Annotated in this window: 42 protein-coding genes, 7 tRNA genes and 2 pseudogenes; 46 read left to right on the plus strand and 5 right to left on the minus strand. The window is 41.3% G+C overall.

All coding sequences use genetic code 11. The features are described from left to right. Window positions 1–2: 2 nt before the first annotated feature. The 15 genes from I4V44_RS08375 to I4V44_RS08440 all read left to right on the plus strand — a co-directional run bounded on the left by I4V44_RS08375 (window position 3) and on the right by I4V44_RS08440 (window position 9,591). Window positions 3–75 (plus strand) — tRNA-Val (locus I4V44_RS08375). A 5-nt stretch (window positions 76–80) separates the two neighbouring features. Next, window positions 81–162: transfer RNA gene (locus I4V44_RS08380), tRNA-Tyr, on the plus strand. A gap of 17 nt (window positions 163–179) precedes the next feature. Further along, window positions 180–252, plus strand: a tRNA-Thr gene (locus tag I4V44_RS08385). Window positions 253–273: 21 nt separating this feature from the next. Further along, window positions 274–347, plus strand: a tRNA-Met gene (locus tag I4V44_RS08390). Between the two features lie 4 nt (window positions 348–351). After that, window positions 352–424: transfer RNA gene (locus tag I4V44_RS08395), tRNA-Phe, on the plus strand. Window positions 425–454: 30 nt separating this feature from the next. Further along, window positions 455–527 (plus strand) — tRNA-Lys (locus I4V44_RS08400). A gap of 221 nt (window positions 528–748) precedes the next feature. Further along, on the plus strand, window positions 749–994 hold the full coding sequence (locus tag I4V44_RS08405) for a hypothetical protein (RefSeq protein ID WP_020993336.1): 246 nt from the start codon (window positions 749–751) through the stop codon (window positions 992–994). 203 nt (window positions 995–1,197) lie between these two features. Continuing rightward, a complete protein-coding gene (locus tag I4V44_RS08410) occupies window positions 1,198–2,031 on the plus strand; it encodes a SpoIID/LytB domain-containing protein (RefSeq protein ID WP_196002590.1) in 834 nt (277 codons plus the stop codon). A 61-nt stretch (window positions 2,032–2,092) separates the two neighbouring features. Then, window positions 2,093–2,986, plus strand: a complete 894-nt coding sequence (locus I4V44_RS08415) for a M23 family metallopeptidase (protein WP_020993335.1) — start codon at window positions 2,093–2,095, stop codon at window positions 2,984–2,986. Window positions 2,987–3,143: 157 nt separating this feature from the next. After that, complete coding sequence (locus I4V44_RS18535) at window positions 3,144–3,248, plus strand: DUF6783 domain-containing protein (protein WP_368187745.1); 105 nt, start codon at window positions 3,144–3,146, stop codon at window positions 3,246–3,248. Window positions 3,249–3,296: 48 nt separating this feature from the next. Further along, complete coding sequence (locus tag I4V44_RS08420; RefSeq protein ID WP_196002591.1) at window positions 3,297–4,289, plus strand: LacI family DNA-binding transcriptional regulator; 993 nt, start codon at window positions 3,297–3,299, stop codon at window positions 4,287–4,289. Window positions 4,290–4,722: 433 nt separating this feature from the next. Continuing rightward, window positions 4,723–6,627, plus strand: coding sequence for a PTS beta-glucoside transporter subunit IIBCA (locus I4V44_RS08425; RefSeq protein ID WP_025580988.1), 1,905 nt, complete (start codon window positions 4,723–4,725; stop codon window positions 6,625–6,627). Beyond that, window positions 6,624–8,063, plus strand: a complete 1,440-nt coding sequence (locus I4V44_RS08430) for a glycoside hydrolase family 32 protein (RefSeq protein WP_025580987.1) — start codon at window positions 6,624–6,626, stop codon at window positions 8,061–8,063. The genes I4V44_RS08425 and I4V44_RS08430 overlap by 4 nt, the downstream gene beginning before the upstream one ends. Before the next feature lie 285 nt (window positions 8,064–8,348). Further along, the gene (locus I4V44_RS08435) at window positions 8,349–8,591 is read left to right on the plus strand and encodes a GIY-YIG nuclease family protein (RefSeq protein ID WP_196002609.1); all 243 of its coding nucleotides are present in this window, start codon (window positions 8,349–8,351) and stop codon (window positions 8,589–8,591) included. A 28-nt stretch (window positions 8,592–8,619) separates the two neighbouring features. Then, a complete protein-coding gene (locus I4V44_RS08440) occupies window positions 8,620–9,591 on the plus strand; it encodes an N-acetylmuramoyl-L-alanine amidase family protein (RefSeq protein ID WP_243100089.1) in 972 nt (323 codons plus the stop codon). Between the two features lie 120 nt (window positions 9,592–9,711). On the opposite strand, the gene trhA is transcribed toward I4V44_RS08440, so the two are convergent. Next, entirely contained in the window at window positions 9,712–10,374 is a 663-nt protein-coding gene (gene trhA / locus I4V44_RS08445; protein ID WP_020993331.1) for a PAQR family membrane homeostasis protein TrhA, read from the minus strand. Window positions 10,375–10,623: 249 nt separating this feature from the next. Between trhA and I4V44_RS08450 the strand changes: the two genes are divergently transcribed. From I4V44_RS08450 to I4V44_RS08480, 7 genes are all read left to right on the plus strand, one after another. Continuing rightward, window positions 10,624–11,412: a ParA family protein gene (locus tag I4V44_RS08450; RefSeq protein WP_196002592.1), complete on the plus strand. Its 789-nt coding sequence runs from the start codon at window positions 10,624–10,626 to the stop codon at window positions 11,410–11,412. Continuing rightward, complete coding sequence (locus I4V44_RS08455) at window positions 11,403–11,588, plus strand: hypothetical protein (RefSeq protein WP_196002593.1); 186 nt, start codon at window positions 11,403–11,405, stop codon at window positions 11,586–11,588. The genes I4V44_RS08450 and I4V44_RS08455 overlap by 10 nt, the downstream gene beginning before the upstream one ends. Window positions 11,589–11,668: 80 nt before the next feature. Beyond that, window positions 11,669–12,676, plus strand: coding sequence for a LacI family DNA-binding transcriptional regulator (locus I4V44_RS08460; RefSeq protein WP_196002594.1), 1,008 nt, complete (start codon window positions 11,669–11,671; stop codon window positions 12,674–12,676). 502 nt (window positions 12,677–13,178) lie between these two features. Next, the gene (locus I4V44_RS08465; RefSeq protein ID WP_196002595.1) at window positions 13,179–15,203 is read left to right on the plus strand and encodes a beta-galactosidase; all 2,025 of its coding nucleotides are present in this window, start codon (window positions 13,179–13,181) and stop codon (window positions 15,201–15,203) included. 140 nt (window positions 15,204–15,343) lie between these two features. Next, complete coding sequence (locus I4V44_RS08470; protein ID WP_196002596.1) at window positions 15,344–18,679, plus strand: DEAD/DEAH box helicase; 3,336 nt, start codon at window positions 15,344–15,346, stop codon at window positions 18,677–18,679. 156 nt (window positions 18,680–18,835) lie between these two features. After that, window positions 18,836–19,384 (plus strand): stage V sporulation protein T, encoded by a 549-nt coding sequence (spoVT, locus tag I4V44_RS08475; RefSeq protein ID WP_008707822.1) that lies wholly within the window; start codon window positions 18,836–18,838, stop codon window positions 19,382–19,384. Window positions 19,385–19,682: 298 nt separating this feature from the next. Next, complete coding sequence (locus tag I4V44_RS08480) at window positions 19,683–20,885, plus strand: metallophosphoesterase (RefSeq protein ID WP_008707821.1); 1,203 nt, start codon at window positions 19,683–19,685, stop codon at window positions 20,883–20,885. A 95-nt stretch (window positions 20,886–20,980) separates the two neighbouring features. Here I4V44_RS08480 and I4V44_RS08485 read toward each other — a convergent pair whose 3' ends face one another. Then, window positions 20,981–22,444, minus strand: coding sequence for a nicotinate phosphoribosyltransferase (locus tag I4V44_RS08485; protein WP_008707819.1), 1,464 nt, complete (start codon window positions 22,442–22,444; stop codon window positions 20,981–20,983). 462 nt (window positions 22,445–22,906) lie between these two features. Here I4V44_RS08485 and I4V44_RS08490 point away from each other — a divergent pair. Further along, window positions 22,907–22,978 (plus strand) — tRNA-Gln (locus I4V44_RS08490). A 65-nt stretch (window positions 22,979–23,043) separates the two neighbouring features. Beyond that, window positions 23,044–24,318, plus strand: coding sequence for an AGE family epimerase/isomerase (locus I4V44_RS08495; RefSeq protein ID WP_008707817.1), 1,275 nt, complete (start codon window positions 23,044–23,046; stop codon window positions 24,316–24,318). 117 nt (window positions 24,319–24,435) lie between these two features. Here the strand turns inward: I4V44_RS08495 and I4V44_RS08500 are convergent, their stop codons facing one another. From I4V44_RS08500 to I4V44_RS18210, 3 genes and pseudogenes are all read right to left on the minus strand, one after another. After that, window positions 24,436–24,798, minus strand: a complete 363-nt coding sequence (locus I4V44_RS08500) for an alanine:cation symporter family protein (RefSeq protein WP_020993327.1) — start codon at window positions 24,796–24,798, stop codon at window positions 24,436–24,438. 63 nt (window positions 24,799–24,861) lie between these two features. After that, entirely contained in the window at window positions 24,862–25,506 is a 645-nt protein-coding gene (locus I4V44_RS08505; protein ID WP_008707815.1) for a phosphoribosyltransferase, read from the minus strand. A gap of 53 nt (window positions 25,507–25,559) precedes the next feature. Next, window positions 25,560–25,727: pseudogene (locus tag I4V44_RS18210) on the minus strand (DUF6783 domain-containing protein). Between I4V44_RS18210 and I4V44_RS18215 the strand changes: the two are divergent. The 22 genes and pseudogenes from I4V44_RS18215 to lysS all read left to right on the plus strand — a co-directional run. Then, window positions 25,665–25,802 (plus strand): annotated as a pseudogene (locus tag I4V44_RS18215) (DUF6783 domain-containing protein); the annotation flags it as partial. The pseudogenes I4V44_RS18210 and I4V44_RS18215 overlap by 63 nt on opposite strands. A 521-nt stretch (window positions 25,803–26,323) precedes the next feature. Then, the gene (locus I4V44_RS08510; protein ID WP_020993326.1) at window positions 26,324–27,019 is read left to right on the plus strand and encodes a response regulator transcription factor; all 696 of its coding nucleotides are present in this window, start codon (window positions 26,324–26,326) and stop codon (window positions 27,017–27,019) included. Between the two features lie 84 nt (window positions 27,020–27,103). Then, window positions 27,104–29,779, plus strand: a complete 2,676-nt coding sequence (locus tag I4V44_RS08515; RefSeq protein WP_196002597.1) for a sensor histidine kinase — start codon at window positions 27,104–27,106, stop codon at window positions 29,777–29,779. Between the two features lie 145 nt (window positions 29,780–29,924). Further along, window positions 29,925–30,635, plus strand: coding sequence for an acyl-[acyl-carrier-protein] thioesterase (locus I4V44_RS08520; protein WP_008707812.1), 711 nt, complete (start codon window positions 29,925–29,927; stop codon window positions 30,633–30,635). A 207-nt stretch (window positions 30,636–30,842) separates the two neighbouring features. Continuing rightward, the gene (gene rhaD / locus I4V44_RS08525) at window positions 30,843–31,673 is read left to right on the plus strand and encodes a rhamnulose-1-phosphate aldolase (RefSeq protein WP_055060114.1); all 831 of its coding nucleotides are present in this window, start codon (window positions 30,843–30,845) and stop codon (window positions 31,671–31,673) included. Window positions 31,674–31,824: 151 nt separating this feature from the next. Next, the gene (locus tag I4V44_RS08530; protein WP_008707810.1) at window positions 31,825–32,517 is read left to right on the plus strand and encodes an L-ribulose-5-phosphate 4-epimerase; all 693 of its coding nucleotides are present in this window, start codon (window positions 31,825–31,827) and stop codon (window positions 32,515–32,517) included. 420 nt (window positions 32,518–32,937) lie between these two features. Then, window positions 32,938–34,164 carry a hypothetical protein gene (locus I4V44_RS08535; RefSeq protein ID WP_020993324.1) on the plus strand — a complete coding sequence of 409 codons (1,227 nt, stop codon included), beginning with the start codon at window positions 32,938–32,940 and terminating at the stop codon, window positions 34,162–34,164. After that, window positions 34,154–34,972, plus strand: coding sequence for an alpha/beta hydrolase (locus I4V44_RS08540; RefSeq protein WP_008707808.1), 819 nt, complete (start codon window positions 34,154–34,156; stop codon window positions 34,970–34,972). Before I4V44_RS08535 ends, I4V44_RS08540 begins: the two co-directional genes overlap by 11 nt. Window positions 34,973–35,206: 234 nt before the next feature. Continuing rightward, window positions 35,207–36,046: a CvfB family protein gene (locus I4V44_RS08545; protein ID WP_008707806.1), complete on the plus strand. Its 840-nt coding sequence runs from the start codon at window positions 35,207–35,209 to the stop codon at window positions 36,044–36,046. 58 nt (window positions 36,047–36,104) lie between these two features. Next, a complete protein-coding gene (locus tag I4V44_RS08550) occupies window positions 36,105–39,572 on the plus strand; it encodes a DNA polymerase III subunit alpha (protein ID WP_008707805.1) in 3,468 nt (1,155 codons plus the stop codon). Between the two features lie 72 nt (window positions 39,573–39,644). Then, window positions 39,645–40,643 carry a 6-phosphofructokinase gene (pfkA, locus tag I4V44_RS08555; RefSeq protein WP_020993323.1) on the plus strand — a complete coding sequence of 333 codons (999 nt, stop codon included), beginning with the start codon at window positions 39,645–39,647 and terminating at the stop codon, window positions 40,641–40,643. Between the two features lie 3 nt (window positions 40,644–40,646). After that, window positions 40,647–42,041, plus strand: coding sequence for a TrkH family potassium uptake protein (locus I4V44_RS08560; protein WP_020993322.1), 1,395 nt, complete (start codon window positions 40,647–40,649; stop codon window positions 42,039–42,041). A 74-nt stretch (window positions 42,042–42,115) separates the two neighbouring features. After that, the gene (locus I4V44_RS08565; protein WP_008707798.1) at window positions 42,116–42,769 is read left to right on the plus strand and encodes a potassium channel family protein; all 654 of its coding nucleotides are present in this window, start codon (window positions 42,116–42,118) and stop codon (window positions 42,767–42,769) included. Between the two features lie 9 nt (window positions 42,770–42,778). Continuing rightward, window positions 42,779–43,552 carry a TrmH family RNA methyltransferase gene (locus tag I4V44_RS08570; protein ID WP_008707796.1) on the plus strand — a complete coding sequence of 258 codons (774 nt, stop codon included), beginning with the start codon at window positions 42,779–42,781 and terminating at the stop codon, window positions 43,550–43,552. Window positions 43,553–43,572: 20 nt separating this feature from the next. After that, window positions 43,573–44,007 (plus strand): NfeD family protein, encoded by a 435-nt coding sequence (locus I4V44_RS08575; protein ID WP_008707795.1) that lies wholly within the window; start codon window positions 43,573–43,575, stop codon window positions 44,005–44,007. 2 nt (window positions 44,008–44,009) lie between these two features. Continuing rightward, window positions 44,010–44,951: an SPFH domain-containing protein gene (locus I4V44_RS08580; RefSeq protein WP_008707794.1), complete on the plus strand. Its 942-nt coding sequence runs from the start codon at window positions 44,010–44,012 to the stop codon at window positions 44,949–44,951. A 36-nt stretch (window positions 44,952–44,987) separates the two neighbouring features. Then, the gene (gene argF, locus I4V44_RS08585) at window positions 44,988–45,989 is read left to right on the plus strand and encodes an ornithine carbamoyltransferase (RefSeq protein ID WP_008707793.1); all 1,002 of its coding nucleotides are present in this window, start codon (window positions 44,988–44,990) and stop codon (window positions 45,987–45,989) included. Continuing rightward, window positions 45,989–46,792 (plus strand): biotin--[acetyl-CoA-carboxylase] ligase, encoded by an 804-nt coding sequence (locus I4V44_RS08590; RefSeq protein ID WP_008707792.1) that lies wholly within the window; start codon window positions 45,989–45,991, stop codon window positions 46,790–46,792. The genes argF and I4V44_RS08590 overlap by 1 nt, the downstream gene beginning before the upstream one ends. 38 nt (window positions 46,793–46,830) lie before the next feature. Next, window positions 46,831–47,196, plus strand: coding sequence for a DUF6145 family protein (locus tag I4V44_RS08595; protein ID WP_008707791.1), 366 nt, complete (start codon window positions 46,831–46,833; stop codon window positions 47,194–47,196). Window positions 47,197–47,248: 52 nt separating this feature from the next. After that, complete coding sequence (gene dusB, locus I4V44_RS08600; RefSeq protein ID WP_044951790.1) at window positions 47,249–48,208, plus strand: tRNA dihydrouridine synthase DusB; 960 nt, start codon at window positions 47,249–47,251, stop codon at window positions 48,206–48,208. A gap of 225 nt (window positions 48,209–48,433) precedes the next feature. Beyond that, the gene (greA, locus tag I4V44_RS08605; RefSeq protein ID WP_008707789.1) at window positions 48,434–48,916 is read left to right on the plus strand and encodes a transcription elongation factor GreA; all 483 of its coding nucleotides are present in this window, start codon (window positions 48,434–48,436) and stop codon (window positions 48,914–48,916) included. A 399-nt stretch (window positions 48,917–49,315) separates the two neighbouring features. Beyond that, window positions 49,316–50,961: lysine--tRNA ligase (gene lysS, locus I4V44_RS08610; protein WP_196002598.1), on the plus strand; the 1,646-nt coding region annotated here is incomplete at its 3' end.

Consider the following 50,961-nt stretch of genomic DNA (forward strand, 5'->3'; position numbering starts at 1 on the left):
ATGGAATCTTAGCTCAGCTGGGAGAGCATCTGCCTTACAAGCAGAGGGTCATAGGTTCGAGCCCTATAGGTTCCATACTTGGATGGATTCCCGAGTGGCCAAAGGGGGCAGACTGTAAATCTGTTAGCAACGCTTTCGAAGGTTCGAATCCTTCTCCATCCACTTAGCTTAACAGCTAAGCCGATGTGGCTCAATTGGCAGAGCAGCTGATTTGTAATCAGCAGGTTATCGGTTCGAGTCCGATCATCGGCTTTTGATTTTAAAAATTAATATCGCGGGGTGGAGCAGTCTGGAAGCTCGTCGGGCTCATAACCCGAAGGTCATAGGTTCAAATCCTGTCCCCGCTATTTTGCCCAGATAGCTCAGTTGGTAGAGCAGAGGACTGAAAATCCTCGTGTCGCTGGTTCGATTCCGGCTCTGGGCATTCACTTTGAAAGTGATAATTAAATAATATGGAGCATTAGCTCAGTCGGTAGAGCACTTGACTTTTAATCAAGTTGTCCGGGGTTCGAATCCCCGATGCTTCACTTTAAAACTTCTGTGAGAATATCACAGAAGTTTTTTTGTGTTTTTTTAACCCTAACATCATTTTATGGAATTACTATAGAGAAATAAAAAAGTTCTAAAGTTTTATGCTTTTTCATATATTATTAGTACCTGATACCATTAACCGTAGGAAGTGCGCAGTCTTAACGGTGGACAGGCTGTTTGAAGTCAGTAGATGTAATGCAGAACAGGAGGAGTTTTTATGAAGAGTCCTTTAAAGAATCTGAAAAAATATTTTCAGTTAATCATGACTGCTCTTATTTGCTTTGTAATGGGAGTCATTGAAGACAAGAAAAGAATCTGCATAAAAGATACAGATTCTAAAAAAGACAGAACTGTTTTGCGTCCGGATGATAAAAAGAACAACAGAAAAAATAAAATCATTTACTGGAATGAACCACGAATCCAGAATAGAATAAATAGAGCTGTATATTTTAATACGGGGTAATGAAGCCCCGTATGCAGAAACTATCGCAGTCCTCTCAATTAATGAATTTGAGACAGTTCAGCAGGATTTTATGTTCTGATGAGCAGGATCAATATGCATTATTTACGAGAATTGCTATATAACAGAAGTGTTATAAATAATATACATACAGATAAATATATATGTATATACTAAAAAGAAGAAGTTTATAATGATGGTCTGATATGAGAAAGTCTTTTTTCCCTGGAACAACGGGAATCTTTGCTCTGTTTTTTGTTCCCTATATAGTTACAATTATTTTTAATGGTGCCAACACTACATTGATCAATAAAAAATTTAATGTGGAAATGCTTCTGCCGGTGATCGTTTCATCGCAGATTGAAGACAAATATGAACTTGAGACTATAAAAGCACAAACAATCATAGCAAGATCAAATTTTTACCGGACAATGAAAGAGGAGAAAAATCTGGCAATAACTTTATGTCAGATAAAGGAAGAGATGGAGGGGAAATCCCTGGCTTGTGTAATTTTACAGAATAAGTACGAAAAAGCAGTAACAGAAACAGAAGGAAAAGTCATTGTATGGAATAAAGAATTAAAGTTAGTTCCCTATCATGAATTAAGTGCAGGACAGACAAGAGATGGAATGGAAGTTTTCCACAACGAAGATGATTCGTATCTCAGATCCGTACACAGTTTTGTGGATAAAAATGCAAAAGATTATTTGAATAGTGTATACATAAATAAAAATGTCCTTCCGGAAAGAATTGAAATAAAATCCAGGGACAGTGCCGGTTATGTTACAGAAATTCTGGCTGACGGGAAAGTGTTGGAAGGCGAGGCATTCAGAAAAGGAATGGGACTCACGTCCTCAAATTTTACAATTCAGAAGTCTGGAAAGGAAATACGATTTTTATGTAGAGGAAAAGGTCATGGATTAGGATTTTCACAATATGGAGGGAATGAGATGGCAAAGGAGTCTGCGAATGCAAAAGAGATCTTACAATATTATTTTCCTGAGATGGATGTGCTGAACATAAAATCTGTAAATTGCTGAATAGATACGAATATTCTGGACACCCTATAGATATGAAGATGAAAACAGAGGTGAAAGGAATATGATGAATAACAAAGTGACAAGAATCATTGCCAATTCCGTTGGACTGGCCGCTGTAGCAGCATTGGGAATTACAGTTTATCAGTTAGGTACCTCCCCGGTCAAAGAGAAAACTCCTGAAGAAAAAACAGAAAATGTCGGTGAAAGTACACAGGATACGGAAGAACAATTGAGTGAAGATGCAGGAACGAATCATGTGGAGTCAGAAAATCAGTGGATATCCGATGACGGGGAAGATTTGGATGATACAAAGGTTACATTCCAAAAACAAGGAATGTATGGGGAAACAGCTCAGAATACTGTGGATAATAATGAATCAGATAATACTGCCGATGTGGATAAGACTGACAATGCTGTAAATTCTCAGCAAGCAGAAGAATCATCAGTAAATGCAAATATGAAATCCCAGACGATATCAGAAGATCAGGCAGATGAAGCAACAGATGTTTCGGCATCGGCCCTGAATCTTGCGACAGTAAATTTTTCGGAAGATACATTAATGGAGTGGCCGGTGAATGGAAATGTTCTCCTTGATTACAGTATGGATCAGACTACTTATTTTCCGACGCTTGATCAGTATAAATTGAGTCCGGCTATTGCTGTCGGTGCAGTAGAGGGAGCACCTGTGGTAGCTGCTGTTAATGGCAAGGTTTATTCTATAGAGCAGAATGCGCAGACGGGTACTACACTGACAATGGAACTTGGAAATGGATATCAGGCTGTTTATGGACAGCTTACAGATCTGACAGTGTCAGAAGGAGATACAATTAAAAAGGGAACGACGATAGGATATATTGCACAGCCTACAAAATATTACAGCACAGAAGGAACCAATCTTTATTTTGCAATGAAAAAGGATGGAGAACCAATAGATCCGATTGAATATCTTCCATAATGAAATAGAAGAAAAAAACAGGGCTGCCGTAGATCGGCAGCCCTTAATTTGGTATAGGGCCAAGACAGTAACGTATAAACAGTACTTTGATATTTGCAACAGAAATGATATGTGTAGTATAATACAAAATATGTAGTGATTCAGCAGTTAACAATTCGTGGATATCAGATTAGGGGCAAAATCTCCCACAAATTGTGACATACATCTTGCGGAAAGCATTTTTCAGACACGCTCTAGCATCATAAAATACTGCTGGTTATAAAAATACTTTCGGAAATTATACAGACAGCATGAAAGAGGAGCTTTTTATATGAATATTAATGAGATTGCCAAACTGGCAGGGGTCTCCAGAGCTACCGTATCCAGGTATCTGAACAATGGTTATGTCAGTGAGGAAAAGAAAAAAAATATCAGCAGAGTTATTGAAGAAACCGGATATCAGCCTTCTTCACAGGCGCAGAGGCTGCGTACTAAGAAGACAAAACTGGTCGGAGTAATTCTGCCAAAGATAGATTCCAATACGATCAGCCGGGAAGTTGCCGGAATCAGTGACATACTTACCAAAAAAGGATATCAGCTGATACTGGCAAATACAAATAACAGTGTTGAAGAAGAATTGAAATATCTTTCGCTGTTCAGGGATAATCAGGTCGATGGTGTTATTTTTATTGCCACCATATTGACAAAACAGCACAGGGAAATGATGAAGGGATTTAAAGTTCCGATTGTTTTACTTGGACAACAGCTGGATGGTTATCCATGTATTTTTCAGGACGATTATAAGGCTGCTGTAAATCTTACTGAACAGATGGTGAAGACAGGAAAGAAGTTTGGATATATTACAGTTACGGATAAAGATGAGGCAGTTGGCAGGCAGCGAAAATCAGGTGTGGAGAAGGTTCTTGGAGAAAATCAGATCACATTGGAAAGTGGATGTGTAAAATGCGGAAATTTCACATTAGAGTCAGGATATGAGAAAGCGAAAGAACTTTTTACGGAGCATCCCGATGTAGATACATTGATCTGTGCAACAGATACCATGGCAGTTGGAGCGGCAAATTGGCTGAGGGAAAACGGATATCAGATTCCTCAACAGGTTCAGATTGCCGGAATGGGAGACAGTTTTCTGGGAAAGATCATAGAACCAAAGCTGACTACTGTACATTTTTTTTATAAGACAAGTGGAATGGAATCAGCAAAAGTGCTGGTAGATTTGATAGAATCTAAGGAAACATCATCTGTACATAAAGAAATAAAAATGGGATGTAAGGTGGTACTCAGAGAGTCTCACCGAAATATATGACTGAACATGAAAGAGGAACTCTGAGGCAATCATCAGAGTTCTTTTTTTCCGGATAATTGGATTTACATATATTAATTTACATATATTAAAGGGAGTGTTTTGGAAATAATATATAAAAAATGGATATAATATTTGTGATATGTTACATATTTACAAATAAAAAACGCCCAGATATAATAGCATACATGAGAACGATTCCATAAAAGTACATACAATCCATAGGAAATACATATTGGTGATCAGATAAGAAATATCGTGAGAGTGCAAGACATCTGCTGAGTTATAATCAGATATCAGAGTAAATTTGGAATGGTATAAGATGATATTAAGGTTAAAAGGTATTTTTATAAGATTAACAAGTGAAATTTGTTGAATATGTGAGAATCTCAAAGTGTACATTTATATGAGAACGATTCCATAAAAGGAGGATATTATGGATTACAGAAAAACAGCACAGGAGATATATGACCATATCGGTAAAAAAGAAAATATTATTTCCGCAGCTCATTGTGCCACACGTCTTCGCCTGGTTATCAGTGATAATTCAAAGGCTGATAAGGAATATGTTGAGAACATTGAAGGCGTAAAAGGTGTTTTCTTTGCGCAGGGACAGATGCAGATCATTCTGGGAACAGGTGTAGTTAATAAAGTATATGATGAGTTCATCCGGATTGCAGGAGTTTCTGAGAGCAGTAAAGAAGAGCTGAAAAAAGTTGCGGCTTCCAGGGCAAATCCGGTGCAGAGACTGATCAAGACACTTGGAGATATTTTTGTGCCGATTATTCCTGCAATTGTTGCAAGCGGTTTCCTGATGGGAATTATGGAAGCACTGAACTTCATGGTAAACAATGGATTTTTGAATATTGATACCAGCGGTTCTATTTATACATTTGCACAGCTTTTCAGTAATACGGCATATACGTTCCTGCCAATCCTCATCGCATACAGCGGTGCTAAAGTGTTTGGTGCAAACCCGTATCTGGGTGCAGTTATCGGTATGATTATGATTCATCCGAATCTCCAGAATGCATGGACAGTTGCCACAGAAGGTGTTAAAGCAACTCAGAAAGTATGGTTTGGACTTTACTCTATTGATATGGTCGGATATCAGGGGCATGTAATTCCGGTTATCATTGCAGTATGGGTACTGGCTCAGATTGAGAAGAGACTTCACAAAGTAGTGCCGGCAATGTTTGATCTGTTTGTTACTCCGCTTGTAAGTGTCTTTGTAACAGGATATCTGACATTATCCATTATCGGACCTATCTTTGTTACTGTTGAGAACGGACTTCTGAATGGGATTCAGTGGCTGATCGCATTGCCATTTGGTATCGGAAGTTTTATTATGGGTGCGTTTTATGCACCGACGGTGGTTGCCGGTGTTCACCATATGTACACGATCATTGATCTTGGACAGTTGTCTAAATTTGGAGTTACTTACTGGCTGCCTCTTGCTTCTGCAGCGAATATTGCACAGGGTGGAGCCACTCTTGCAGTAGCACTTAAGACAAAGGATCAGAAGATTAAATCAATGGCAGTTCCGTCTGCATTAAGTGCCTGTATGGGAATTACTGAACCTGCGATTTTTGGTGTTAACCTTCGCTTTGGAAAACCATTTGTGATGGGATGTATTGGTGGTGCATTTGGTGCACTGTTTGCATCTGTTACAGGACTGGGGGCTACGGGAACTGGCGTAACCGGTATCTTTGGAATTCTTCTTTGTCTGAATAATCCGGTTTCTTATATTCTTATGTTTGTGATTGCATTTGGTGCTGCCTTTGTACTTACCTGGTTGTTTGGATATAAGGACACTAATGTTTCTGAAAAGACAGAAAGTGTTGAAGCTGTGGGAGATAAATCAACAACAGAAAAAAGCAATGCAGATGATTCTGTGCTTTATAGTGTATCAGAAGGAACTGCGATTTTGCTTTCCCAGGTAAATGACGCTACATTTGCTTCGGAAGTACTTGGAAAAGGAATTGCCGTAATTCCATCGAAGGGTGAAGTTGTTGCTCCATGTGATGCTGTGGTTGAGACTGTTTTTGATACAAAGCATGCAGTTGGTTTAAGTACAGAAAGTGGTATGGAGCTTCTGATCCATATCGGGATCAATACAGTGGAATTGAATGGAAAATATTTTACATCTCATGTAAAGAATGGAGATCACGTAAAGAAAGGCCAGCTTCTGGTTTCCTTTGATATGGAGAAAGTTAAGGCAGCAGGATACGATGTGACGACTCCTCTTATTGTAACGAATTCGGATGATTATAAAGATGTGAAAATTCTGTCGGAAGATTCGGTAACACCATCAGATAAAGTATTGGAGATTGTGAAATGAGTACGCTAACTAAAGTTCTTGAAAGAAATATAAAAGTAATTGAAAAGAACGCAGATCTGACAGAAGGAAGATTCCGGCTTGGACATCATCTGATGCCGCCGGTCGGATGGCTCAATGATCCGAATGGACTATGTTGGTATAAAGGCAGATATCATGTGTTTTTTCAATACGCTCCCTTTGATGTGGAAGGCGGACTGAAATTCTGGGGACATTATACAAGCGAAGATCTGGTAGACTGGAAATACGAAGGGACAGCTCTTTATCCGGATTCTCCTTATGACTGTCATGGTGTCTATTCCGGATCTGCATTGGCAGAGAGTGAAAAACTTCATTTGTTTTTCACCGGGAATGTAAAGATTGACGGTGATTATGATTATATTAATGAAGGACGTGAGACCAGTACGCTTCATGTAGAAAGTGAGGACGGAATTCATTTCGGAGATAAAGAAGAGATAATTTCTTTTGAAAAATATCCGGAAGAGTTTACCTGTCATATCAGAGACCCGAAAGTCTGGAAAGAAAACGACAGGTATTTTATGGTTCTTGGCGGACGTCTTAAGGGAGATAAAGGTGCAGTTCTGGTTTATGAATCAGAAAATCTGAAAGAATGGAAATTTAAACATATAATAACCACACCGGAAGCTTTTGGTTATATGTGGGAATGCCCGGACTATTTCGAACTGGACGGGAAGAAATTTCTGTCTGTATCACCACAGGGCTTGAAGAGGGAAGAATTTCGTTTTCAGAATATCTATCAGTCAGGCTATTTTCCGGTAAAAGAGGATGGCTCTGTAGATGAAAGAGACTTTCGTGAGTGGGATATGGGATTTGACTTTTATGCTCCACAGACCTTTACAGATAACAGCGGAAGGCGACTTCTGATAGGGTGGATGGGAATGCCGGATGCAGAGGAGGAATATACCAATAAAACCATTGATGAAGGCTGGCAGCATTGTCTTACCGTACCGCGGGAACTGAGGGTAAAGGATGGAAAAATATTCCAGTATCCGGCAAAAGAACTGGAGAGACTCCGAAAAGAGAAAACAATTCTTGATGATGAAAAATCAATTGTTGAGGTTCGTGTAGAAGTAAATGAAGGTTTTGATCTGTTAATTGAAGATATTGCAGTGACAGACAGAAGTTTTCAGATCAGTATGGGCGGACAAATGCTCTTTAAATATGAAAATGAAATTGCGGAGATTGGATTTTCTGAAATTGCGGGTGCAGGAAGAAATAAGCGGAAAGCGAAAGTCAGTGAACTGAACAATATCCGGATTCTTGCAGATACTTCTGCAGTGGAACTTTATCTGAATGATGGAGAGATTGTATTCTCAACCAGATATTATCCGGATCGTGAAGATCTGCAGCTAAAGGTAAAAGGCGGAAAATTCAGGGGAAATCTCTGGAATCTTCGAAAAATGATATTCACAAAATAAGAAAATAAACGTATAATAAAGCAGGTGGGAAAGAAAATCCGCAGTCGGTTTCCCTGCCTGCTTTTTTGACATATTGGTATTTCTGGTGCTGAGAGATCTGGCTGTCAGAAAGAATATGTGTCCGGATGATATACGTGTTTTAAACCGACTGTTTATTATAGAAACAGGGACGACCGCAAAAGATAGCAGTTGTCCTTTACATAAATTATAAAAAATTTCAAATAATGCAATTCCAGACAATAAGACAGTTGCTTGATTATAATATATGATTGTCGGGTGATTATGATGAATTATACTTACATTGTTAAATGTGCAGATGGGACTCTTTATACAGGGTGGACAAACTGTCTGCAAAAACGTATGAAAGCACACAACGAGGGAAAGAACGGCGCGAAATATACAAGGACCAAAAGACCGGTTACACTTGTATATTATGAGGGATTTTCAACAAAAGAAGAAGCGATGAGACGTGAATATGAGATTAAACAATTTACCAGAAATAAAAAACAGGAGTTGCTGAGCTTCTGAACCCGTCAGATAAGGAGGATAAGAGAAAATGAAAAAGATGACAAAATGGCTTGCAGTATGCGCAGTATGTGTGATGGGCAGTGTTCCGGCCATGGCAGCAGAAGTACCGGATGTTACTGTAACACCGATCCCGATTGAAACACCGGCTCCGGATGTAACACCAATCGAGACACCTGCACCAACACCCATACCGGAGGTGAAAAATGGCTGGTATGAGTATGGAACAAAAAATAAGAAATATTTTAAAGATGGACAGTATCTTACAGGAATGCGTAAAATCCATGGTGAAGTTTATTATTTCAGTCCAAAAGGATTTATGAAAACCGGATGGATCAAATACAATAACAAGAAATATTATTTTGGTTCCAATGGAATACGTTACAGTGGCGTTAAGAAAATCAGCGGAAAATATTACTATTTCAGTGACAAGGGTGTTCTGAGAACGAAAACAGTTAAAGTTGGAAATACAATTTATTATTGTACAGAAAAGGGAATTCTGGAAGCCTGGAAAAAAGGAAAGACGATTTATTATCCAAATGGAAAGAAAATGAATTCCACCAAAGCGTATGAGTATGAGACTTTGCAGAGAGCAAAGGATGTTGTCAGCAAGATCACAAAACCGAGTATGTCAAAAAGTGAGAAATTTGAAACCTGTTTCAGATGGGTAATGTATCAGCATTATTACGATACCAGAAGAATATTTTATAATCAGACTGCATGGCCTGCGTTATATGCAAACGATTATCTGATACTGAGCGGAAAAGGCGGGGACTGTTTCTCAGATGCCTGTTCGTTTGCCTATCTTGCAAAGGCTCTTGGATATAAGAATGTTTATGTCTGCGTAGATACAACGGCAACTGACGGAAGCGGTCATTGCTGGGCTGAAATCGGAGGCAGAGTATATGATCCGCTGTTCGCAGAGGCGAAGAGCTATTATGGATATTTTGGTGTGGGATATGGATCCTATGGATTGTATCCGGAAAGAAGAGTAGCTGTGTAATATAAAAGCTTTCCTGCAGGGATTATGCTGCAGCAGAGAAAATTGTATTGTTAAGGGGTTGTAGCACCGGAAAAAATCCGGTGCTGCAACCCCTTGTTTTGTTTATTGGCAAATTGGCGGTTATACAGGTAGTGGAGCAACAAAAAAGTACATGACAATGAAATGGCAGGCACTTCCAAGCATAACGAAGATGTGAAAGATCTCATGGGAACCAAAATTCTTATGTCTGGAATTAAAAAGCGGAACTTTTAATGCATAGATTACACCACCGATGGTATAAATGATTCCGCCTGCAAGAAGCCAGTCAAATCCTGCACGTGGGAGTGCATGGAAGATTGGAACAAATGCCAGTACACACAGCCAGCCCATGGCGATATACAGTACAGAGGACAACCATTTGGGACAGGTAATCCAACAGCCCTTTAAGATAATGCCGAGGACTGCAATACTCCATACCAGCGCGCACAGAATATATCCAATGCGGTTATGAAGGACGATCAGGCATACAGGAGTATAGCTTCCGGCGATCATCACAAAAATCATCATGTGATCCATTTTTCGCAGCCGTCGATTGACCTTCTCTGTAGAATCTACAGAATGATAAATGGTACTGGCTGCATAGAGCAGAACCATGGTAAGGATAAAAATACTTAAAGCAACAATATGGAGCACATCATAAGAACGCGCTGCCTTGATAATAAGAGGAACTGCTCCGACTGCAGCGAGAAGAAGGGCAATACCATGAGTGATCGCACTTCCGGGATCTTTTAATTTAAATTTCATAAAAACGCCTCCATTCATTCAGATAAATACAATGAAAACAATATAACATAGTTTTAAAAACTACATATCAAGTATATAAATACTATAACACAAAAAAACAAAAAATCAAGGGCTTATTTTGGGAATCAAAGAAATGTTTGTCCGGCAATGCAAATGAGTTACAGGGTTGCGAAGATGAGGAAAACAGTTGAATCTATATGATAAATCTCCTATAATACAAGTAAAGTAAGTGGTAAAGGAGACAGTTCCATGGGAAAAACCATAACGATATGTTTTACAAATAATAAGGGTGGAAGTGGAAAAACCACAACCTGTTCAAACCTTGGAGCGGCGATGGCTCAGGCAGGGAAAAAGGTTCTTCTGATCGATGGAGATATGCAGTTAAATCTTTCTCTTGCTTTTTTTCCGGAGAACTGGGTGCTGGAGCAGGCGAAAGGAGAGAAGAATCTGTATTGCGCAATCGGAAAACAGGAAGAGCTCAGCGGTTATGTGGTACATACTCCCTACGAAAATCTGGATCTGATACCATCGTCTACATTGATGAGTTCTATAGAATATGAACTTTTTACAAAATGGCAGAGAGAATTTATCCTGCGAAAATGCATTCAGAAGATAAAGGATGCAGGAAATTATGACTATATTTTGATTGATGCACCTCCTACGCTGGGTGGTTGGGTGATGAATATCCTTTGTGCATCAGACCGGGTAATTATACCTGTTGAGGCAAGTCCATGGGGAATGTTCGGACTTGCGAATATGTTTGAATTTCTTAATGAAGTAAAGCAGATTACTCCGGAACTGGAAGTTGCTGGAATTGCAGTGACAAAAGTAGATACAAGAAAGAATTATTATAAACAGACAATGGAAACCCTGCATGAACTTGAGGATATTCATGTATTTGAGCAGATCATCAGAGTGGACAGCTCTGTAGAATGGTCACAGGATAACAGTATTCCGGTTGTGGAATATAAAAAATCAAGCAGAAGTGCCAGGGAATATACGAGATTGGCAGAGGAGGTCATGGAATTATGTCAGTAGGCAGGGAGAGTATTCGGCGTGCAGCAAATGCAGGTGCAGGAAAAAACGTAAAGAAGCCTGTTGTATCCGCAAAAGATGCAGAGAAATCGAAAACAATATCTGTTGCGGAAGAAAAGAAAAAAACAGTAAAAGGTTCTGTTCAGATTAATGAGGAACTGCCTGTATATCTTCTTTAAAATTTACTTGTAAGTGCTTGATTATTTTGCTATGTTATAGAAAATGAACAAGCGATTGCGCAAAAATGGTGGGGTATTTTATGGAAACAGAAGAAAAGAAGATATATACAATAGAAGATATTGCCCGGGAGCTTGGGGTAAGTAAGACTACGGTATCACGGGCTATCTCAGGAAAGGGAAGAATCAGTCAGGCTACCAGAGAAAGAGTGCAGGCATTTATAAAAGAACATGATTACAGACCAAATGTTGTGGCAAAGGGACTGGCACAGCGTAAAACTTATAATATTGCACTGCTGATGCCGAAGGATTATGTTGCCACAGAGTTTCTTTTTTTTAAAGACTGTATGAATGGAATCTGTGAGGTGGCCTCCTCCTATGATTATGATATTATTATTTCTATGATTGATGGAGCAGATGTATCGCAGATACAGAGACTGGAGGCAAATCGAAAAGTCGATGGGATCATTGTAAGCAGAGCAGTGGTAAGTTCCAAGGTACAGAAATATCTGAAGAACTGTAAAGAACCATATATATTGATCGGCCCGTCCTCAGATCCGGAAGTTCCATTTGTAGATAACAAGAATCGGGAAGCAGGAAAAGAACTGACAAGTATTATGTTGATGAAAGGCTTTCGGAATCTGGCACTTCTGGGTGGAAATCAGTCCTACAATGTTACCGGAAGCAGATATCAGGGTTTTCTGGAAGCACATGAGGAAATGGGAGTTTCTGTTAACGAAAATCTGATTTTCATGGATACGGATAATCAGGCAGCAGTATCTGATGCTGTGAAGAGATTGCTTGAAGAAGGTGCGGATGGTATTGTCTGTATGGATGATGTAATCTGTAGCATGTGTCTGAGCAGTCTGAGGGAAAAGAAAATATCGGTTCCTGAAGAAATAAAAATAGCCAGTATGTATGACAGTAAAAATCTGGAATATAATAATCCACCGATTACCAGCATACGTTTTGATACGGTAAGACTGGGAAAGATGGCATGTGCGAAATTACTGAACATCCTCGGGGAGAAGCCTTTGGAGGATACGTTGACACTGAATTATCAGGTGATGCTGCGTGAGTCAACACAGTAGAAAAATGAAAAATCCTTTGTAATTATTGGAGAATCAATAATCAGAGGATTTTTTTGTATCATGGGAAATTACTTCATAATGTTTCTGTAACATAAAAAAGCTTCCGGGCAGGATCGCACTGCAGCAGAGAGGAATTATGTCGCTGAAGTGACTTGTCACAGGCAGAGGAATCCTGCAAGTGTGGTTCGTGTGTGTGTTTGGAAAATGGAAAAATCAGTCATGAATTGTGCGATATGACAAAAAAGAGATTCGAAATTAGATAATAATGGCTAATTGACTTTATAAATATAAAGGAATATACTAAAAATATGAACAAACGGTTGCGCAAGCTTGGAGTAATTGCAAACTATATCCTGTAAGAAGAATGAAATCAAATCCCGTCTGCTTTGACTGAGAAAAGTAATACGCAGCGAGAAGAGAGTGTTTTGAAATCGGATAGAGTATTAAATATGGTAATGAAAAAGAAAACGACTGAGAATAGAGAATTAAAAGGAGAACAGGTATGGACTTTAGAACGGATAAGCTGCTCCATGGCGGTGATTACAACCCGGAACAGTGGTTAAAGAGACCGGATATTCTGGAAAAAGATATTGATATGCTGGAGGAGTCTGGCTGTAATGTAGTAAGCCTTGGGATTTTTTCCTGGTCCACACTGGAGCCGGAAGAAGGTGTATTTCATTTTGGATGGCTGCAGGAGATCATTGATAAACTTTATAAAAGAGGTATTTCTACAATCCTGGCTACACCGTCAGGTGCAAGACCCAAATGGATGGCAGACAAGTATCCGGAGGTACTTCGTGTAGATGAAACACGCCACAGAGCGTTATTTGGATTCAGACATAATCATTGTTATACTTCTCCTGTTTACAGAGAGAAGGTACATATTATTAACAAAAAGCTGGCACAGGAGGTTGCCACACATCCGGGTGTGATCCTGTGGCATATTTCCAATGAGTATGGCGGAGAATGTCATTGTCCGCTGTGCCAGAAAGCATTTCGTAACTGGCTGAAAGAGAAATATCAGACTATTGAAAATCTGAATGATAAGTGGTGCACCACTTTCTGGAGTCATACTTATAACAGCTTTGACCAGATCGAGAGTCCGTCTAAGATTGGTGAGACACAGCTTCATGCACTGAATCTGGACTGGAAACGATTTGTTACTCATCAGACAGCGGATTTCATTCATCATGAGATTGCAGCATTGAGAGAGGGAGGAAGCACACTTCCGACTACTGCTAATCTGATGCATTATTTTGGTGGTTTAGATTATTTTAAGATTGCAAAAGAGATTGATGTGGTTTCCTGGGATACTTATCCGACATGGCATAAAGAAGCAGTGATCGATACAGCTTATGACAATGGTATGTGCCATGATCTGATGCGTTCTCTGAAAGGAAAGCCGTTCTTCCAGATGGAATCCTGCCCGACTTCTACAAACTGGCAGAGTGTGAGCAAGTTAAAGAAACCGGGAATGCTTTTTGCACAGTCCATGCAGGCAATTGCACATGGCGGAGAAGGTGCTCTCTATTTCCAGATTCGCCAGAGCAGAGGTGCTTCTGAGAAGTTCCACGGAGCAGTGATCGATCATTACGGTGGAAATGATACAAGAGTGTTTAAAGAAGTTTCTAGAGTTGGAGAAGTTCTGAAAGAGTTAAAAGAACTGGCAGGAACAACTGTGAACAGCTCGGTTGCCATGCTTTATGACTGGGACAGCCAGTGGGCAATGGAGGACAGCCAGGGACCCAGAAATAAAGGGCTTCATTATCTGGAAGCAATGCTGAAATTCTACAGAGGTTTCCGTAAGCAGGGCGTCAATGTGGATGTAATCGATATGACCTGTGAACTGGATAAATATAAAGTACTGGCTCTTCCAATGGTTTATATGTTCAAGGAAGGTTTTGCCAAAAAGGTTCGTGCGTTTGTGGAAAACGGCGGTACACTGATCACAAGTTACTGGTCCGGAATTGCAGATGACACAGACCGGTGCTATCTGGAAGGAACACCACATGGACTGATGGATGTACTGGGAATCAGAAGCACAGAAATTGACGGCCTTTATGACTGGGAAGAAAATTCTTTTGTTCCTGTGGCTGGCAATGAACTTGGACTGGATAAGACTTATACATGTAAATATCTGTGCGACCTTGTGGAGCTTCGCGGAGCACGTACTTTAATGACCTACGGAAGTGATTTCTATGAAGGCTATTCCTGCCTGACAGTGAATGAATACGGCAAAGGTAAGGCATGGTATGTGGCAGCAGATGCTGATAAAGAATTCTATGGAGACTTCCTTGAAAAAGTGCTCAAAGACAGCGGCGTTTCCTGCGGAATCAAAGAAGAAATCCCGGATGCACTGGAGATCACAGTGAGAGAGAATGAAAATGAGAAATATTATATTTATCAGAATTTCGGAACAGAGGCTGTAAATATTCCTGTACCGGAAGGCCAGATCAGCTGGATTTATGGCAATGGCAGCGATAAACTTAAAGTTTATGGTCTTGCAGTTGCGAAGGTTATCGTGTAAAATAAATAACGATGGATGAGGAAATCCCTTCACTTTAAGCAGAGATTGAGACTGCCTGGTGAAGGGGTTCTTTTTTATTCAGGTTTAACCGGGAAAATGATACAAAAAGTTTTTAATTGTATCAGGAAAGGTATAGAAATATGATTTCAAAAACTCAGATCAGATATATGGCAAATTCTTCATCATACAGTAAAGGTGCAGAACTTTATGCAACAGGAAAAGTTTTGGATATGGATGTAAAAAATATGGGTGCGTTTGATGAAATTGTTGCATCTGTAAAAGGCAGTGGAAGAAATATCTATGAAGTAGATGTATCAATCGATACAGAGAATGATGAAGTTGATACCTGCTATTGTGAATGTCGGGCATATGCAGAATATGGTGGACTTTGTAAACATTGTGTAGCGGTTCTTCTGCAATATAATGATTATGAAAATGATATGGATAGTTATGATTACGGACAATCTGTAGAAAAAATTGTAAAAGGTGGTCTGACCCATACGATCAGAAAAGGAGTGCAGATGCATACCACGCCGGAATTGGCTTCATTATTGCAGAAGCAGGCAGTTGCGAAGTCTCTTCCACTGATTCAGGGAAGCACTTATGGAAAAGTAAGGCTGGAACCATATTTTAATTTTGACGGAAGAACATTTACAGTAGAATTTAAAATAGGAATTAATAAAATGTACGTACTGAAGGATGCATTTTCCTTTGATCTTCATATAGCAAATCAGGATGATTATAAATATGGGAAAAATCTTCAGTTTGTCCATACAATAGAATCCTTTGCCGAGGAATCCAGACCGCTTGCGAAATTTATCTGTAAATGGGCAGACAACAACAGACAATTTCACAGATCCTCTTCCTATTATGGATACTATATGGGAACTCTGGAAAAGGTAAGGCATCTGGAGCTGTCAGGAAATGAACTGGCAGAATTTTTGCTTTTGATGGAAGGAAAGACATTGCAGGGAGAATCTATAGGAACCAGAAACACAACCTGGGAAATAACCAGAGAACATCTTCCGAGAAAAATGACCATAACAGGTGCAAAGCAGGGAATTGAACTGAAGGTAAGCAAATTTACGTGTGCAGCAAATACGGAACAGTATAAAATTTGCTTTTATGATAAAAAGATTTATATTGAGAATGTAGAAGAGCTTTTACCTGTTAAGGATTTTCTGGACAGTTTGTCTTTGATCCCCGGTGAGAAAGCGTTTATAGAAAATAAAGATGTACCGGCATTCTGTCAGGAACTTTTACCGGTAATCCAGAAGTTTTTTAAATGCAGAATGGTTGAATTTCATCCGGAAAATTATGGAATGGTTAAACCGGAGTTTCGATTTTATCTGGATGCACCGCAGGAAAATATGGTTACATGTAAGGCGACTGTTAAGTATGGAGACAGGGAATTTTCTTTATATACAACGGACGATATTGTAGCAAGGGATATGAATAGAGAAACAGTTGTCAGAAATGTGATCCATAAATATTCGAATGCTTTTAATCCAGTTGAACAGTGTGCGGTAATTGCAGATGATGAAGAGATGGAATATGAATTTCTGACAGAAGGAATTCCGGCACTGCAGTCAGTGGGGGAAGTATTTATTTCTGATGCGCTAAAACGGATTGAAGTCCGGAATTCGCCAAAGGTTACAGTAGGTGTTTCCCTGAGCGGAAATCTGCTGGAACTGAGTATGACAGCCGGGGATATTTCGAGGGAAGAACTGATTGACATTCTTTCCAGATATAATAAGAAGAAAAAGTTCTATCGTCTGAAAAACGGAGCTTTTGTAAATGCAGCAGATTCAGGGCTGGATACAGTTGAAGAACTCAGGGCAGGACTTCAGCTGACGGATAAGCAGATAAAGCAGGATAAGATTGAAGTGCAGAAGTACCGCGCGTTGTATCTGGATGCACAATTGAAAGAGAATCCGGTTGTTTCGGTAGTGAAGGATAAATCTTTTAAGTCACTGGTAAGAAATATGAAGACCATTGAGGATAATGATTTCGAGGTGCCGGAGAGCCTGGATAAAGTTCTGCGGGAGTATCAGAAACGGGGATTTCTGTGGATTAAGACATTGAATTATAATGGATTCGGCGGAATACTTGCGGATGATATGGGACTTGGAAAAACGCTGCAGGTGATTGCATTTCTACTGTCGGAATTTCTGGAAAGAAGGAATACTGTTATTGAAAATATAGCAGTAAAAGAAACTGGAAAGCTGCAAAGAAATACATTAATTGTAGCCCCTGCATCATTGGTGTATAACTGGAGCAGTGAAATTCAACGTTTTGCACCGGAGCTTACAGCGAAGATGGTGACCGGGGCTGCAGCAGAGAGAAGACAGATCCTGGCAGAAGCAGATTCTGAGGATATTCTCCTGACTTCCTATGATTTGCTGAAAAGGGATATCAGCGAATATGAAGGATATAAGTTCAGATGTGAGATTATTGATGAAGCTCAGTATATCAAGAATGCAAATACTCAGGCTGCGAAAGCAGTAAAAGAGGTTCAGGCAGACTTCAGGCTGGCTCTTACAGGAACTCCGGTGGAAAACCGCCTGAGTGAATTGTGGAGTATATTTGATTATCTGATGCCCGGTTTCCTTTACAGTTATAAGAAGTTCAGGGAAGAAGTTGAAATTCCGGCAGTTCAGAATTCAGATGAAGATGCAATGAAACGTCTGCAGAAAATGCTCCGGCCGTTTGTACTCCGAAGATTGAAGAAGGAAGTGCTTACAGATCTGCCGGATAAGCTGGAAGAGAATATGTTTGTACAGCTAACAGGAGAGCAGCAGAAGCTTTATGATGCACATGTGAAACGGATGATGCTGATGCTGGATAAGCAGTCCGAAGAAGAATTTAAGACCTCAAAGATTACAATTCTGGCAGAGCTGACAAAATTGCGCCAAATCTGTTGTGATCCGTCTCTTATTTTTGCAGATTATAAAGCTGATTCTGCAAAAGTGGATATGTGCCTGAATATGATCAGTAATGCAGTGGAGAGCGGACATAAGATTCTGTTGTTTTCGCAGTTTACGACAATGCTTGACCATCTTGCGAAGCGCCTTGAAGAGGAGAAGATTAGTTACTATATGCTGACTGGTTCTACAAGTAAGGAGAAGCGTGCACAGATGGTAGAGAACTTTAACACAGATGACACACAGGTATTCTGTATTTCTCTGAAGGCAGGAGGAACCGGTCTGAATCTGACGGCAGCAGATATTGTAATCCATTTTGATCCATGGTGGAATTTGGCAGTGCAGAATCAGGCAACGGACAGAGCACACAGAATTGGTCAGAAGAATGTAGTGAATGTATACAAGCTGATCGTGAAGGATACGATTGAAGAAAATATTTTGAAACTGCAGGAAAAGAAACGTGAACTGGCAGATCAGATCCTGGAGGGCGAAGGGCTTAACGGAGGCAGCTTCACAAAAGAGGAACTGATGGAATTACTTTCCGGGAAATAACCGCTTGATTGCAGTTAAATGGCATTTTTTGTAAATACAGAAATGTATATTCTCCCTGTTTTTCCACATAATAACCATACAACACATGATATGGAAACCGAAGGGTACAAAGACAGTAAACTTCGATAAAAGGAAAAACAGGAGGAAGAAAAGTGCATGAAAGCGACAGGAATTGTTCGGCGCATAGATGATCTGGGGCGTGTGGTCATTCCTAAGGAGATCAGAAAAACGCTGCGGATAAAAGAGGGGACACCACTGGAGATTTTTACTGACCGGGAGGGGGAGATTATTCTGAAAAAGTATTCCCCTATCGGAGAACTGAATGTTTTTGCAAAGGAATATGCAGAGGCGTTGGCACAGTCAAGCGGGATGGTAGCGTGTATCACAGATCACGATCAGGTGGTGGCTGCTGCGGGACAGGGAAGCAGGGAATATGTGGGAAAACCTATCAGCAAAGCTCTGGAAGATGCAATTACGGAGAGAAGCTCTGTGTTTGCCAACGGAAATGACAGAAGCAGGATACCTGTGACTGAGGAACAGAGAGAACCTTTGTATTCCCAGATCATGCAGCCTATTATCAGTGCAGGAGATACAATAGGATCTGTGCTTTTACTGGGAAAGAATGAAAGGGATGTGATGGGTGAATCAGAGAAGATGCTCATCAGAACGGCAAGCGGATTTCTGGGAAGACAGATGGAACAGTAAAATTAATAGAATCTTCAGCAGCTTAGGGTAGTGTACCGACAAGTTGATTTCTCGAACAATCTTGCGTCTAAATTTCTTATTTCCGCGTTGTCGTCGGTCGCCGTAGCCACCGCTACGCCTCCTTCCTCCGCCTTGAAATAAGAAAATTTATCCTACAAGATTGTTTCAAGAATCAACTTGTCGGCACACTAGCGGCTGAGGATTCTTTTTTGTATAATAAGAAGCAGTTATGATTTTCTGGAATTGTTATAGTAATAAAATTGTTATGGCAATGAGAGTTGGAAAGGAGACATATTATATGGCTGCAATATATCTGGCACCGTTTTATCTGTTGGTGTGTGTATATATCCTGCTTCGCAGCCTGCACTGGTTTCAGGTATTGCATACGGTTTTTCAGAATGTGTGGGTGTGCAGGGGGATTGGACTTGTATATTTATTTGTAGTGTTTAGTATACTGATCGCATTTATGGCACCTGCATCAGGATTCAGGAGATTTATGAAGCTTCTGAGTAATTACTGGCTCGGTGTTTTGATGTATACACTTATGACTCTGGGAATCGCGGATGGATTGAGACTGTTACTGAAATATCCTCTTAAAAATTTTGCCTTTCCGGGGAGAGAATTGCTTTTCAGTAATATGGGAACTGCTGTTGTGGGAGCTGTCTGTGCGGTGATCATTTCAACAGTCAGTATTTACGGAGTGCTCAGTGCCGGAAATATACATACAACGAAGTACAATATTTCTGTTGATAAAAAGGCAGGAAATATGAAGGAGTTAAATGTGGTTCTGGTCGCAGATCTTCATCTGGGATATAATATTGGATGCAAGCAGATGGAGCAGATGACAGAGAAGATCAATAAGCAGAATCCGGATCTGGTGGTAGTGGCAGGAGATATTTTTGACAATGAATATGAGGCACTGGATGATCCGGAAAAACTGGCAGAGATATTGAGAGGGATCCGCTCAAAGTATGGTGTGTATGCATGTTACGGAAACCACGATATTCAGGAAAAGATCCTGGCAGGATTTACCTTTGGCAGTAAGGAAAAGAAAGAGAGTACCCCGGAGATGGATGAGTTTCTGGAGAAAGCGGGGATTACGCTTCTGAGAGATGAATATGTGCTCATCGATGATTCCTTTTATCTGTATGGCAGACCAGATTATGAGCGTCCCGGACGGGGGATTGGTAAACGAAAGACTCCGCAGGAAATCACAGAGGGTATGGATGTGTCACTGCCAGTGTTGGTTATCGATCATGAGCCGAGAGAACTTCAGGAACTGGCGGATACAGGTGTGGACGTAGATCTCTGCGGACATACCCATGACGGACAGGTATTTCCGGGAAATATTGTGATCAGATTCTTCTGGGAAAATCCCTGTGGTTATCTGAAGAAAGGAAATATGCATAATATCGTTACATCCGGTGTAGGGCTTTTTGGACCAAATATGAGAGTTGGGACTAAAAGCGAAATCTGTGATGTCAGCATATGTTTTAACTGAATCAAAAAGTAAGTCCCCGGCTTCAACTGCCTGTTGATTTTTGCGGTTGGAGCCGGGGACTTGTCTGTTTTGTTACTCTTAATCTGAGTTTATGCTCAGTCGAGAGCTTTCTCACTTATTTCTTCCAGAAGGTCTTTTTTCAGATCCCAGAGTTTCTGAGAAAGGTCTACATATACTTTCTGAGGATTTACGAAACGTCTGGATTCATCCCAGAGAGTATTCTGCTCTTTCTGGCAGTATTCGCGAAGCTCCATAACAGATGGAGATTCATAGACTCGTTTACCTTCTCTGATGACAGGAACGAGAAGTTCGCGTACTTCATAGGTTCCGCCGAGAACTTTTGTCTTTTTCCAGGTATCGATTGGATCAAAGAGAACCATGTTCTGGTCTGCATCAAGCTTTTCATCAGCAAGGCAGATAAGATCTGCCCTGATTTTTCCGGTTTTCTTATTATAGAGACGATATACGGTTTTATTTCCAGGGTTGGTTACTTTCTCTGTGTTTTCGGAAAGCTTGATCTTAGGTGTAAATTCGGTACTGTCTGCATCTTTGACAGCAGCAAGTTTGTATACACCGCCGAATGCAGGATTATCGTTGGCAGTGATCAGTCGTGTTCCGACACCCCAGGAATTAATCTTGGCATCCTGAGCCTTCAGGCTCTCAATGAGATATTCGTCCAGATCGCTGGAAGCGGAAATAACTGCATCGTCAAATCCGGCAGCAGCAAGCATCTTATATGCTTCTTTGGAAAGGTAGGCAAGATCACCACTGTCGATACGGATACCGTATCTGGTAAGCGGAATACCTTCTTCGCGCATTTCCTCAAATACACGGATTGCATTTGGAACACCGGATTTCAGGACATCATAGGTATCTACCAGTAAGGTGCAGGCATTCGGATAAAGTTTGGCATAGGTTTTGAATGCGGTATATTCATCCGGGAAGCTCATGATCCAGCTGTGTGCGTGAGTTCCAAGGATCGGTACGTCGAACATTTTGCCTGTGAGAACACAGGAAGTACCAGCACATCCACCGATGATTGCGGCACGTGCGCCAAAGATACCTGCATCCGGTCCCTGGGCACGACGCAGACCAAATTCCATGATCGCATCACCCTTTGCAGCATAGCAAACGCGGGCTGCTTTGGTAGCAATGAGGCTCTGGTGATTGATGATATTCAGGATTGCTGTCTCTACAAGCTGAGCTTCCATGATAGGTGCTACAACTTTGACAAGCGGTTCTCTTGGGAAGACAACTGTTCCCTCAGGAATTGCATAGATATCACCTGTGAAACGGAAGTTGCTTAAATATTCAAGGAAGTCCTCTTCAAAAATATTCAGGCTTCTGAGATATTTGATATCTTCATCTGTGAATTTAAGATTCTCAATATATTCAATCATCTGTTCCAGTCCGGCAGTGATGGCAAATGCACCTCCGCATGGATTGGTACGGTAAAACATATCGAAGATAACAGTCTGGTTTGTTGGGTTCTTAAAATAGCCCTGCATCATAGTAAGTTCATAAAGGTCTGTGAGCAGAGTAAGATTATTAGCTCTCATATATAGCTCTCCTTTTGGGTTCATAATAATATCTCGGGTGTAACTGTTTATCGCAATTTACAGATATCAGGCCATGGCTGAATAGCTTTTGACCTCAGTATCATAATATATAGTCTGGAGAAATTATTATTAAGATTTCCTGCTGCTTTGATCTCTATAGCAAGTTTCTAGTGTGCCGACAAGTTGATTCTTGAAACAATCTTGCGTCAACCTGTCGGCACACCAGTTACGAGAATTGTTATATTTAAGAAAGAGTATATCAGAAGCAGCAATAAGTTTTTATTGATTATAGCATAATTTTTCCCGGAGTACATAAAAAAACTCCGGGAAATAGGCGGTATTTTCATGTTTTTGAAGAAAAATAAAAAAAAATAAAAAAATTTCAAAAAAGGGGTTGCATTTTTTGAAAGACTATTATATAATACCAATTGTCGCGAACGAAGTAGCGAAAACAAAACATAAAGGGCTATCGCCAAACGGTAAGGCAACGGACTCTGACTCCGTCAGTTCAAGGTTCGAATCCTTGTAGCCCTGCTACATAAGGCACCTCGGTATGAGGTGCTTTTTTGTGCTATAAGAGAAACTGAAATTTTTTGGAAGTGAAAGGTAAGATTAAGATGGAAAATTCGGGTAAAAAATATCAGATAGATACAGAAGAAAATAAAATGTTCTTAGGTGAATTGCAGAAAAATCTTTTAAATTTTGGAAAAGGATTTTTATCACCGGGAGGAAGTGCTTATTTCCTTGGGGATGATGGAACACCATGGAAAGACAGAAACAGAGAAACATGGATCACATGCCGTATGGTCCATGTATATAGTATGGGAATCATGCTTGGGGATAAAGAAAGTCCAGCACTGGTCCATGGTGCTGTACATGGATTACTGGAAGAACTGAAAGATTGTGAAAATGGAGGATGGTATCCGGGAATTACACCGGATAATAAATTCCTGCCAGATAAACAGTGTTATGCTCATGCATTTGTTCTTCTGGCTGCTTCTTCTGCTTTGCTGGCAGGAGAAAAAAATGCAGAAACTCTGCTTAAAGATGCATTGGAATTATTTGATAAACGGTTCTGGGATGAAAAACAGGGACTTACTTATGATACCTGGAATACAGAATTTACAGTTCTTGATGATTATCGCGGTCTTAACGCAAATATGCATACAGTAGAAGCGTTTCTGGCAGTAGCAGATGCAATAAAAGAAGAAAAGTACAGAATACGTGCAGGAAGAATTATAGATCATGTTATTGGATGGGCAAGCGCAAATGACTGGAGAATACCTGAACATTTTACAAAGGAATGGAAAGCTGATCTTGATTGCAATAAAGAATGTCCTGCTGATCGTTTTAAACCTTATGGAGCAACACCGGGCCATGGAATTGAGTGGGCCAGATTGATCGTGCAGTGGGCATATTCTTCTTATAAAGATACCCCTGATTCTGCAGAAGTATATTTAAAAGCTGCAGAGAAACTCTACAACAGAGCAGTTGAAGATTCCTGGAATGTGGATGGAAATCCTGGAATTGTGTATACGACTGACTGGGATGGAAAACCTGTTGTTCATGACAGAATGCATTGGACATTGGCAGAGGCAATCAATACATCAGCAGTCTTATGGCATATAACTCATAAGCAGAAATATGCAAAAGATTATGAAGAGTTTATGAGATATCTGGATGATAAGGTATTGGATCATAAAAATGGTTCCTGGTTTCATCAGTTAGATGAAAATAATAATGTGATAGGAACAGTATGGCCGGGAAAATCAGATGTATATCATGCTTTTCAGTCAACCTGGATCCCATATGGAACACCATATATATCAATTGCTTCAGATGTAAAACAGTATATGGAAGTATGCCATCAATAAAGTAAGTGTTTATTTGTACCCGGCGTACAAGATTTCTGTAAAATGCAGCCAGAACCTGACGGAACAAGGTTCTGGCTGCATTTTACTTCAGGATGATAAAAAGAATGATGTGGGTAATTATTTTTTAATCTCCGGCTGGAATTCTTTTACATCTTTGGCAATCTCGCCGCTTAACAGGAGCATGCAGATCAGGTTCGGGATAGCCATCAGTGCGTTGGCGATATCGGAGAAGTTCCATACCAGAGCTCCGGGACCACCGGAAACCATGGCTGTGGCAACACCGACGATATTTCCGGTACCGATGGTGGCTGCCAGTGAGGTTGTCAGTGCGGAAAAAGGTGATACATCTCCCTGTCCGCGGCTCTTGGTGCGGGCTTCCTTGCTGAGTGTGCTTTTCAGTGCATAGCCAAGGTTACGCCATGTAAGAAATCTGGTGCGCACAGTCAGGAAGATACCGGTTCCGACCAACAGGATCAGCATCACCGGTCCCCAGACAAAGTCATCAATTCTGGTAACAATTTCTTTATAAAATACTTCGAAGATTTACAGAGCTGAATATCCGTAGCTGCTGACAATGGCATCGATTTTTTGCTGCCTCTGACACATTGGACATTTTGTAGATGAATAGGAATGATAGTCCGGTATATCTTTGGTGTTAAAAATAGAATATACAGGGAGAGAAGCCACGCTGTCTACTCTGCTGAATATGGCTGCGATACCTCTGATAGTGCCTCCGTAATACAGAATGCTCTCGATTGCTTTGGACAAAGTAGAGCCTGTGGTAATCGAACCATTGAGGATCAGTACATTTTTGCCCTTGATCATTGGCTGAAAATTATCACGGAAGATAATCTGTCCGGAATTGCTGGATTCAGGAGTAATCACGTAGATCGTCTGATGAGCATTCAGGGAAAAAATGCCGGCTTTGGTAAGTTCTTCAGAAAGATATGCGCCAATTACTTCCAGTCCGTCCATACAGATAATGGTATCAACAGGAGTAGATACTTCATAATTAGCAGCCAGTTCGTGAGCAATATTCTGTGCTTCGGCAGTTCTGGATTTCATAGTTGTAAGATCCAGATAGTGAGTGATATGTGACTGAGATGTGACGAAATGTCCGGGAATTACCTTCAGCTGAATGCGGCTGTCACCACGGGCGTAGATTTTTGTCATGTTTTCCAGATTCATAAGAATACCTCCCTCGTTGAAAAAAAACGTGTAACTGTTCAGTAGCTTTGCGGTTAGCAGACCATTGAACAGTTATAAATCAGTACACTAGAGTGTGTCTGAAAAATCATTCCCGCAATCTGCACGCCCCACTTTGCGGGATATTTCACCCGAATTCAGTTGCCGTAGCCCGCTACGGCGCCCTCATCCGGGCAAAATATACCACAAATTGTAACGCACATCTTGCAGAAAGCCTTTTTCAGACACGCTCTAATCTTGTAAAACATTGTAGCATTGTTTTGCCGAAAAATAAATAATATTGTACAAAATCAATAAAAAATTATGCGATATGTATGAAGATTGTTAATAAAATACCAAAAAACATATAACGATGATCCCCTGGTGCGTTGATGGAAGTATTATTTACGAGGGTTGCTATAGATTGGTTGTGAGTTATGGAGAATGGAATAAACAGTGATGGGTGTGGAAATGGGAAACAGAAGAGAATATTCTATAGAAGTAATATATGTGAAATGATATAATGATTTTCAGTCTATTATTGACTGTCAGAAAAAGAGAAAAGATGAGATAAAAAATGTATACAGCAGAACGAATAGAAGAATTGGATGAAAATAGGAACCTGATAAAAGTGACAGATTAACAGCCTGATATTTTGACTGCGAAAAGTGAATAATCATAAGAAAATCTTAAGAATTTGTCCCTTTCATATTAAGAAGCTTCGATTATTCTAATATCAGAAATACAAAATAAGAAGCCGGGGTGTCTGTACATGAGAGATTTCAGACTGGCATTTCGGATGATGAGGGAGGTGTATAAAGTGGCGAATATTCTTGTTTGTGATGACGATAAAGACATTGTAGAGGCAATCGGTATTTATCTGGAGCAGGAAGGGTATACGGTCATAAAAGCCTATGACGGTGTGGAGGCGATTAACGTATTGCGCAGTCAGCCGGTGGATCTGCTGATCATAGATATTATGATGCCGAAGCTGGATGGCATCCGGACTACTTTGAAGATAAGGGAAGAGAATCCTCTTCCGATCATTATTCTTTCTGCGAAATCAGAGGATGCAGATAAGATCCTTGGATTAAATGTAGGGGCAGATGATTATGTAACCAAGCCCTTTAATCCCCTGGAACTGGTGGCAAGGGTGAAATCACAGCTTCGAAGATATACAAGGCTGGGAGCAGCAATACCTGTGGAGAATGCTCATATCTACGAGACAGGAGGTCTGAGCATAAACGATGACCTGAAGGAAGTCAGGGTGGACGGTGATGTGGTGAAGCTGACACCCATTGAGTACAATATCCTGTTTCTTCTGATGAAGAATCAGGGAAGGGTATTTTCCATTAATCAGATCTACGAAAACATCTGGAATGAGGAAGCAGTTGCAGCAGATAATACAGTGGCAGTGCATATCCGGCATATCAGAGAAAAAATTGAGATTAATCCAAGGGAGCCAAGATACCTGAAGGTTGTGTGGGGACTTGGGTATAAAATTGAAAAAATTTAACCGAATCAAGTAGCGAAGCGAATGATTTTATCTGCTTGACCTAAATCAAGTAACGGAGCGAATGCAAAGGAAAGGGACAAAATTATGAAGGGAAAAGGATACAGGAGCAATGTTGCCAAGGCGGTCTGGATCGTGATCGTACATCTGGCGGCTGTGGCAGCTGTGATATGTGCAGCATTTTTTGTAATGATTTATCAGACGGGAATCCGTCTGGATGACAGAGGGAAAAGTTACATTCAGTCAGAGGGATTCAGGGAGCGTCTGAATTCCAGAGGTACGGATATTCTGGAAAGTCTGTCAGCAAAAGAGGATATAAATTACCTTACAAATGCAGGTTCATCGGCAGTGATTGATCTGGCAGAATTTAAGGAAAAGGAAATCAACCGTGATTCGTTGAGGGAGCTTTCTTTTAAGAATACATCTGGCGTGGCATATTCGGTAAAAGATCTGCTGGAGTGGGCGCAGGACTGGGCAGGAGTTGGAGAGAGATATGATGATGGAGGAAGCTTTGGCGATATAGGACAGTTTATCCAGTGTAAGACCTCGGATGGAAGCAGTCATTATTTTAATTTAAATGATTTTAAAAAACTGGTGACAGATGGGTTGTTAAAGGTTAATTATGATCAGGATATCATGGAAGAGTATGATGATTCCTATGAGACAAAATTTGCAGAAAAAACAGAGAAACAGAAAATAGATGCGGCCATTGAACTGGGCTACTGGAGCGATTCGGATAGCCGAAGTCTGGGTAGTATTACAGACAAAGAACATAATACAGAATATCCGGAATTTTATTTGCAGGAGATATGGTGTTTTACAGAGGAATTTAAACCTCAGGGTGCGGAAAGTCTTCCGGATGCAGTCAATTCCAGTACGGAATGGAATGGAAAACTTGAGGATGCCTATAGTGAACTGGCCAAGGTTGTGGACTGTATCAGAACTGTTCAGGATGATATAAATGTCAGTGACTGTGCCATATCACTTACGTCTGTATACCATACGTCCGGAGACTATGAGGAAGGGAGTACCAATCTCACATATCTTTTCGCAGATAAAGAGAAAAAGACAATCTATACAAACAGAAAAGCATACAGCAGCTATTCACAGCTGGAGCAGAACCTTGAGAAAATATTTAAGGAAAAAGCATATGCAGTTGTTTACCCGGAATTAAGTGAGTGTGTTACAAATATTCCGGATGCAGATCTGCAGGTGTGGAATCATACCATTGATCAGAGCTTTGACACAAAGGATTTTGTGTTTGCAGTTTCGGTTGATACGAAATTTTCTGTGGCAGATTCCATGGCTGATGAGGCAGAGAACTATGAGACATATTCAAAGCTTATGTTTCCGATGCTGGCAGGAGCAATCTTCGGAAGTGTGCTCTGGCTGATCGGTATGGTGTGGCTGACTGTGACAGCAGGAAGGAAACCGAAGGATGAAGAAATCCATCTGAATGGATTTGACAGATGGTATACAGAAATTGCGGCAGGAGCAGTGATCGGTATATGGCTGGCAGGAACGATCATATCGGGAACGTTGATCGCCAACTCATCATTGGGTTACAGTCATGCAGTGGTGACAGTGATTGTTACCTGTCTCATATGTGGGACTTATACAATGGCATGGTTCCTGATCGGATATCTCAGTCTGGTAAGAAGAATAAAAGCAGGAACCTTATGGAAAAACAGTCTGATTAGAACAGTTCTGAAATGGATTGGAAAATGCAGTGGGAAGCTTTCCGATTTTGCCAGAGCTTTTTCCAGAAATACAGCAGAAAAAATAAAAGTTCTGCTTGTGGGAGGAGCATTTTTATTCTTGCAGTTCCTGATCATTGGTTGCGGATTCACAGGTGCAGGAGTATTCCTGATAATATTACTGATCGTAGATGCGGCTGCGGTGATTTTTATCATCAGAAAAGCGGATGGGCTGGATCTTATTATGGATGGTCTGAAGAAAATAAGCGATGGAGAACTGCAATATAAGATCAAAACAGATACACTTACAGGAAAACAGAAGGTGATGGCAGAATATATTAACAATATTGGCAGTGGTCTGGATGCTGCTGTGGAGAACAGCCTGAAAAAGGAAAGAATGCAGACAGAGCTGATCACAAATGTTTCCCATGATCTGAAAACACCTTTGACTTCCATTATTAATTATGTAGATTTGATGAAACGTGAGAACCCGACAGATCCGAAAATACAGGAATATCTTCGCATCCTGGATGAGAAATCCCAGAGACTGAAGGTGCTCACAGAGGATGTGGTAGAGGCATCCAAGGCAAGCACCGGAAACATCAAACTGGAGATGAATGATATTGATTTTGTGGAAATGGTGCAGCAGGTGATCGGAGAATTTGAAGAGAAATTCCAGGAGAAGAACCTGACTATGATGGTACATTTCACAGACGAACCGTCCATTATTTACGCAGACGGCCAGAGAATGTGGCGTGTTCTGGAAAACGTATTCGGCAATGTTGTGAAGTACGCAATGGAGGGCACCAGAGTTTACGCAGAGATCAGCAACAGAAATAAAAAAGTAACCTTTTCCCTGAAAAATATTTCAGCACAGCCTTTGAATATCTCTGCGGATGAACTGACAGAACGGTTTATCAGAGGAGATGTGGCGAGAAATACAGAAGGAAGCGGACTGGGACTCTCTATCGCAAAGAGCCTGACAGAGCTGCAGGGAGGTGAGTTTAAGCTATACCTGGATGGGGATCTGTTTAAGGTGATGATCACATTTGCGGCAAAGAATTGAAGTAAGTGATATAAGGTAGAACAAAGATAAGGCATAAAACAGTTTATAAAAAACTGTTTTATGCCTTATACTTTTGGCTTGTTATAATAATAGAAAAGAAGTATATTAAAAAATCATAGCGACATAAGAAAAGGGGACATAAAAAATGAATTACAGTTTTAACAGCAGAGTCAGATACAGTGAGACAGGTGAGAACGGCAAACTGACATTACCGGGTGTTTTGAATTATTTTCAGGATTGCTGTACATTTCATGCGGAGTCGGTCGGGCTTGGAGGAGACGTGCTGAAGGCAAGAGACAGAGCGTGGGTTCTTTCTTCCTGGCAGGTAATTGTGGATGAATATCCTGCTATGGGAACGGAAATCAGGATCACGACAGCACCTTATGATTTCAAAGGATTCATGGGTATGCGTAATTTCACCATAGAAACAATGGATGGGAAGAAGCTTGCCTGGGCGAACTCCAACTGGACACATCTGGCCATCAGTACAGGGATTCCGGTGAGATTGACACCTGCAGATACAGACAATTACATACTCGGCGAAAAGCTGGAAATGGATTATGCACCGAGGAAAATCAAACTTCCGGATGACATGACTTCACAGGAATCATTCACAGTGCAGAAGCATCATCTTGACACTAATCATCATGTAAACAACTGTCAGTATATCTGTATGGCAGAAGATTTCCTGCCGGAAGATTTCAAAGTATACCAGATGCGTGCAGAGTATAAGATGCAGGCAAAACTTGGAGATATAATCTGCCCGAAAGCAAAAGCAGAAACAGGAAAGGTGATTGTATCGCTTGATGATACAGACGGAAAAGCATACGCAATTATAGAATTTCAGCAAAAATAACGGTAAAAATCTTCTGAACAGGATGAATAGCAGGACAGAATTGACAAAGATATTTCGGAATTGATGTGTGGTTTTGTGAGAGATTTTTTGAATAAATTATTTACAAACAACAAGAAACAATATATAATACATTCATAAACAACAAGAAACAATATATTGTTAAAAACAAACAACATAAAACCACAAAAAGCGGAGGAGATATATATTATGAAAATTCTGGAATCTAAATTTGTACAGGGATTTATCAAAATGGCAAATGACGGTTATCTTCAGGGATGGCATGAGAGAAATGGCGGAAACTTAAGCTATCGTCTGAAACCGGAGGAAGTAGAGATGATTCGTCCCCGTCTGAATGCAACTGGAGAATGGATACCGATCGGGGTAGAGGTTCCGGGATTAGCAGGAGAGTTTTTCCTTGTAACGGGAAGCGGTAAATATTTCAGAAATATTATCGTGGATCCGGAAGTATGTCTTGCGATCATTGAACTGGATGAGACAGGAACAAATTACAGAATCCGCTGGGGCCTGGTTGAGGGCGGCAGACCTACCAGTGAGCTTCCGACTCATCTGATGAATCATGAAGTGAAGAAGAAACTGACAAACGGAAAACATCGTGTTATTTATCATGCACATACGACAAATACAATTGCTCTGACATTTGTTCTGCCACTGGATGATAAGATCTTTACAAGAGAGTTATGGGAATCTGCTACAGAGTGTCCGGTTGTATTCCCGGACGGCGTAGGTGTTGTCGGCTGGATGGTACCGGGTGGAAGAGAAATTGCCATAAAAACAGCAGAATTAATGAAGAAATATGATGTTGTTATCTGGGCACATCATGGAATGTTCTGCTCAGGTGAAGATTTTGACCTGACATTTGGTCTGCTCCATACGGTAGAAAAATCTGCAGAGATCCTGGTGAAGATTCTTTCTATGACTCCAAATAAACTTCAGACTATTACACCGGACAATTTCCGTTCACTTGCAAAAGATTTCAAGGTAAGTCTGCCTGAAGAGTTTTTGTATGAGAAACAGTAAAATAATCAACATACAAGTTGGTACATGTACCGTACAAGTGCTATAATACAGATATTAAGAGATTTTCCGGGTGGGATATGCAGAAAAAAGCCGGAACATCTGAAAGCTGTTGTAAAAGAATATCTGAAAAGCAAAAGGAGAGGTACGAATCATGCTGGAGAAATTAAAAGAGGAAGTTTACAAAGCAAACATGGATCTTCCAAAATACGGACTTGTTACATTTACATGGGGAAATGTAAGCGGAATCGACAGAGAATCAGGACTTTTTGTCATCAAACCAAGTGGAGTTGATTATGATCTGCTGACACCGGATGATATGGTTGTTGTAGACCTGAATGGAAATAAGGTAGAAGGAAAATATAATCCATCTTCTGATACAGCAACTCATGTAGAACTGTACAAAGCATTCCCGAATATCGGAGGAGTTGTACATACACATTCTTCATGGGCAACAAGCTGGGCACAGGCCGGAAGAGCAATCCCATGTTATGGAACCACACATGCAGATTATATTTATGGTGAGGTTCCATGTGCACGCTGTCTGGAAGGCAAAGAATTTGAAGAATATGAGAAAAATACAGGACTTCTGATCGTAGACCTGTTTAAGGACAAAGATTATGAAGCAGTACCTGCAGTACTTTGCAAAAACCATGGACCATTTGCATGGGGCAAGGATGCTCATGAAGCAGTACATAATGCAGTTGTTCTTGAGGAAGTTGCCAAGATGGCATCCCGCTGTGAGCTGATCAATCCACAGGTAAAACCTGCACCACAGGATCTGCAGGATAAGCACTACTTCAGAAAACATGGTGCAAATGCATATTATGGACAGGGAAATAAATAATTGCTGATCTGAAAATAAAAGATATGAATTTGTTAAAGATATAAAAAATCTCCCGGATAAGAGTAAGCGCTTCTCTTATCCGGGAGATTTTTTGTAGCAGAAGAAACAAGGAAAATTCTTCTGCCATATTGCAGAAAGTCCGGGCAATTTTCTGCAACTTTATCGAAGGAGGAGAACGTTTCAGGGCAGACCGTTAGCATGAATGAAAAAGATGTCATGATCCTTGAAAGATAATAACAGCTGAACTTTAATATTGTATGGTTCGTTTAATTTGCAGTAAACGGGACAGCAACATTTTATTTTGCACCTTAACAATTACATATATTTACCTTATAATGAACTCATAAGAAAATGCAAGAAATTAGGTTGATATACCGGAATAGTAACAGTAAGGATTTCAGACAACCGGAGGAAATGCATATGAAAGAGCAGCAGGAAAAAATAAGAGTATTAGATCCACATATAATACTGATATTATTTATATCAGCGTTTGTATTCGGCATAGGAATTCTGATGATTTTCCTGGAAAGAAAGGAAATAAGAACAGAGGGATATGAATTTATAATTTTTAGTGTGGAAATATTAATGTTGCTGTTAATCTTGTATTATATGAGAACTGTTGTGCTGAGCAGAGAAGGCTGTACGGTATCCTGGCTGTTTTGGAAGAGAAATTATAAATGGGAAGAGCTTGCTGTTATCAGAGAGGATGTCTGGTATACATATGGTAAGGGAGGGAGCATACGTTATCAGGGGATTGTATTTTCCAAATATGCAGTAAATAAGAAGAAAAAGAAATATACTACCAGGATGATCGTTGATGCGTTTCCGCTTTCAGATTGTTTTTACATTACTTTTGATGAACATGGCAATGTTTTTTCTTATAAATTAGAAAAAGGAAAAAAGCAAGTTATTAGAAAAATGTACGTAAATGTTCGTGAAAAAATGAAGGAATGGGGAGTGGAGGCAGAAAAAGGAGAGGGAATAAAAGAAGAAGAAAAACAAAGACAATATGATGAAATGATAGAATTGAGGAGGCAACAAAGAAAAAAAATTCAAAGCAAAGGAGCAGACTGTACAAATTTAAAAGAATATCAGCAAGAAGTAATAAAGATCAGATATTTTTTGCAGATAACCATGGTAATACTTATTACGGTACTGCTTATTTGGACAGGGCTGTCTGCTGAAGAGGGAGAAAGAATTCCAATATTGATTCTTGAGTTTTTGATTGATGCACCATTATTGTTTTTCTCTTCAAAAGTCGTAACATTAAGTAAAGAAGGCTGCAAAATATCGTATCTGTTTTTCAAAAAAATGTATAAATGGGAAGAACTTGAAATTATACGTGAAGATTATTTTCCAAGTTTCCGAGACAGGAGAAGCAGAGGGATTGTTTTTTCTAAAAGAAAAAAGAATAAAGCAGGATATATATATACAACACGGGAAATTGTAGGATCAGGTCATATTTTAGAGTGTTTTTATATTGTTCTTGATGCAGATGGAAATATACATTTATATAAGCGTCTGGCAGCAAAGGATGGCAAAACAAAACTGAGAAAAGTAGCTGTAAATATTCCCCAAAAATTAGCGGAATGGGGAGTAGAAATGGAAAAAATGATGAAATATACAGGAGGAACTTATGATTTATAAGAAGATTGAAATTGCAGTAGACGGATATAAAGAAACTGCAGATTTATACACTTATTTTCTGGATAATTCCATTGAAATGCATATCAACAGAAAGCGTCCGGTAGTTGTGATCTGCCCGGGAGGCGGGTATGCTATGACTTCTGACAGAGAAGCAGAACCGATCGCCATGCAGTATCTGGTAAGGGGATATCATGCAGTGATCCTGCGCTATAGCGTAGAACCTGCCAGATATCCACTGGCACTCTTGCAGCTTGCGAAGTCTGTTGCTTTTTTAAGAAAAAATGCTGCAGAGTTTCATATTGATACGAATAAAATTGTTCTGCAGGGCTTTTCCGCAGGTGGTCATCTGGCAGCAAGTCTTGGCGTTTTCTGGAAGAAAGATTTTATTGCACAGACACTTGGGGTAACTTCTGATATGGTGAAACCAAATGGTATGATCTTAAGTTATCCGGTGATCACTTCCGGTGAGTTTGCACATACAGGTTCCTTTGAATGCTTGCTTGGAGAGGATTATAATGATCTTGATAAGAGAAAAGAACAGTCTCTGGAATTCCAGGTATCTAAAGATACACCAACCACATTCCTGTGGCATACAGTGACAGATGATTGTGTTCCTGTAGAGAATTCTCTGTTGTTCTTCAATGCGTTGCGCAAATTTGAAATTCCGGTAGAAATGCATCTTTATCCGGTTGGCGGACATGGTTTAAGTCTTGCAAACGAAGAGACAAGCAACGAAGACGGCGGCTGTGTACAGAAAGAATGCCAGTCCTGGATAGAACTGGCATGCAAGTGGATGCAGAATATATAATACACGATAAAGAATCTGTCTGAGTGTATGTGAAATTGAATTGGAATAAAATACATCCTGATCTATAGTGAACAGTAACGTAAAATAAGATAATAAAAAATAATAAGGCGGCATTGTGCCGCCTTTATTATTTATGTTATACTGAAATATAAAGCTAATGTCAGAGGATGATGACAGTATAGTATATTTTTAATTTTTTTAAAAAGATACTATCACAACAGAAATGGAGATTATATGATAGAGTTAGGAAAAAAACAGAAATTAACAGTAGTGAAGTCCGTAGATTTTGGTGTATATCTGGGTGAGGATATGCAGGCAGATGCAAAGAACCGTGTTCTTCTTCCGTCCAGACAGGTTCCGGAAGGAACAAAGGAAGGCGACAGCATTGAAGCATTTATCTACAAGGATTCTCAGGATCGTCTTATTGCAACAACAAAAGAACCGAAGCTTCAGGTAGGTCAGACAGCAGTTCTGAAAGTCTCTCAGGTAACAAGGATTGGTGCATTCCTTGACTGGGGACTGGAGAAAGACCTTCTGCTTCCATATCATGAGCAGACTCTGAAAGTAAGAGAGGGAGAAGATGTGCTGGTAGCACTCTATATTGACAAGAGCAGTCGTCTCTGCGCAACTATGAAGGTTTATCATTATCTTTCCACCAGAACTCCTTATGTAGTGGGAGATATGGTGAAAGGTCGTGTTTATGAGATCAGCGACAGATTCGGTGTATTTGTGGCAGTTGATGATAAATATTCTGCACTGATCCCTGCAAGAGAAGCCAAGGGAAAATACCGTCCGGGCAAGATTCTGGAGCTGCGTGTCAGCGAAGTAAAAGAAGACGGAAAAATGAATGTCACAGACCGCCAGAAGGCATACCTGCAGATCAATGAGGATGCGGAGAATGTCCTTGAAGTGATCAATGAGTTTGCAGGTGTTCTTCCATTTGATGACAAGGCATCACCGGAAGTAATCCAGAGAGAATTCGGCCTGAGTAAGGGAGCGTTTAAACGTGCTATTGGTCATCTGATGAAAGAAGGCAAAGTAGAGATTAAGGACAAGAGAATCTACGCGAAATAATAACAGTAAAAATATACTGCGATAAAATTGCAGATATTAGAACAGGAGAGAAATAGAGTTGGAGTTTACACATCTTCACGTCCATACAGAATACAGTCTGCTGGATGGTTCCAATAAGATAAAAGAATATGTAGCCCGTGTCAAAGAACTTGGCATGGACAGTGCGGCGATCACAGATCATGGAGTTATGTATGGTGTGATTGATTTTTATCGTGCAGCAAGAGCCGAGGGAATCAATCCGATTCTGGGATGTGAGGTTTATGTAGCCCCCGGCTCCCGATTTGACCGTGAAGCAGGAAGCGGCGAAGACAGATATTACCACCTGGTTCTTCTGGCAGAGAATAATCAGGGTTATGCAAATCTGATGAAAATTGTGTCCAAGGGTTTTACAGAAGGATTCTATTATAAACCGCGAGTAGATCTTGCGGTATTAAAAGAGTACCATGAAGGGATTATTGCCTTAAGTGCCTGCCTTGCAGGTGAAGTGGCCAGGTATCTTCAGAGAGGAATGTACGAAGATGCAAAGGCAGCAGCTCTTCGTTATCAGGATATTTTTGGCAAAGGGAATTTCTTCCTGGAATTACAGGATCATGGAATCCCTGCGCAGAGACTGGTAAATCAGGAGCTTCTCCGTATGCACGAAGAAACAGGGATTGACCTTGTGGCAACCAATGATGTGCATTATACAAGGGCGGAGGATGCTGATCCTCATGATATTCTTCTCTGTCTGCAGACAAACAAGAAACTGGCAGACGAGGACAGAATGCGTTATGAGGGCGGCCAGTATTATGTGAAATCCCCGGAAGAAATGGCAGAACTTTTCCCATATGCTTTGGAGGCCCTGGAGAATACTCATAAGATTGCACAGAGATGTCATGTTGAGATTGAATTTGGCGTGACCAAGCTTCCAAGATTCGATGTGCCGGATGGTCTTACATCCTGGGAATATCTGAACAAGCTATGCTTCGAGGGACTGGAGGAACGTTATCAGCCGGTTACAGAGGAATTAAAAGCTCGTCTGAATTACGAATTATCTACTATAAAAAATATGGGCTACGTGGATTACTTCCTTATAGTATGGGATTTTATTAAATATGCCCGCGATCATGACATTATGGTAGGACCGGGACGTGGCTCTGCAGCGGGAAGTCTGGTTGCTTATACCTTGGGCATCACACAGCTTGATCCTATTCGCTATGATCTGCTCTTTGAGCGATTTCTGAATCCGGAACGAGTATCTATGCCTGATATTGACGTTGACTTCTGCTTCGAAAGAAGGCAGGAGGTTATTGAATATGTCCGCCGTAAATATGGGGATGATTGTGTGGTTCAGATTGTTACTTTTGGTACGCTGGCAGCCCGTGGTGTGATCCGGGATGTGGGCCGTGTACTGGATATGCCTTATGCACAGGTGGATTCCATTGCGAAAATGATCCCGCAGGAATTAAATATTACTATAGATAAAGCCCTTACTATGAACCCTGAGCTGAAAAAAGCATATGAAGAGCAGGATGAAATTCATTATCTGATCGATATGGCAAGACGTCTGGAGGGACTTCCCAGACATACCTCCATGCATGCGGCAGGTGTTGTTATCAGCCAGAAGGACGTATCAGAATATGTACCGCTTTCCAGAGCATCAGACGGGTCTATTGTCACTCAGTTTACCATGACAACACTGGAAGAATTGGGACTTTTAAAAATGGACTTCCTGGGACTTCGTACTCTGACTGTGATCCAGAATGCAGTAAAGCTGATCCAGAAGGATGCAGGAGTGACTCTGGACATGCAGAAGATTAATTATGATGATAAAAAGGTTTTGGATTCCCTCGGCACCGGTCGTTCTGATGGTGTATTTCAGCTTGAAAGTGCGGGAATGAAAAATTTCATGAAGGAACTGAAGCCTCAGAGTCTGGAAGATGTGATCGCAGGAATTTCTCTTTACCGCCCGGGCCCCATGGATTTTATCCCTCAGTATATCCGGGGCAAAAACCGTCCGGATACCATCCGTTACGACTGCCCTCAGCTGGAGCCGATCCTGAAGCCTACTTATGGGTGTATTGTCTATCAGGAACAGGTTATGCAGATCGTTCGTAACCTGGCAGGTTATACTCTGGGCCGAAGCGACCTGGTGCGCCGTGCAATGTCCAAAAAGAAGGCCTCTGTCATGGAAAAGGAGCGCCAGAACTTTGTTTACGGAAATGAAGCAGAGGGAGTTCCAGGCTGTATTGCAAATGGAATTGATGAGGCAACGGCAAATAAAATCTATGATGAAATGATTGATTTCGCCAAATATGCTTTTAATAAGTCCCATGCAGCAGCCTATGCAGTTGTTTCCTATCAGACTGCATATCTGAAATATTACTATCCTGTGGAATTTATGGCCGCATTAATGACATCGGTTATTGATTTTCCCAATAAGGTTGCAGAATATATTCTGGTCTGCAGACAGATGGGGATTAAGATCCTGCCGCCGGATGTGAATTGTGGAATGTATGGATTCTCTGTAGATAACGGTGCGATCCGATATGGTCTGTCCGCTATAAAGAGTGTGGGACGTCCGGTTATTGAAAGCCTGGTAAGAGAGAGGGAAGAGAACGGACAATATCGTTCCCTGAAGGATTTTATGGAACGAAACTCTCCGCAGATGAATAAGCGAGCAGTAGAAAACTTTATCAAAGCAGGTGCACTGGATTGCCTGGATGGTAACCGCCGCCAGAAAATGCTGGTTTATCAGAAGATTTCAGACAGTATCAGTCAGGATAAGAAGAATTCACTGGCAGGCCAGATGAGCCTTTTTGATCTGGTAAGCGAGGAGGACAAAAAAGAATTTGAAATCCGTATGCCCGATGTGGAGGAATTCGGAAAAGAGGAACTTCTGGGATATGAGAAGGAAGTTCTGGGAATCTACCTCAGTGGTCATCCTCTGGAAAATTACCGGGGAATGATGGAGAAAACCATTTCTGCGAAAACCTCTGATTTTCAGCAGGATGAAGAAACAAATCTTCCGAAAGTCATGGATGGTCAGAAAGTAATTATCGGTGGAATGATTACGGATAAAACCATCAAATATACAAAGAATAATAAGGTTATGGCATTCCTCACAGTGGAGGATCTGGTAGGAACAGTGGAGGTAGTTGTGTTCCCCAGAGATTATGAGAAAAGTCAGCAGTTCCTGAATGAAGAAGGCAGAGTATTTATTCAGGGCAGAGTATCTGCAGAGGACGATCGCGCTAGTAAACTGATCCTTGAAAAAATCCGTCCCTTTGACAATATGCCAAGGGAAATCTGGATACAGTTTGACAATAAAGAAAGCTACACACAGCAATCTCAGGAACTGCTTGCAGACCTCAGACGTTCACCGGGTGACAGTGCTGTTGTGATCTACCTGAAAGACGTAAAGGCCATAAAGAAGCTTCCGGTTGGATATCATGCACAAATTCAGGACTCATGGCTGAACTATATGTACGAAAAATATGGTAAAACCAATGTTAAAGTTGTAGAAAGAGGATTGAAAAACTTATAGAAATGCGCTAAACTATACCCGAATATGTGTATAGTAAAAATGAGATAGATTCAGAAGATGGAGGAAGAAAAGATGGCAGAAAACAAGATAAAAACCATTGGTGTCCTTACCAGCGGTGGTGACGCACCTGGAATGAATGCTGCAATTCGTGCAGTTGTCAGAAGAGGTTTAAGCAATGGATTAAATGTAAAAGGTATTCTGAAAGGATATAATGGTCTGTTAAACGAAGAGATTATTGACATGAGCGCAAAAGATGTATCTGATACAATCGAACGTGGAGGTACAATCCTTTATACAGCACGTTGTGCAGAATTCCGTACAGAAGAAGGCCAGAAACGTGGAGCAGAGATCTGCAGAAAACATGGAATTGACGGACTTGTTGTCATCGGTGGTGACGGATCCTTCGCAGGTGCTCAGAAGCTTGCGAATCTCGGAATCAATACAATCGGTCTTCCCGGAACAATCGACCTTGACATTGCATGTACAGAATATACCATCGGATTTGATACAGCTGTAAACACAGCAATGGAAGCAATTGATAAAGTACGTGATACTTCCACTTCTCATGAGAGATGCAGTATCATCGAGGTTATGGGACGTGGTGCAGGATATATTGCTCTGTGGTGCGGTATTGCCAACGGTGCTGAGGACGTTCTGGTTCCTGAAAAATATGACTATGATGAGCAGAAGCTGATCAATAACATTATCGAGAGTCGTAAGAAAGGCAAAAAGCATCACATCATCATCAATGCAGAAGGTATCGGTCATTCTGAAGCAATGGCAAAACGTATCGAAGCTGCCACAGGTATCGAAACACGTGCTACAATCCTTGGACACATGCAGCGTGGTGGAAGCCCGACATGTAAAGACCGTGTATATGCATCTATGATGGGTGCTCTGGCTGTAGACCTTCTTATTGCAGGCAAGACATGCCGCGTTGTCGGATATCGTCACGGTGAATTCGTAGACTTCGATATCAATGAAGCACTTGCTATGCAGAAGGGTATCTCTGACTATCAGTGGGAAGTATGCCAGTCACTTTCTCATAACTATGATAAAAACAACAAATAACAAATGAATAAAAAGATGCAGTTATATAACAGACTGCATAAATTAAATACTGCTCAGATAATTACCCTCGGTTTTGCGGGAGTGATTATCTTAGGGGGATTACTTCTGTGGCTGCCGTTTTGTACGGCACCCGGATACCACACATCTTTTACAGATGCCATGTTTACCGCAACCACAAGTATATGTGTAACAGGGCTTGTGACAGTTGTTACGGCAACTCACTGGACTCTGGCAGGCAAGATTATTATTCTTGTCCTGATCCAGATCGGAGGTGTGGGACTGATTTCCCTGGGCAGTATTATTTTTATAAGTCTGAGAAAGAAAATATCGCTGAGGAACCGGCGTGTTATCCAGGAGTCCTATAATATGGATAGAATGGGTGGGATGGTCAGGCTGGTGAAGAAAGTTCTGATCTGTGTGTTTGGAGCAGAAGGAATCGGTGCAGTGTGTTATGCAGTTCGATTTATTCCGCAGTTCGGTCTGGCAAAAGGTCTGGGATACTCTGTTTTTACGGCAGTATCTGCATTCTGTAATGCTGGTATTGATCTGCTGGGAGAGGACAGCCTGGCTCAGTATGTTGCTGATCCGATCGTAAACTTTACAAGTGTAGGACTGATCATTATGTCAGGACTTGGATTTGTGGTCTGGTGGGATATCTGGGATAAGATCAAACGAGTCATCAGAGGGAAACTTCCTGTGGGACGTATATTTAAAAATCTCCGTCTTCACAGTAAGATCGTGTTGATGATGACGCTGATACTTGTTGTGGGCGGTACAGTACTGATCTTTCTGTTTGATCATGGAAATCCGGAAAGTATTGGGACATATTCGCCGGGAACGAAGTGGATGGCATCTTTGTTCCAGTCAGTTACCACAAGAACAGCTGGATTTTTCACTGTAAGCCAGGAGAGATTTTCCAATGCAACTTATATGCTGTGCCTGGTATTGATGTTGATCGGCGGTTCCCCTATGGGAACAGCAGGTGGAATTAAGACAACAACAGTTGCGGTCCTTCTGCTGAGTCTGAAATCCAATCTTCAGGGAAAACGGGATGTGGAAGTACACCACAGGAGAATCAGAGACAGCTATATACGTTCTGCAATCGTAGTGACAGGTATGGTACTTACAGTACTTATTCTCATGAGTATGCTGTTGTGTGCAGCCATGCCGGAAGCACCTATAGAAGATGTTGTTTATGAAATTACATCTGCGGTTGCAACGGTAGGACTTAGCAGAGGGCTGACACCCTGCCTGAATACAGCAGGCAAATGGATCGTGATCCTGACTATGTATCTGGGAAGAATCGGTCCGCTGACTCTGGGAACTGCAGTGACTGTACGTGTACAGAAAATGCCGGCAGATTCACATCTGGCAGAAGAAGATATTATGATTGGATAGTAACGGTTCGGCAGTCAGGCGGATATTCGCAGAGGATAACGAATACATGTTCAGAAAGAGAAATGAGGAAGAAAATGAAGAACAAATCTTATGCAGTGATCGGTCTTGGGCAGTTCGGGATGACGGTAGCCCTTACTCTGGCAGAGGCGAACTGCGATGTACTTGCCATTGACGATAAAGATGATAATGTGCAGGATATCGCAGAGAAAGTTTCCTATGCTGTCAAGGCAGATGTGCGTGATCCGGGAATTCTGGAATCGTTTGGAGTTCAGAACGTAGATGTTGCGGTCATCGCAGTAGCCGAGAATATGGAGGCCAGTATTACAGCAACGATGCAGGTGAAAGAACTTGGAGTTCCTTTTGTCATGGCGAAGGCAATGAATTCTCTTCATGGCAGGATACTGGAGAAAATAGGGGCAGATAAGGTGATTTATCCTGAACATTCCATGGGTATCAGAGTTGCAAGAAATCTTCTCTCCAGTGGATTTGTCGATATGTTTGAGCTTTCTTCTGATTTCAGTATGGCAGAATTTAAGATTCCGCGGGAATGGATAGGAAAAACACTTCGGGAGCTGAAGGTCAGGGAAAAGTATAACATCAATCTGATCGGTCTGAAGCATGGCGATAAGATGAATATGAATGTGGCGCCGGATGAAGTGTTTCCGGCAGACTGCACAGTTGTTGCAGCAGGAGCAAACAGTGACCTGAATAAGGTTTCGGAAAATTGAGGATAAGATATGATCACCAGTGTAAATAACGGACAGGTAAAAAATATCATACAGCTGAACCAGAAAACAAAAGCCCGCAGAGAACAAGGGCTTTTTGTTGCAGAAGGAAGAAAAATGTTCGGCGAAGCACCTAGGGATTGGATTTCGAAGGTGTATGTATCAGAAGCTCTCAGCGGTGATGCAGAACTGATGGCTCAGGTGGAGAAACTTCCATATGAAATAGTAACAGATTCTGTTTTTCGACAGATGAGCGATACGCAGACGCCGCAGGGAATTATGACAGTGCTTAAGAAACCTTCCTATATAATGGAAGATATTCTCGGCGGGGAAAATCCGCTGGTTATGATTCTGGAAGATCTGCAGGATCCGGGAAATGCGGGAACTATTCTCCGTACAGGAGAGGGTGCCGGAGTAAGCGGAGTTCTTCTGACAAAGACCTGCGTGGATATCACAAACCCGAAGGTTATACGATCAACCATGGGTTCTGTCTACAGAATGCCTTTCCTATATGTGGAAAGTGTGGTATCATTAGCACAGGAACTGAAAGACAGAAATATCCGCACATTTGCGGCGCATCTGCATGGTAAGAACTCTTATGATCAGGAATCCTACACAGGAGGAACTGCTTTCCTGATCGGCAATGAGGGAAAAGGACTGACAGATGAAGCGGCAGACAGTGCTGATTGTCTGATACGGATTCCTATGTGTGGAAAAGTAGAATCTCTGAATGCTGCCATGGCATCCGGAATTCTCATGTATGAAGCTGCTCGTCAGAGACGATAGCAGACGAAAGGAGGAGTTTCATGCAGCCTTTGATCTGGCTTGGGATTCTTGCGTTATTGCTTGTTGTAGAGGCAATTACGGCAGGACTGACCACCATCTGGTTTGCCGGCGGCGCACTGGTCGCTGCTATTGCATGTTATGCAGGAGCGAACCTCACTGTACAGATATTGCTGTTTCTGTGTGTTTCATTGGTACTTCTCATCTTTACCAGACCACTGGCAATGAAGTACTTCAACAAAGAAACCATACAGACCAATGCAAACAGTCTGATTGGAAAGAAAGCAGTTGTGATTCAGGAGATTGACAATCTGGCGCAGACAGGCCAGGTTCGTATCAATGACATTGAATGGACTGCACGTTCTGCTGATGACGAAAAAATCGGCGAAGGCACCGTTGTAACGATCGAAGAGATCCGAGGTGTGAAACTTATCGTAAAACAGAATAAGGAGGATTAGTTATGGGCGTGGTTTTTCTGATAGTTATTATCGTTATTGCGGTATGGGTCCTTGCATCCTGCGTCCGCATTGTACCACAGGCATATGCAGTAATCCTGGAGCGTCTGGGAGCTTATCAGGCGACCTGGAGTACAGGAATTCATTTCAAGGTTCCGTTTATTGAACGAGTAGCCAGAAAGGTAAATCTGAAGGAACAGGTAGTGGATTTTCCACCGCAGCCGGTTATCACAAAGGATAACGTAACCATGCAGATTGATACTGTCGTATTCTTTCAGATCACAGATCCGAAGCTTTATACTTACGGTGTGGAGAATCCGATCATGGCAATCGAGAATCTGTCCGCAACAACCTTAAGAAATATTATCGGTGACATGGAACTGGATGAGACACTTACATCACGTGAGACGATCAATACTAAGATGAGAGCTTCTCTTGATGAAGCTACTGATCCATGGGGAATCAAGGTCAATCGTGTGGAACTGAAGAACATTATTCCTCCGGCAGCTATCCAGGATGCAATGGAGAAACAGATGAAAGCTGAGCGTGAACGTCGTGAAGCAATCCTGATCGCAGAAGGTCAGAAGAAATCTACGATCCTTGTTGCAGAAGGTAAGAAGCAATCCGCAATTCTGGATGCAGAAGCTGAGAAACAGGCAGCAATCCTCCGCGCAGAGGCTCAGAAAGAGCGTATGATCAAGGAGGCAGAAGGACAGGCTGAGGCAGTTCTGAAAGTTCAGAATGCCAATGCAGAGGGTATCCGCATGATCAGAGAGGCAGGAGCAGATGAGGCAGTTCTGACACTGAAGAGTCTGGAAGCATTTGCCAGGGCAGCAGACGGTAAGGCAACCAAGATCATTATTCCGTCGGATATTCAGGGAATCGCAGGTCTGGCAAGTTCGCTGAAAGAGATCGTCACTGATCCGAAAGCGGAGACAGACAAATAACAAAAGAGAATAAATGACATCGGGGAGAGAATTATTATGAACTTAAAAGGAAGAAACTTTCTGACACTGAAAGACTTTACACCGGAGGAGATCACATATCTTATTGATTTATCCGCAGAACTTAAAGCAAAGAAGAAAGCCGGCGAGCTTCACGAATATTACAGAGGCAAAAATATTGCACTTATTTTTGAAAAAACAAGTACAAGAACCCGTTGCTCTTTTGAGGTAGCTGCCCATGATCTTGGAATGGGAAGCACATACCTGGATCCGACAGGTTCTCAGATCGGTAAGAAAGAAAGCATTGCAGATACAGCAAGAGTTCTGGGAAGAATGTACGATGGTATCGAATATCGTGGATTTGGTCAGGAAGTCGTAGAAGAGCTTGCAAAACATGCAGGTGTTCCGGTATGGAATGGCCTTACGAACGAATATCATCCGACACAGATGATCGCTGATATGCTGACAATCCGTGAGCATTTCGGAGATTTAAAAGGACGTAAGCTTGTATACATGGGTGATGCCCGTTACAATATGGGTAATTCCCTGATGATTGCCTGCACAAAACTTGGCATGCATTTCGTAGCCTGCACAACTAAGAAATATTTCCCGAATGCAGAGTTAGTTGCTCAGTGCGAGGAATATGCAAAAGCATCCGGCGGAAGCATCACTCTGACAGAGGATGTTCAGGAAGGAACAAAGGATGCAGACGTTATCTATACAGACGTATGGGTATCCATGGGTGAGCCGGATGAGGTATGGACAGAGAGAATCCATGATCTGACACCTTATAAAGTAACAAAGGACGTTATGAAGAACGCAGGAGAGAAAGCAATCTTCCTTCACTGTCTGCCTGCATTCCATGACCTTAAGACAAAGATCGGCAAGGAAATGGGTGAGAGATTCAATCTGACAGACATGGAAGTAACAGACGAAGTATTTGAATCTGAGCAGTCCAAAGTATTTGATGAGGCAGAGAACCGTATGCATACCATCAAAGCTGTTATGGTAGCAACATTAGGAGAGCCGGAGAACAAATAATGGCACATCTGTATAATGAAGAAACAATTTCACAGGCGATAAACACAAAATGGGCGGGCAAAACCGTCCATTTTGCAAAAGAAACAGATTCTACCAATTCATGGATCAAGCGTCTGGCAAAAGATGGTGCAGAGCATGGAACTCTGGCAGTTGCGGAATTTCAGTCTGCGGGAAGAGGGCGTTTTGACAGAAGATGGGAAGCGCCGGAGGGCAGCTCTATTATGATGACACTGCTCTTACGTCCGGAATTTTCACCGCAGTATGCGTCTATGCTGACACTGGTTATGGGAATGGCAGTGGCACAGGCAGCAGAGGAACTGGGGTTTAACGTAAGTATTAAATGGCCCAATGATATTGTGATCTCTAAGAAGAAAATCTGTGGTATCCTGACCGAGATGGGAACAAATGGTGTGAAGATCAATTATGTTCTCATCGGAGTAGGAATCAATGTAAACCTGAAAGAATTTCCGGAAGAGATGCAGGACAAAGCGACTTCACTGATTCTGGAGGGCGGTCATGAATATGACAGAAATCAGGTGATTGCACTGGTGATGAAATATTTCGAGATCAACTATGAGAAATTTATCCAGACCTGTGATTTTACTCATCTGCTGGATGATTACCACAGAATCCTTGCAAATCTGAACCAGCCGGTCAGAGTGATCGATGGTGACAGAAGTTTCGAAGGAATCTGCAGGGGGATTGATGAAAAAGGTGAACTGCTTGTGGAAAGGCAGAATAAAGAAGTTGTGAAAGTCAGCGCAGGAGAGGTTTCAGTGCGTGGGCTTTACAGCTATGTATAAAGATTCTGAATAATTTCGAAAGAGGGAAACAGTAATTTATGTATCAGGACAACATTACTCTCTGCGGCGCAAGCGCCTATGAGAAGAAATTTTATTTTAATCAGGATTTCAATGCACTTCCGGATCATGTGAAGAAAGAACTTCAGATCATGTGTGTTCTTTACACAGAGGATGTAGGAGGAATCCTGACTCTGGAATTTGACGAAAACGGCAGACTTCAGTTTAAAACAGAAGCTCTGGAAGCAGATGCCCGCTACGATGAGATCGGAAGCGGACTGAAGATCAAACAGCTTCAGCAGGACAAGAAAGAACTTCTGGAATCTCTGGAAATGTATTATAAAGTATTCTTTCTCGGAGACATCCCGGAAGAAGAATTGAAGAAAACATCGGGCAGTGAGGACTGAATCCATGCAGACAAGGAATGAGCCGGTACGGGCAAGAGAACCATTCATGGAGATGCAGTGGAAAATAGGAAACGTACAGATTGATAATCCGTTTGTTCTTGCACCAATGGCAGGTGTCACAGACCTGCCATTTCGAACGCTCTGTAAAGAGCAGGGGGCCGGACTGATCTGTATGGAAATGATCAGTGCAAAAGCGATTTCTTTTCACAATAAGAACACCATTGCCCTGATGGAGATTGATCCATGTGAACACCCGGTTTCCATGCAGCTTTTTGGCAGTGAACCGGATCTTATGGCAGAGGTTGCGAAATCCATTGAGGACAGAGATTTCGATATCCTGGACATCAATATGGGATGCCCTGTGCCGAAGGTTGTCAATAACGGTGAGGGATCTGCATTATTGAAGAACCCGAATCTGATTGAAGAGATCGTTCGAAAAGTATCATCTGCAATCAGTAAACCGTTGACTGTCAAGGTGCGAATCGGATTTGAGAATGAACCGGTAGATATTGTTGAAATCGCGAAACGTATTGAGGATGCGGGAGCAGCAGCACTTGCAGTGCATGGGCGCACCAGACAGCAGTACTATTCCGGCACTGCAGACTGGGATACGATCCGCAGGGTAAAAGAAGCGATTACCATTCCTGTAATTGGAAACGGAGATGTAGATTCTCCGCTGAAAGCAGAAGCACTGGTAAAACAGACCGGATGTGATGCTGTTATGGTGGGACGTGCAGTAAGGGGAAATCCCTGGTTGTTCCGCGAACTGAACCATTATTTCCGGACAGGAGAACTGTTGGAACGCCCGTCTGTAGAGGAAATACGTGAAATGATCCTGCGTCATGCCAGAAAACAGATTGAATTAAAAGGGGAATTCGTAGGAATCCGTGAGATGCGTAAACACGTTGCCTGGTATACTGCAGGCATGCGTCACAGCGCAGGGCTCAGAAGAGAGTCAAACACCATAGAAAGTTATGAAGCTCTGGAGGCGCTTTTATCAAGATTAGCATAAAAGTTAAAACCATGTGAAATGAGAAATATAAACAATAGCAAAGGCGCTCGGAATGCTTGACAATCCGGGTGCTTTTTTGTATAATACAGAAATTGTGAATATCCTAGAATAAGTCTGCCCTTTTTCAGGTATGATGTATCAGGAAGCACATAAATCCATGTAGTGATCCGGGGCGAAAAGAAACGCAGAAGACTATACCGGATGTTGAAAGGGAGTAAGGTTATTATGGAAGAAAAGAAAAACTTACTAACTTATGCAGGACTTAAAAAATTAGAAGAAGAGCTGCATGATTTAAAGGTAGTAAAGAGAAAAGAAGTAGCAGAGAAAATTAAGGAAGCCAGAGAACAGGGCGACTTATCTGAGAATGCGGAATACGATGCAGCGAAAGACGAACAGAGAGACATTGAAGCACGTATCGAAGAAATCGAGAAGATCTTAAAGAATGCTGAAGTTGTTGTAGAGGACGAAGTAGATCTGGACAAGATCAGCGTTGGATGTAAGGTTAAAGTACACGATTTTGAATTCGAAGAAGACATCGAGCTGAAGATCGTAGGTTCCACAGAGGCTAACAGCCTTGAAGGCAAAATCTCCAACGAATCTCCCGTAGGAAAAGCACTTATCGGTGCGCATACAGGTGATGTAGTAGAAGTAGAGATGCCGGCAGGAATCATGAAATACAAAGTTCTGGAGATCCAGAGAAACGTATAAGAGACAGATGACTGAGGTGCGCGTAGAGATTTATCATGCAAAGGCATAACGCGCACCTTTCTCTGACTATATAAGCAGATAATAAGAAGACAATAAGAAGTTTGTTATTTCTTATTTTTGTCTGTATATCTGATAAATTGATATTTGAAAATACAGGATTCTGTTGAATGGAATCTTCTGTTACATCTGATATCACATGGAAATGTAGAATAAATGTAACTATTCAGTAGTCTACTATCCCGCGAGGTGTTTTGGCACGTAAGTACCAAAATCCCGAGACATACAAGCCAAAATGCCATCACCGCAGGTGATTTTTAATGCATTTTGGCTCGTAACTGTGAAGGTACTGAACAGTTACGAACAAATAATAATTATACAAGTATATAAGGAGGAACCAAGGTGGCACAGCAGAAGCAGGAACAGGATTTAAACCAGTTACTGAAGGTACGTCGCGATAAACTGGCAGATCTTCAGGCTAATGGAAAAGACCCATTTCAGATCACAAAGTTTAACCAGACTCATCACTCAATGGAAGTGAAGAGTCTTTATGAAGCACATGAGGCAGAACTTCTCAAAGATCGTGCAGAAGTAGATGTAACAGGTCTTGATGAAGAACAGGCAAAGGAAGCTGTTAAGAAAGATTATGAAGAGAGAAGAGAAATCATGGACGCAAGCCCGATCCACGTAGCGATCGCAGGCCGTATGATGTTCAAGAGAGTTATGGGTAAGGCTTCTTTCTGCAATATCCAGGATTTACAGGGAAATATTCAGGTATATGTAGCAAGAGATGCGATCGGAGCAGATTCTTATGCAGATTTTAAGAAATCCGATATCGGTGATATCTTCGGACTGGAAGGTTTTGCATTCAGAACAAGAACAGGTGAGATTTCTATCCATGCAGAAAGCATGACTCTTCTTTCCAAGAGCTTACAGATTCTTCCTGAGAAATTCCATGGACTGACAGATACAGATATGCGTTATCGTCAGAGATATGTAGACCTTATCATGAATCAGGACAGCAAGAACGTATTTATCAAACGTTCCCAGATTCTGAAAGAAATCCGTAACTTCCTTGCAGACCGTGACTTCATGGAAGTGGAAACTCCGATGCTGGTTGCAAATGCAGGCGGTGCTGCAGCAAGACCGTTTGAAACTCATTATAATGCACTGAACGAAGATGTTAAGCTTCGTATTTCTCTTGAACTTTATCTGAAGAGACTGATCGTTGGTGGTCTTGAGAGAGTTTATGAGATCGGACGTGTATTCCGTAATGAAGGTGTAGATACCCGTCATAATCCGGAGTTTACTCTGATGGAGCTTTATCAGGCATATACAGATTATGAAGGCATGATGGAACTGACTGAGTCTATGTTCCGTTATCTGGCAGAGAAGGTTTGTGGTTCTGCGAAGATTTCCTACAATGGTATCGAGATCGACCTCAGCAAACCTTTTGAACGTCTGACCATGAATGATGCGATCAAGAAATATGCAGGAATTGACTTTGATGAAGTTGCAGATGATGAAGCAGCTAAGAAGCTTGCAGATGAGCATCATATTGAATATGAAGAACGTCATAAGAAGGGTGATATCATCAACCTGTTCTTCGAGGAATACTGTGAAAAAGAACTGATCCAGCCAACATTTATCATGGATCATCCGATCGAGATTTCTCCGCTGACAAAGAAGAAACCTTCTGATCCGAATAAGGTAGAGCGTTTCGAGCTGTTCATTAATACATGGGAAATGTGTAACGCATATTCCGAGCTCAATGACCCGATTGACCAGAGAGAGCGTTTCAAAGCACAGGATGCTCTTGCTGACGCAGGAGATGAGGAAGCGAACCACACAGATGAAGACTTCCTGAATGCACTGGAGATCGGTATGCCGCCTACAGGTGGTATCGGATACGGAATCGATCGTCTGGTTATGCTGCTTACAGACAGCCAGGCAATCCGTGACGTACTGCTGTTCCCGACAATGAAGTCCCAGGGCGCTGCTAAGAACGAAGCAAACAACGTTGCGCAGGCTAAAACGGTTTCAGAAAA

This window comes from Blautia sp. 1001283B150304_161114_C9, from assembly GCF_015668165.1.
Lineage (GTDB): Bacteria > Bacillota > Clostridia > Lachnospirales > Lachnospiraceae > Blautia_A > Blautia_A wexlerae.

Excerpts from the sequence above, each read along its gene's own strand:
- I4V44_RS08405 (WP_020993336.1), top strand. The coding sequence starts at position 749 with ATGAAGAGTCCTTTAAAGAATCTGAAAAAATATTTTCAGTTAATCATG.
- I4V44_RS08410 (WP_196002590.1), top strand. The coding sequence starts at position 1,198 with ATGAGAAAGTCTTTTTTCCCTGGAACAACGGGAATCTTTGCTCTGTTT.
- I4V44_RS08415 (WP_020993335.1), top strand. The coding sequence starts at position 2,093 with ATGATGAATAACAAAGTGACAAGAATCATTGCCAATTCCGTTGGACTG.
- I4V44_RS08420 (WP_196002591.1), top strand. The coding sequence starts at position 3,297 with ATGAATATTAATGAGATTGCCAAACTGGCAGGGGTCTCCAGAGCTACC.
- I4V44_RS08425 (WP_025580988.1), top strand. The coding sequence starts at position 4,723 with ATGGATTACAGAAAAACAGCACAGGAGATATATGACCATATCGGTAAA.
- I4V44_RS08430 (WP_025580987.1), top strand. The coding sequence starts at position 6,624 with ATGAGTACGCTAACTAAAGTTCTTGAAAGAAATATAAAAGTAATTGAA.
- I4V44_RS08435 (WP_196002609.1), top strand. The coding sequence starts at position 8,349 with ATGAATTATACTTACATTGTTAAATGTGCAGATGGGACTCTTTATACA.
- I4V44_RS08440 (WP_243100089.1), top strand. The coding sequence starts at position 8,620 with ATGAAAAAGATGACAAAATGGCTTGCAGTATGCGCAGTATGTGTGATG.
- trhA (WP_020993331.1), bottom strand. The coding sequence starts at position 10,374 with ATGAAATTTAAATTAAAAGATCCCGGAAGTGCGATCACTCATGGTATT.
- I4V44_RS08450 (WP_196002592.1), top strand. The coding sequence starts at position 10,624 with ATGGGAAAAACCATAACGATATGTTTTACAAATAATAAGGGTGGAAGT.
- I4V44_RS08455 (WP_196002593.1), top strand. The coding sequence starts at position 11,403 with ATGTCAGTAGGCAGGGAGAGTATTCGGCGTGCAGCAAATGCAGGTGCA.
- I4V44_RS08460 (WP_196002594.1), top strand. The coding sequence starts at position 11,669 with ATGGAAACAGAAGAAAAGAAGATATATACAATAGAAGATATTGCCCGG.
- I4V44_RS08465 (WP_196002595.1), top strand. The coding sequence starts at position 13,179 with ATGGACTTTAGAACGGATAAGCTGCTCCATGGCGGTGATTACAACCCG.
- I4V44_RS08470 (WP_196002596.1), top strand. The coding sequence starts at position 15,344 with ATGATTTCAAAAACTCAGATCAGATATATGGCAAATTCTTCATCATAC.
- spoVT (WP_008707822.1), top strand. The coding sequence starts at position 18,836 with ATGAAAGCGACAGGAATTGTTCGGCGCATAGATGATCTGGGGCGTGTG.
- I4V44_RS08480 (WP_008707821.1), top strand. The coding sequence starts at position 19,683 with ATGGCTGCAATATATCTGGCACCGTTTTATCTGTTGGTGTGTGTATAT.
- I4V44_RS08485 (WP_008707819.1), bottom strand. The coding sequence starts at position 22,444 with ATGAGAGCTAATAATCTTACTCTGCTCACAGACCTTTATGAACTTACT.
- I4V44_RS08500 (WP_020993327.1), bottom strand. The coding sequence starts at position 24,798 with ATGCTGATCCTGTTGGTCGGAACCGGTATCTTCCTGACTGTGCGCACC.
- I4V44_RS08505 (WP_008707815.1), bottom strand. The coding sequence starts at position 25,506 with ATGAATCTGGAAAACATGACAAAAATCTACGCCCGTGGTGACAGCCGC.
- I4V44_RS08515 (WP_196002597.1), top strand. The coding sequence starts at position 27,104 with ATGAAGGGAAAAGGATACAGGAGCAATGTTGCCAAGGCGGTCTGGATC.
- I4V44_RS08520 (WP_008707812.1), top strand. The coding sequence starts at position 29,925 with ATGAATTACAGTTTTAACAGCAGAGTCAGATACAGTGAGACAGGTGAG.
- rhaD (WP_055060114.1), top strand. The coding sequence starts at position 30,843 with ATGAAAATTCTGGAATCTAAATTTGTACAGGGATTTATCAAAATGGCA.
- I4V44_RS08530 (WP_008707810.1), top strand. The coding sequence starts at position 31,825 with ATGCTGGAGAAATTAAAAGAGGAAGTTTACAAAGCAAACATGGATCTT.
- I4V44_RS08535 (WP_020993324.1), top strand. The coding sequence starts at position 32,938 with ATGAAAGAGCAGCAGGAAAAAATAAGAGTATTAGATCCACATATAATA.
- I4V44_RS08540 (WP_008707808.1), top strand. The coding sequence starts at position 34,154 with ATGATTTATAAGAAGATTGAAATTGCAGTAGACGGATATAAAGAAACT.
- I4V44_RS08545 (WP_008707806.1), top strand. The coding sequence starts at position 35,207 with ATGATAGAGTTAGGAAAAAAACAGAAATTAACAGTAGTGAAGTCCGTA.
- pfkA (WP_020993323.1), top strand. The coding sequence starts at position 39,645 with ATGGCAGAAAACAAGATAAAAACCATTGGTGTCCTTACCAGCGGTGGT.
- I4V44_RS08560 (WP_020993322.1), top strand. The coding sequence starts at position 40,647 with ATGAATAAAAAGATGCAGTTATATAACAGACTGCATAAATTAAATACT.
- I4V44_RS08565 (WP_008707798.1), top strand. The coding sequence starts at position 42,116 with ATGAAGAACAAATCTTATGCAGTGATCGGTCTTGGGCAGTTCGGGATG.
- I4V44_RS08570 (WP_008707796.1), top strand. The coding sequence starts at position 42,779 with ATGATCACCAGTGTAAATAACGGACAGGTAAAAAATATCATACAGCTG.
- I4V44_RS08575 (WP_008707795.1), top strand. The coding sequence starts at position 43,573 with ATGCAGCCTTTGATCTGGCTTGGGATTCTTGCGTTATTGCTTGTTGTA.
- I4V44_RS08580 (WP_008707794.1), top strand. The coding sequence starts at position 44,010 with ATGGGCGTGGTTTTTCTGATAGTTATTATCGTTATTGCGGTATGGGTC.
- argF (WP_008707793.1), top strand. The coding sequence starts at position 44,988 with ATGAACTTAAAAGGAAGAAACTTTCTGACACTGAAAGACTTTACACCG.
- I4V44_RS08590 (WP_008707792.1), top strand. The coding sequence starts at position 45,989 with ATGGCACATCTGTATAATGAAGAAACAATTTCACAGGCGATAAACACA.
- I4V44_RS08595 (WP_008707791.1), top strand. The coding sequence starts at position 46,831 with ATGTATCAGGACAACATTACTCTCTGCGGCGCAAGCGCCTATGAGAAG.
- dusB (WP_044951790.1), top strand. The coding sequence starts at position 47,249 with ATGCAGTGGAAAATAGGAAACGTACAGATTGATAATCCGTTTGTTCTT.
- greA (WP_008707789.1), top strand. The coding sequence starts at position 48,434 with ATGGAAGAAAAGAAAAACTTACTAACTTATGCAGGACTTAAAAAATTA.